A 57,671-nucleotide genomic window follows, 5' to 3' on the forward strand; every position below is an offset into this window, starting at 1 on the left:
GAGCGGCTGTCACGGTTGTTCAACTTCTGAGACAGTACGGGCCGGGGGGGGGGGGGAAGACCCGCCCCCGCAACCCCCCACGGGCCCCCGCCCCGGCCTGCGCAGGCGGGGCCGGACGCCCTCGAAGCGATGCTCAGACCAGGTCGAACCGGTCCAGGTTCATGACCTTGTCCCACGCGGCGACGAAGTCCTTGACGAACTTCTCCTTCGCGTCGTCGGACGCGTAGACCTCGGCGAGCGCGCGCAGCTCGGAGTTGGAGCCGAAGACCAGGTCGGCACGGCTGCCGGCCCACTTCAGCTCGCCCGTGACGGCGTCGCGGCCCTCGAACGTGGTCTGGTCCTCGGAGGTCGACTTCCAGGTCGTGCCCATGTCGAGCAGGTTGACGAAGAAGTCGTTGGTCAGGACGCCGGGCGTCTTGGTGAGGACGCCGAGCTGGGACTGCTGGTGGTTGGCGCCGAGCACGCGCAGACCACCGACGAGCACCGTCAGCTCGGGGGCGCTCAGGTTCAGCAGGTTCGCCTTGTCGACCAGCAGGTACTCGGCCGGCAGGCGGTTGCCCTTGCCGAGGTAGTTGCGGAAGCCGTCCGCGGTCGGCTCCAGCGCCTCGAAGGACTCCGCGTCGGTGTGCTCCTCGGTCGCGTCCACCCGGCCCGCCGTGAAGGGCACCCGGACCTCGAAGCCGCCCTCCTTGGCGGCCTTCTCGACCGCGGCGACACCACCGAGGACGATCAGGTCGGCCAGGGACACCTTCTTGGCGCCGGAGGAGGCGTTGAAGTCCTGCTGGATGCCCTCGAGGACGCGCAGCACCTGGGCCAGCTCGTCGGGCTCGTTGACCTCCCAGCCGCGCTGCGGGGCCAGGCGGATACGGGCGCCGTTGGCACCGCCGCGCTTGTCGCTGCCCCGGAAGGTGGACGCGGACGCCCAGGCGGTGGTGACCAGCTGGGACACCGACAGCCCGGATTCGAGCAGCTTGGTCTTCAGGGCCGCGATGTCGGCGTCGTCGATCAGCTCGCCCTCGCGCTCCGGCAGCGGGTCCTGCCAGATCAGGGTCTCCTCCGGGACCTCCGGGCCGAGGTACAGCGACTTCGGGCCCATGTCACGGTGGGTGAGCTTGTACCAGGCGCGGGCGAAGGCGTCGGCGAACTCCTGCGGGTTCTCGTGGAAGCGGCGGGAGATCGGCTCGTAGATCGGGTCGAAGCGCAGCGACAGGTCGGTCGTGAGCATCGTCGGCTTGCGCTTCTTCGACGGGTCCTGCGGGTCGGGGACGATCGCCTCGGCGTCCTTGGCCACCCACTGCTTGGCGCCGGCCGGGGACTCGGTCAGCTCCCACTCGTAGCCGAAGAGGATGTCGAAGAAGCCGTTGTCCCACTGGGTCGGCGTGGCGGTCCAGGTCACCTCCAGACCGGAGGTGATGGCGTCCGCGCCCTTGCCGGTGCCGTAGGTGCTCTTCCAGCCGAGGCCCTGCTCCTCGAAGCCGGCGGCCTCGGGGTCGGCGCCGACCGCGTCGGCGGGTCCGGCGCCGTGGGTCTTGCCGAAGGTGTGGCCACCGGCGATGAGGGCGACGGTCTCCTCGTCGTTCATCGCCATGCGGCGGAACGTCTCACGGATGTCGCGGGCCGCGGCCAGCGGGTCCGGGTTGCCGTTCGGGCCCTCGGGGTTGACGTAGATGAGGCCCATCTGGACGGCGCCGAGCGGGTTCTCCAGCTCGCGGTCGCCGGTGTAGCGCTTGTCGTCCAGCCAGGTGGTCTCGGGACCCCAGTAGACGTCCTCCTCCGGCTCCCAGACGTCAGCGCGGCCACCGCCGAAGCCGAAGGTCTCGAAGCCCATGGTCTCCAGCGCCACGTTGCCGGCGAGGATCATGAGGTCGGCCCAGGAGATCTTCTGGCCGTACTTCTTCTTCACCGGCCACAGCAGGCGGCGGGCCTTGTCCAGGTTGGCGTTGTCCGGCCAGCTGTTCAGCGGGGCGAAGCGCTGCTGGCCGGCGCCGGCGCCGCCGCGGCCGTCGCTGATGCGGTAGGTGCCCGCGCTGTGCCAGGCCATACGGATGATCAGCGGGCCGTAGTGACCGAAGTCGGCCGGCCACCAGTCCTGCGAGGTGGTGAGCACCTCGGCGATGTCCCGCTTCAGGGCCGGAAGGTCGACGCTCTGGAACGCCTCGGCGTAGTCGAACTCCTCGCCGAGCGGGTTCGTCACGGGCGGGTTCTTGGCAAGGATCTTCAGGTTGAGCCGCTCCGGCCACCACTGGCGGTTGCCACCGCCCTGGGTCGGGTGCAGGGCCCGGTCATGGGCGACGGGGCAGCCGCCGCTCGCCCCCTCCGCCTTCGCGTCTGTGACGATCGCGTCGTGGTTCTCAGTCATGGCAATCCTTCCGAACTGTGCGGAACTCGGTGCTCAGGAACTGCGGCCGGTGGAACAGTCGGGGCAGGTGCCCCAGTAGACGACCTCGGCCTCGTCGATGGCGAAACCGCGGGGGTCGGAGGCGGTCAGGCAGGGCGCGTCGCCGACCGCGCAGTCGACGTCGGCGACGGCACCGCAGGACCGGCACACGATGTGGTGGTGGTTGTCCCCCACGCGTCCCTCGTACCGGGCCGGGTGACCGGCCGGCTCGATACGGCGGACCAGACCCGCCGCGGTGAGCGCGTGAAGGGCCTCGTAGACGGCTTGCAGGGAGATGTGGCCCACGCGGTGGCGCACCCCGGAGGCGATCGCCTCGACGCCGAGGTGGTCGCCCGCCCGGACGGTCTCCAGCAGCGCGACGCGGGCTGCCGTCACGCGCAGGCCGGCACCGCGGAGCTCCTCGGCGGTGGTCGGGGTCGGGGAGGCGGTCATGGGGGCGAACCTACCCTCATAAACACGAGGGGTTCAAGAAAACGAACGATGCAATTTTGGTCGCGTCCCGTCGCCTGCCGGTCATCCCCGCGTTCACCTCGGCACCCGCTCCCGCGCCGGCCGGAAGATTTGCTCCGACGTTTGCCTTCGCATAGCCCGGTGGGGAGGGGGGTCCGTCGTCGGGCGGCTGTGTCCGGCGTGGCCGGCGCGAGCGCTCCGGTGCACGGTCGAGGGGCGGGTCAGGGGGCGGGCCCGGTGACGGGCCGGGGAATGACTCCGGGGACGGGCCGAAGGACAGGCCGAGGGATGGGTCGGGGAATGGGGCGCCGGATGGGTCGGGGGCATGCCCGCATCATGTGGCCCCGGACCGACGCCGGTGGCGCGGCAAGCCGGACGGTCCTCCCAACGGGTGAGCGAGGCGCACACGGGGCGCGCGAGGTATGCGAGGCACTCCGACACCCCGGCCTGCGTTCCCGGATGTTCCCGGCCTCGACGCGTTCCCCCGGTCGGGACCCGGGTCCGGTTCCGAGGACCGCTACGACGACGGGCGGCGCGGCCCGGTGACGTCGGCGAGCCGGGAGATCAACCCGGTCGCCCGTCTCCCCGACCCGGTACCGGACACGGCCGGCCGACCCGACGGCGCTCGGGCCGGCGCCGGGTCAGCCGGTGTGCCGGCCGGCGGTACGGGCGTACCGGTACCGGCGGGCCAGGGCGTGGAAGGCCTCCTTCGGTTCCCAGTGCCAGCCCGAGGCCGGGTCGTCCGGGTCGTCCTTGAGGGTCTTGGTGAGGGCGTAGCTCACCAGGTCGAGGTCGTGGCGCGGGTCGCCCGGCCGGTGCGGGGCGTCAGGGGTCACGAACTCGAAGGCCATCGCCGCGTACAGGCCCATCGAGGAGAAGGCGTCGAGCAGGTGCATCAGATAGGTCGCCTGGGTCCGCTCGCTGCGGACGAGGTCGCCCTTGATCTCCGGGGGCTTCTTGGCGTAGTCGACGACGTCCCAGGCCATGCCGCCGGTCCGGGGCGCCCCGACATAGGCGCAGGTGCCGAACTCGGTGATGGCCAGCGGTTTGCCCCAGCGCAGATAGCGGCTCAACTCCCTTGCGTAGTCGGCCTGGTGGGGGAAGTACGAGTAGTAGTCGATCCCCACGATGTCGAAGAGGCGCCAGTCGACCTGGTCGTCCTGCGCGGCGGCGTAACTCAGCCGGCCGCGGAAGACGGACCGTCCGACCGCGGCCGCCTTCGCCGTGAACCGGTCCAGACGGCGCTGCATCGCGACGGGGTCCACCGTGCCGTCGCGCAGGTTACGGATGCGTTCGAAGACGGTGTCACCGGGAACGATCCCGGGCACGAACAGCCAGAACTCGCAGCCCACACTGAGGTCCACGGCCGCACCGTGCCGCCGCAGCCGCTCCGCGAACCGGCCGGTCTCGGCGAGGTGTTCCAGGATGTCCCGCTCCGGGACGTCCCCGAGGGTCGGCTGGAGCCAGACACGCAGCCCCCGTTCGGCCGCCTCCGCGGCGGTGGCCGTGAGCCGTTCCACCCCGTCACCCGTCACATCGACGGTGTCGGCGTGCAACTCGTCGCGGATGACCCGGATGTCCTCCCGCATGCGGGCCGCGCTGAAGGCCGTACCCGGCGTCTCCCCCGCACCCACGGTGTACACCACCCCGTGGTGGCGCAGTCCGTGGCGCGGCGCCTGGCGCGGTCCGCCCTCGGCGGCGTCCGCCCGTTCCGACGGCAGCACGGTCGCGGCCAGGCCGGCGGACGCCATGCCGGCCAGGAACTGTGCACGCTTGATCCTCTTGCTCCTCTGCATACGGTCACCCTGCCGGGCCCGGCCACCCCGGCGCCGTCCGCCGACGGTCTACGACGAGGGGCCGAAGGGTGACCGATTGACGCCGAAGGGTGGGGGTCGGCATCAAAAGTCGCGCCCCTCGTCATCTCCCCACCTCGGCCCGCTCGACCCCATACGGACAATCGGCGCATATACCGCGTAAAGCCATCCGAGGTGTGAAACTCGGACTTCCATCCGAAGGGACCGTCGAGAGGGACGCTGGTGGACCTGGACGACGTCGCCGACGAGTTGTACGGGCTGCGGCCGGAGGACTTCGTCGCCGCCCGCGATCGTCGCGTCCTGGACGCACGCAAGGCCGGTGACCAGGCCCTCGCCAAGGACATCGGCGCGTTGCGCCGGCCGAGCCTGGGGGCCTGGGTCAGCAATCTGCTCGTACGCCGGCAGCGGGAGGAGGTCGAACCCCTGCTGGCCCTCGGCGAGGAGCTGCGCCGGGCCCATCGTGAACTGGACGGTCCGCAGCTGCGCAAGCTCGCCCGCCGGCAGACGGAGGTGATCGGCGCGCTCGGGCGGCGGGCCCGGCGGCTGGCGGCGCAGGCCGGGCGGCCGGTGGGCGAGGGCGTCCAGCGTGAGGTCGAGGAGACCCTGCACGCCGTGCTCGCCGATCCGGAGGCCGCGCGGGAGTGGGCGGCGGGCCGGCTGGTGAAGCCCCTCAGCTCCACGTTCGGCTTTCCGGACACCGACGAGGGGGTCCTCGAACGCCGACCCGCCGCCCCGTCGGCGGCCAGAGCGAAGCGCACCGAGAAGGAGGGGACCGGCGGACGCGGGGTGGCGGCCAGGAAGCGCGGCAGGGCGGAGGGGCGTGAGGACGAGTTGGCACACCGGCGCCGTCTCGGCGAGGCCCGCGAGACCGCACGCGACGCCGAGCGGGACCTGCGGGCCCGCGAGGCGGAGGCCCGGACCACCGAACGGGAGGCGGACGAGGCCGGCGACCGGGTGGCCTGGGCGGAGCAGCGGGTGCGTGAGGTGCGCGCGGCGCTGCGCGACGCGGAGGAGGAGCAGCGGCAGGCGCGTACGGACGAGCGGGAGGCGCGCGACCGGGCCCGCCAGGCCGACCGCGCCGTACGGCAGGCCCGGCGGCACGCCGAGACGACCGCGGCACGGGCGGAACGGCTGGCCGGCGTGCGGGCGGACCGCGCGTCCCCGGGCCGCGGGAACCGGCTGGTCTCCAGCTAACGGTGTGCGCCTGCGACCAGCACCTCAGCTGGACCTCGGCACGGCAGCCACCTGGACCTCACGTCGACCAGGGAGTTACGGGCGGGCGCGTCCGCTGGTGATCGCCTGGGGGTCAGGCGGTGCGGTCCGGGGCCTCAAGGGAGTCGAGCCAGCGGAGGAGACGGGCTCCCTGGCGGACCATGATGTCCGGGTCGCGCAGAGCGTTGGCCAGGAGCGACATGCCTTGGTATGCGGAGACGAGGGCTACGGCGAGGTCGTCCGGGTCCGGCATACCCATGGCGTGGAACTGGTGTCGGGTCCATTCCAGCAGGCGCCGGATCACCGCGCCGGCCTCCGCGTCTAGGGTTCCGTCGGCGCGTTTGTCGAGTTCGACAGCCAGGGTGCCGGTGGGGCAGCCGTAGCGGGCGGCCGTCTCGCGCTGGTCGACCCAGGCCTCGACCAGGGCCTTGAGGCGGTCGCGCGGGTCGGGCAACTGATCCAGGCGGCTGGTGAGTTCGGCCAGGTGCGAGCTGTGCTCGGAGAGTGCGGCCAGGACCAGCTCGTCCTTGGTCTTGAAGTAGTAGTAGACGTTCCCGACCGGAACGTCGGCGGCGCGCGCGATGTCGGCGAGGGTGGTGCGCTCGACACCCTGTTGGTGCAGGACCCGGGCCGCCTCGGTCGTCAGCCGTCGACGCTTGTCGGCCGCGCGCGCCCGGGACTTCGCTGAGTTGGTCACCCAACTCACTATAGACAACCCCCGATGGGCTCGTGCTACGGTCCAAGTAAGTCAGCCAACTAACTAATTCAGGGGATGGCAATGATCGTGGTGACGGGCGCAACCGGCAACATCGGACGGACCTTGGTGCCCCTGCTGGCCGGGGCGGGCGAGGACGTCGTGGCCGTCTCGCGACGGCCTCAGTCCGCACGGCTCCCCGCCGGGGTCCGGCACGCTCAGGCCGACGCCGGGAACAGCACGAGCATGCGGCCGGTCCTCGACGGCGCCGGCGCCTTCTTCATCCTGCTGGGCGGCGAGCTCAACGGCCACGGCGAAAGCCCGAACGCCCTGATCGACGCGGCCCTGGACGCAGGGGTCAAGCGGATCGTCCTGCTCTCCTCCCAGATCAACTCCACCCGCCCCGAGGCTCTCTCGCACACCCGCCTGCGCGACTTCGAGGCCGCCGTGCGCACGTCCGGAGCGGACTTCACGATCCTGCGTCCGGGCGGATTCGCCTCCAACGCCCTCGCGTGGGCCGAGTCGGTCCGCACCAAGCGCACGATCTTCGCTCCGTTCGGCGATGTGGCCCTGCCCGTCATCGACCCGGCCGACATCGCCGCGGTCGCCGCGGTGGCACTGCGCGAGGAGGGGCACTCGGGTCGTACGTACGAACTCACCGGGCCCGAGATCATCAGCCCGCGCCGGCAGGCCGCGGTGATCTCCCGGGCCCTGGGCGAGGAAGTCGCCTTCGTGGAACTGACCCGCGAACAGGCCCACGCCCACCTGGCGCAGTTCATGCCCGAGGAGGTTGTCGACGGCACCCTGGACGTCCTGGGCATCCCGCTGCCGGCCGAGCAGGCGATCAGCCCCGATGTGGAGAACGTCCTCCGCCGTCCGGCCAGGGCCTTCGGCGAGTGGGTGGCGCGCAGCCTGCCGGCCTTCCAGTAGGGCGCCCCGCGGACGACGGCCGCCAAAAGCAACAGCTCCGTTCGACCCACTCCGTGTTCGGAAGCCGCCGCCCGTGCCGGCGAGGGGGTCGGATACGTCCACATCAGGCAGATGGACGCGGGCGTGCCGGATCCGGCCGGCCTGGGTGGCCAACGCACCTGGCCCGACGCGGAGTTGCCCGTGATCGTCGAACAGGATCTGTACCCGTGCGCTCCCGACGTGCCACTCCCCGTAAGGCGACGGGCCTCGCGGGTCCCCGGTGAGGTCGCGAGGGTGCCGGGCGGGGGCTTGGCCAGCGCGCCGCCGGCGACGCCGGTCCGTCGGGTGCCGGCCGGGGTGGTCCCGGTCCGGCCGACCGCCTGTGCCACGACAACCGCCGCCCTGCGCTGCCCGTCGCAAGGCACGGTAGGCTGCGCGGAGTTGGTGAACGGAGGTCACTGCCGATGTGTGCCCATCCGGTGGCCTTGGGGGATACGGTCCTGGTTCGCCCGTTGGGCGAGGGGCCGATCAAGGCGGTGTGCAGGGCTCACTCGTACGGGTGCACCCGGTCCGGCCGTCCGTGGCATCCGGGAGGGGTCCGTCGTTCGGCAGCGAGTGTGATGTTTGCCATGTGACGTGATGGACCAGGGGCGAACGGGCAAGGTACCCCTTCATGCCCCACGCCAACCCTCTGCGGCAGGTGATTCGATGACCACGGCGACGACCCGGGCGCTCCGGACGACGCCGCCCACCCGTACCGGCGAGACGACCGCCAGGGATTCCCCGGCCACCGCCATGCCCTCACTGCCGTCGCTGACGGGATTGCGGTGGATGGCGGCGCTCCTGGTGTTCGGACTGCACGTGAACAACTTCGGCTACTTCGGAGGCACCAGTGGCCGCCTGGTGACCTGGGGATTCGGTGCCGGTGCCACAGGAGTGTCCTTCTTCTTCGTACTGTCCGGTTTCGTACTGACCTGGTCGGCGCGGCCCCGCGATCGCACACTCGCGTTCTGGCGGCGGCGCATCGCCCGCATCTACCCGGTGCACCTGGTCACCCTGGCCGTCGCCTTCGTCATGGCGTACTCGCTGGCGCACCAGCCGAGGCCGACGCCGAAGCAGGCCCTGTCCAACGTGTTGCTGCTCCACTCCTGGTGGCGCCCCTGGTGGCAGACGCTGAACCCGGTCAGCTGGTCCCTTGCCTGCGAGGCCTTCTTCTACGCCTCCTTCCCCCTGTTGTTCCTGCTGCTGCGCCGGCTCGGTGCGCGCGGTTCGGCCGCGCTGGGCGCACTGTCGGTGGTGGCGGTCGTCGTGCTGGCCTGGGCGGACGCCCACCACTGGTGGACGTACGCGCTGTACTCGTTCCCCGCGGCCCGGCTGCCGGAGTTCGTCCTCGGCGCGGTGACCGCGCGGCTGGTGCTGCTCGGCCGGTGGCGCGGGCCCGGTCTCGAGGCGTCGCTCGCCCTCGCGATCATCGGCTACTTCCTCGTCCCGCAGGTCACGCCCGGCTACTCCGCCACCATGTGCACCATCGTCGGGTTCACGCTGCTCATCCCGGCCGCGGCGGTCGCGGATGTCCAGGGGCTGCCCTCGCTGTGGCGGCGCCGGCGGCTGGTACGGCTCGGTGAACTGTCGTTCGCCTTCTACATGATCCATCTGCTGGTGCTGCGCGCCGGCACCCAGCTGCTCGGGACGAAGCCGCACTTCGGGCTGCTCGCGGGACTGGCCGTCACCACGGTCGCGTTCTCCGTGTCGCTCGGACTGTCCTGGGTCCTGTACGAGGCGGTGGAGTGCCCGGCGAGACGTGTGCTGCTGCGCCGACGCCGCCCCACGCCCCCGCCGGAGCCGGTGGACGCACATGGCGAGGCACCGGCCGCGGCACGGGACTGAGCAGGGTCCGCGGGCTGTCGGGGACATCCGGAGGGCTCAGTGAGAAGGGGGCGTCGGCTCGGCTGCGGAAGGCGGCTCGACACCGCGCCCTGAGATCCCGAGTCCTGCCGACCTCCCGGGGAACGGCCCCGGCCTCCCTCCGCCGCGCTCCCACGCGACCGGCGGTGCCCTCGGGCCGAACCCCGCGACCTGCTGATGCGTCCTCCTCGGACCCGGTGTCCTCCCTGGACGGCGGCCTGCTCGTACCGAGGCGCGCCGGCGACCCGGGCTGCCGCCCCGTCGGGAGCGGGCACCGGCACCGCGGACGGCGACGTCCGGACCGGGGGTGGCGTGCGGTCTCCCTGTGGTGACGCCTTCGTCCTGGCCACGGAGGTCACGGCCGCGCCGCGTGGGCCGTACGCCCTGGCCCACGGCTCCGGCGGCTTCCTGCATCGGCCACCGCACCGCCGGGACCCCAACTCCCCGACACCGCCTTCCACCACGCGCCACGCCGCGGCGACCGGCGGACTCCGCGCCGCTCGGCAAGGAGTGCCTCCGGGCGTCCCTCTTCCGTCGTCCCGGTCAGCCGGCCCCGCGCCCTTCAAGGGGTTCCCAGCGGTATCCCACGCACGGGTGACGTCAGCAACAGCCAGGAGAATCCGGCGAGATTCGGGGTAGTCGGCCCACCGGCCCGGACCCCCTTGAGCGGTCCGCGCGCCGAGTAATTTTCGTGTCAAGGGAGTAGGAGAGAATGAGAGTGCCCGAGCAGGACGCGGCCGCATCGGCGCCGCAGGTGGTGGGTTCCTTCCTGGAGCGACGCCGGGAGCAGATCGCCCAGCGCTGGGCCGACGCCCCCTTGTTCCGCTCGGTCTTCACCGTCTCCCGCGACGAGGCGGTGGAGGCGTGCAAGGCGGTCGTGGACTCCCTGTCCGACGTGGCGGTGAGCGGACGTCTGGAGGACATCACGGCCACCGGATTCCAGCCGGTGCGCGACCAGTTGGGACGCATGACACAGACCAGGGCCCTCGCCGGCTCCTCCCCCTCCCAGATCGCCGACGAGGTGGCCGCACTGCGGGTGCCTGCCGTCCAGTTGCTGCGCGAGGAGTTCCCCGACGCCGCCGCCCCGCAGGCCCAGGAGAGCGTGCTGGCGCTGACCCTGCTGCTGGGCACGCTGCGCCTGGTGGTGATGGAGACGGCGCTGGACGCGAACGCGGAGCTGATCGAGCGGCAGCGGCAGCAGCTGCTCGAAGTCGCCACCCCGGTCATCAAGCTGTGGGAGGGCACGGTCGCCGTCCCGCTGATCGGGACGCTGGACAGCGCCCGCAGCCAGGTCGTCATGGAGTCGCTGCTGGAGGCCATCGTCGAGCAGCGTGCCCGGTTCGCCATCCTGGACATCACCGGTGTCCCCACGGTCGACTCGCTCGTCGCGCAGCATCTGATGAAGACGGTGGCCGCCGCACGGCTGATGGGCGCCGAGTGCATCGTCTCCGGCATCCGTCCGGCCATCGCGCAGACCATCGTGCAGCTGGGCATCGACCTGGGCTCGGTGCTCACCCGTGCCTCCCTGGCCGACGCCCTCGCCTACGCACTGGGCCGGCAGGGCATCGAGGTCTCCCGTGCGGACGCGGGTGCGAGCGCGCGGTGAACCGGCCCACTCCCGGTCAGCCGGCCCAGGTCCCGGTACTCACCCTGGGCGACGTCCTGCTCGTCTCGCTGCAGGGCGAGCTGCACGACGGCATGGCCGAACAGCTGCAGCAGGACATCACCAGCCGCATCGCCACCACCCGGGTGACCGGCGTGGTGCTCGACATCTCCGGGGTGGACGTCGTCGACTCGTTCCTCGGCCGGGTGCTCGCCGAGATCGCCTCCACGGCCCGGCTGCTGGCGGCCCGTACCGTTCTCGCCGGGATGCGGCCCGCCGTGGCGATCACGCTCGTGGAGCTGGGGCTCGACCTGCCCGGTCTGGTCACCGCCCTCGACGTCGACCGCGCACTGGAGCTGCTGGCCCGGAGGGGGACGTGATGCAGGCGTCCGGCCAGGCGTCCGCGACCAGCCTGCCCATCGGCTCGGACGCGGATCTGGCCTGGGTGCGGCAGCAGGTGCGGCGGTGCGCGGCCCAGCTCGGCTTCGGGCTCGTCCAGCAGACCAAGCTGGTCACGGCGGCGAGCGAGCTGGCCCGCAACACGCTGGTGCACGGCGGCGGCGGCCGGGCGGAGATCACTCCGCTGGACAACGGCCGCGCCCGGGGCCTGAGGATGTGCTTCACCGACAGCGGCCCGGGCATCCGCGATCTGGAGCTGGCCATGACCGACGGCTACACCACCGGAGGCGGTCTCGGCCTCGGCCTGAGCGGCGCCAAGCGGCTGGTGCACGAGTTCGCCGTGGACACCGAGCCCGGCCGGGGCACGACCGTCACGGCCGTCGCCTGGGTGACGCAGGTTCCCTCGTCGCGTCAGGGGGCGGGATGAGCCGGGTGTGGGAGGTACCGGTGGGCGACTCCACGCGGGTACGCGATGCCCGGACGGCCGCCCGGGAGGCATGCGTGCACGCGGGCCTCGGCCCGCGGCGGACCCCGGCCGCCGAACTCGTCGCCACCGAGCTGGCGACCAATCTGCTCAGGCACGCGGGCGGCGGCCGGATGGTGGTCAATCTCGTCGGGCCGCCGGACGGCGGCCCGGGTGGGTCGGTGCAGCTCTTCTCACTCGACCACGGGCCGGGCATCGCCGATGTCCCCGCGGCGCTGCGGGACGGCTACACCACCGCCGGGGTCTCCCTCGGCGCCGGTCTGGGCAGCTGTCTGCGCAGCGCCGACGCCTTCCATCTGTACAGCGTGCCGGGCCGCGGGACGGTGGCGACGGCGAGGATCGACCCGGAGCACGCCGGGCCCGGGACAACCGCGGTGCGGGCGCAGGCGGGGCAGGCGCCGGCGGGCGGGATCTGCGTCTCGCTGGCCGGGGCCGAGCAGTGCGGTGACGCCTGGAGCTGGGCACGCTCCGGCGCCCTGCTGACCCTGCTCCTCGCGGACGGTCTCGGGCACGGCCCCAAGGCCGCGCACGCGTCCGCCACCGCGGTGGCGGAGCTGCACCGGGCCGCACACCTGCCGCCCGTCGAGATCCTGCGCCGGCTGCACACGGCGCTGCGGCCCACCCGCGGCGCGGCGGTCGCCGTGGCCCAGTTGGACACCGAGCGCGCGGAACTCTGCTTCGCCGGGGTCGGCAACGCCGGCGCCCGGCTGCGTACCGGGGAGGGCTGGGCGTCCCTCGTCTCCCATCCGGGGATCGTCGGGGCGTACTTCCCGGCGCACATCCCCGTGCGCAGGACGCCGTGGCGGCCGGACGGTCTCCTCCTGGTGCACAGTGACGGGCTGCCCAGCCGCTGGACCCCGCCGGAAGACCCCCGGCTGCTCGCCCAGGATCCGGCGGTGCTGGCCGCGACCGTCCTGCGCGACGCGAGCAGCCCCGCCCGCCCCGTACGCGACGACACCAGCGTGGCCGTACTGGCCCCCGACCGCCGGACCAGCCCCCATGACAGCCGTCTGTGACACCTGGACCCTTGTCTGTGCCGCCGACGCGGCCCGCGCCCGTGCGCTGCTGGCGCGGCTCACCGCGGACGCCGCGGTGCCCGCGCTGGAGCGCACCCGTTTCCTGGCCGCGCTCGGCGCCCGGCTGCGGCCCTGCCGCGAGGGGGCTCGTGTGGAGCTGACCGTCGCCGCCCACGCCGACGGCACCCTGCGCGTGCTGCTGAGCGGGCCCGATCCGTGGCAGGGCACCCTCGCCTGCCCCGCCCCGGTCACCGGGCCGCTGCCCAGACCCGCCGACCTCGACGACGCACGGCTCGCCGAGGCACTCCTGGACGCCGACGGGGACACGTCCGCCGTTCTCGTGCGGCTGGCGGAGACGGAGGAGCTGATCCGTTTCCATCGGGAGGAGCTGCACCAGACCAACCAGGGTGTGCTCGCCCTGCACGCCGAACTGGAGGCCGCCGCGCTGGCCCAGCGGGAGCTGCTGGACGCCGAGCGGGCCGCCCGCGCGGAGGCGGAGAACGCCCGTCGGCAGCTGACCTTCCTCGCCGATGCCAGCGCCGCGCTGAACGCCTCGCTGGACCACGAGGACATCCTGTGCCGGCTGTCGGAGCTGCTCGTCCCGGAGTACGCCCGGCACGTCGACGTCTGGCTCGTGGACGACGAGCGGACGCCCCCGGCCGAGCGCGCGGCGGCCTCGGTGACGGCGGCCCGCACCGGTCGGCCCCAGCACGCGGGCCCCCGGCCGGGTGGCCTGCCGGGCGTGGACGACCTGCCGGCCTCTGCGCTGTCCCCGGACCGTCCGCTGCTGTGTCTGCCGCTAGGCGTGCGCGCGGTCCAAGGTGTGCTGACCCTGGCCGCGCACGGCGACCGTTTCGATCCGGACACCACGGTGATGCTGGTCGAGCTGGCCCGGCGGGCGGGCATCGCGCTGGACAACGCCCGCCAGTACCAGCAGCACCGCAACGTCGCCGAGGAACTGCAGCGCGCCCAGCTCACCGACCTGCCCGCCACGCCGGGCCTCGCGCTCGCCGCGCGCTATCTGCCGGCCACGCACGGGATGAACATCGGCGGGGACTGGTACGACGCCTTCCCGCACCCCGACGGCAGTGTGCTGGCGGTGATAGGGGATGTCACGGGGCACGGACTGCGGGCGGCGGTCATCATGGGCCAGCTGCGCACCGCCCTGCGCGCGTACGCCGTCGAGGGCAACGGGCCCGCCCGTATCCTCACGCTGCTGCACCGGATGCTCCGTCACCAGCAGCCGGAGCTGTACGCGACCTGTGCCATCGCCCGGTTCACGCCCGGGGACCCCCGCGTGGTGTGCGCGGCCGCCGGGCATCCGCCGGCCGTCGTGCGCGGCCCCGGCGGCGAGGTGCGGGTGCTGGAGGCCCGGCAGGGGATCATGCTCGGCGTCCCGGTGCCCTTCGAGTACGAGGAGCACACCGTCGAGCTGGCCCCGGGCTCGACGCTCGCGCTGTACACGGACGGGCTGGTGGAGCGGCGGTCGGCGGGGATCGACGCGGGCATCGAGCGGCTGGCGTCGGCCATGGGCGCGCTCGGCGCGGCGGAACTGGAGGACCTGGAGACCGGGGCCGACTCGCTGCTGAAGTCGATGCTGTACGACTCCGAACACGACGACGACATCTGCCTGTTGCTCTGCCGCACCGCCCGGAAGTGAACAGCCGGGTGCCGGCCCCCGCGTGCGGGAGCCGGCACCGCCCGGTGCCACCGGTCGACGCGGGCGTCAGGCGGTGGACGGGAAGCGGTCCCAGACCCGGTGCGAGCCGAGCAGTCGGGTGAGCTGCTGCAGGACCGTCGTGGCGCCGTCGCCGGCGATCACCCCGGGGGCGTCGAGGGGGATGCCGGCCGCCTCCAACACGCTCTGTGCGCCCTTGGCGGCACCGATGGCCTTGCCGTGCCGGTACGCCTCCGCCAGCAGCAGCCCCACGCGCGGGTCGGGAGTGCCGTTCCGGGCGGTGGGCAGGCCCGCCTTGGCGTCGCGGGCGCCGTAGGCGTCGGCGCCGACGCCCGGGGTGCCGGCCACCAGCAGGGCGTCGAACTCCACCGACCGGGCCGTGGCATAGGTCCGCTGGACGCCGAGGGCGTCCGCGCCGGACCCGAGGGTGCCGCCCGTCGGCGCGACGACCAGTGGGACCATGCCGCCGTCCAGCACCTCCTGGCGTACGGCCCGTACCCCGTCGAGGTCGCCGTCGGGCCCGGTGACGATGCCGATGATCCGGCCGTCGGTGGGCCAGGTGTGCCCGACCTGGGACAGGGCGGGGCTGGGCGCGACGTCGGCCAGGGGCACGGTGGGCTGCGGGGCGGGCAGGCCGAGACCGGTGGCGACGCCCGCGCACAGCTCCGGGTCGATGTTCGCCAGCACCTGCAACGCCCGCTCCCTGATGGCCGTTTCGTAGCACTTGCCGAGTTCGAAGGTGTAGGCGCCGATGATGTGCTCGCGCTCCACCGGGCTCATGCTGAGCCAGAACCGGCGCGGCTGGCTGAAGTGGTCGTCGAAGGACTCGGGTGCCTCCCGTACCTTCGCCGCCTCCGGGAGGCGTACGGGAACCTCGACGTACGCCGCCGTGTCGGCGCCGGCGGTGAACGGGCAGCCGCCGTCCAGGGAGTTGGGACGGTAGGGGGCGGCGCCTCGGTGCACCGCGGTCTGGTGCATGCCGTCGCGGAGCATGTCGTTGACGGGTGCGTGCGGCCGGTTGACCGGGAGCTGCGGGAAGTTGGGGCCGCCCAGACGGGTGATCTGGGTGTCCAGGTAGGAGAAGAGCCGGCCGGCCAGCAGCGGGTCGTCGGTGATGTCGATGCCGGGGACGAGGTGGCCGACGTGGAAGGCGACCTGCTCGGTCTCGGCGAAGAAGTTGGAGGGGTTGCGGTCGAGGGTGAGCAGTCCGATGGGCTGCACGGGGGCGAGTTCCTCGGGGACGATGTTGGTGGGGTCCAGCAGGTCGATGCCCTCGAAGGTCTGGTCGGGGGTGTCGGGGAAGGTCTGGATGCCGAACTCCCACTGGGGGTGGGCGCCCGCCTCGATGGCGTCGGCGAGGTCCCGGCGGTGGAAGTCCGGGTCGACGCCGTTGATGATCTGCGCCTCCTCCCACACCAGCGAGTGCACGCCCAGCTTCGGCTTCCAGTGGAACTTCACCAGCGTCGTCCCGCCGGCCTCGTCGACCAGGCGGAAGGTGTGGACGCCGAAGCCCTCCATGGTGCGGAAGGAGCGCGGGATGCCCCGGTCGGACATGTTCCAGAGCGTGTGGTGGGTGGCCTCGGTGTGCAGGGTGACGAAGTCCCAGAAGGTGTCGTGGGCGCTCTGCGCCTGCGGGATCTCGCGGTCGGGGTGCGGTTTGCCGGCGTGGATGACGTCCGGGAACTTGATCGCGTCCTGGATGAAGAAGACCGGGATGTTGTTGCCGACCAGGTCGAAGACGCCCTCGCTGGTGTAGAACTTCGTCGCGAATCCGCGGGTGTCCCGGACGGTGTCGGCGGAGCCCCGGGAGCCGAGCACGGTGGAGAAGCGGACGAACACCGGGGTCTCGACGTCCTCGGCGAGGAAGGCCGCCTTCGTCACGTTCGCCGCCGTGCCGTAACTGCGGAAGACGCCGTGCGCTCCGGCGCCGCGGGCGTGGACCACACGCTCGGGGATGCGTTCGTGGTCGAAGTGCATGACCTTTTCCCGCAGGTGGTGGTCCTGCAGGAGAACCGGGCCACGGGGTCCCGCCTTGAGCGAGTGGTCCGTGTCGGACAGCCGGGTGCCCTGGGCGTTGGTCAGGTAGCTGCCGCTCTGCGCCATCCGGGCCGGGTCGGCGCCGGTGGGCTGGCCGGTGGGTGAGACGGTGTCGGGGCCGGTCTGGTCGGGCTTGGGCGGGAACGGGTCATGGGGTTCGGTCGGCTCGGCGACCGGCGGCGTCCGGGGGCCGGGCTTGCCGGGGATCCCCTCCTCCGGGCCCGCGCCGTCACCCTGAAGGGCGTCCGCCACCTTGTCCACCGCTCGCTTCAGGGGGTTCGTCTCGCTCATCTCCACCATTCCTTCGCTGGTCACGGGGCGGGCCCGGCACCGGCGAGGCGGGGTGTCCGACACGCGGTGGCCACACCCGGGCATACGGCCGGCAACACGAACACATCAGGGGAAAGGGGGTCGACGCGGCCTCGTACCGAGGTCCCCGGGCCGGTGCGTCCGAAACCGGCAATCGCGGAGGATTTCCGGTCGGGGTGAAGTCGGGCCGTCTCCCATCGAGTAGCCGGGACGGCTGGCCCGCCGGACGCGTCCGTCCGGCCCGGGGACCGTCGAGCAGGGCCAAGTGCCCCCTGCCGAGGGTGTCTTCGCCAGGAGGGCCGGCTTCTTGACCCGAGCAGGCAAGCACCCGGCCGCCCGCACCGCCACCTTAGGCGCTGCCCCCGGCCCCCGCAGTTCGGGAGGCCCGGTCACGGGTGGGTCGTGACCCGGATGGTCTTCAGTGACGGGTCCGCCGCATCAGCGATGAGGAAGCCGTGCTCCACTCCGCTGAGCAGGTACTCCACCACCTCCTTCGTGATCACCTCGCCGGGCGCCACAACGGGAACGCCGGGCGGATAGGGGCTGATCATCTCGGCGGCGATCCGTCCCACGGCGCGTTCGGCGGGCACCTGTTCGGCGGGCCCGAAGAACGCCTCGCGCGGCAGGACCGCCTCTTCCAGTTCGAGCGCGCGCGGCTCGGGCAGCCGGACCGCGGGCCGTCGCTCCAACGCACCGGCGTGCTCCACCAGGGAGCGCAGGGAGTCCAGCAGGATCTTCTCGGTCTCGTCGTCGTCGGCGTGGGTGATGGAGGCACTGATCCGGCAGGTGTCCGAGCCGCCCACGTCGACATGCCGGTCGGCCCGCAGCCATTCGGCCGCCTGCATACCGCTGATCCCGAGGTCCCGGACATCGATGACGATCTTCATCGGGTCGAACTCGGCCGCGAGCCCCTCCTCGACGACCTCGCCGCCCATCACCCGCAGCCCCGGCAGTTCGCGCAGTGCCGCCCGGATCCGCTCGGCCCGGTGGACGGCCCGTTCCAGCAGTTCGTGGCCCTGCTCGGCCATCTGCCGCCGCCAGCCGTCCAGGGCGCCGTACACCAGGCAGGAGGCGCTGGTGGTGCCGAGCAGGTCCTCGCGCTGCTTGAGGACCTCGGGTGCCACCCGGTCGTGCTGGAGGTGGAACACCGAGCTCTGTTCGATGGCACCGCCCATCTTGTGGACGCTGGTGACGACCAGGTCGGCGTCGGCGTCCATGCCCCAGGCCGGGAGGGCCGGGTGGAAGGGCAGATGGGCACCCCAGGCCTCGTCCACGATGAGCGGTACGTCGTAGGCGTGGCAGGCGTCGGCGACGCCCCGGATGTCGGCGCACGTGCCCCAGTCGGTGGGTGTGATCAGCAGCATGCCCTTGGCGTCGGGGTGCTCGCGCAGCCGGTCGCGGACGTCGTCGGGCTCCGGCGGATGGGCCATGTGGCGCTCGGCGTCGAACTTCGGATGGACCCAGATCGGCTCCACGCCGTTGATGATCACCGCCGCGATGACCGACTTGTGCGCGTTGCGGGACAGCAGCAGCTTCTCCCCCGGGCCCGCGACCGAGCACATCGCGGTCTTCACGGACAGGGAGCTGCCGCAGGTCGAGAAGAAGGCGCGCTCGGCGCCGACCGCGTCGGCCATCAGCTCCTGCGCCTGTTCCAGCACGCCCTGGGACTGCCGGCGGTCGTCCAGACCGTTGAGGGTCAGTACGTCCGAGCGGAAGACGTCGATGCCGAGGACGTCGGCGACCCGGGGGTCGGTGCCGCGGCCCTGTTTGTGTCCCGGCGGCCCGAACACCACGTCGCCGCGACGCCGGAACTCCTGCAGGGCCTCGAGTACGGGGGCGCGCGAGTGGTCCATGAGTGTCCTCTTCCTCTGCCGGCGTACGCAGGGTGCGGCCCGCGAACGGGGCCGCGCCCTCCGTGTTGCACTCGCCGCCCACTCGAAACCCCGGACCTCCGCGTCAGCGGGGCGGGCCGCAGCTCACGGCCCGTCCGTCGCCCCCCTCCGCGAACGCGGTGCCGTGCTCGGCGTCCCGTGCGCGGGCCACCGCCTCGGACAGCACCCGGCGGATCCCGTCGGGCAGCCGGCCACTGGAGGGCCACTGCACCACACAGCGGGCGACCTCCCGGAGTTTGACGTTCGTGTGCTGCGAGACCTGCCTGAGCACCTCCCAGCCCTGCTCCGGGCGCAGTCCGCCGACGACGATGACCACACCGATCGCCTGGTCCACCAGGGCGTGCGAGGCCACGGCCCGGCGCAACTGGGCCACCTCCTCGTGGAGTGCCGCCAGCTGGTCCGCCTGCTCGTCGCGTCCGATCATGCCGCTCACCCTGCGCAACCCGCCCGGCCGACACCAGCCGCCAGGCGAAGACCATCGCAGCAGGCCGTACAGAAAACGAAAGCCCCCTGGTCACGGAGCACATAGCCGGATGATTCCGGGGCATGCGGCAGCCATGGACACGTTCACGTTCGACAGCGCGGATCTGGCCGTGACGGAAGACTTCCTCAGCCGCGCCTACGCCCGGATGCGCATCGGCAGCAGCACCCCCGGGGCGGGCCGGGCCCGGATCCGGCGCAGCGCCATCGCCCCGGTGAGCGTGGACGAACTCACGCTCGACTTCGAGATGAACTACTCGGTGACGCCGCTGGGCCGGATCTGTCTGTGCGTGGTCCACGAGGGAACGGTGCGGGACCACGGCTTCGCGGGCGTCGAGGACGACCGCTTCGGGCCGGGTGACGTGGTGCTGTTCGCGCCGCCCGACCTGCCGTACACGGGGCGGATCTGCAACGCCCGCTACAACATCACGATGCTGGACCCGGAGCTGCTCGCCCAGGTGGCCGCCGGTCCGGACGGCTCACGGCCGGTACGGCTGACCGGCCACCGGCCGCGCTCGGCGGCGGCGGCCCGCCAGCTGAGCCAGGCGATCGGCCATCTGCGCGATCATGTGCTGTCCGACCCCGGCACCGCCGACCAGCCGCTGATCGCCGCGACGGCCGGACAGTACCTGGCGGCGAGCGTCCTGAACGCGTTCCCGAACACCGCCCTGACCGAGCCCACGCCGGCCGACCGCAGGGACGCGCGTCCGGAGACGCTGCGCCGCGCCCTCGCCTACATCGACGACCACGCCGATCAGCCGGTCACGGTCGCCGACATCGCCACGGCGGCCCATGTGACGGTACGGGCCCTGCAGTACGCCTTCCGGCAGCACCTGGACACCACCCCGCTGGCGCACCTGCGCCGGGTACGGCTCGCGCACGCCCATCACGACCTGGTGACCGCCGGACCCGACAGCGGGGAGACCGTCACGGCGACCGCCGCCCGCTGGGGCTTCCACCACCCCGGCCGCTTCGCCGCCCTGTACCGCAGCACCTACCAGCGCACTCCGCACGCGACCCTGTCCGGCCGGGGGTGAAGCCGGAGACGCGGTGTCCCCCTTCAGAACCGCATCCCGTGTCCCCGTGCCAGGACGAGATGCGGGTCGTGGCGCCGTTTGGCGTCGGCGAGGGCCGGCCAGCGGCTGCCGTAGTGGTCGACCCAGTCGGCGTCCGACAGGGGCAGGGCGCTGACGGGATAGGCGACGGCGCCCCGGGACCGGGCGAGTTCGTAGGCGGCACGGTTGGCGGCCACCATCGCCGCGACCGTCTCCGGGCTGCCGGGCCCCGCCGTGCGCAACAGGGCGAACAGATAGAGGACTTCACCGGACGGGCGGCTGAAGCACGGCGCGCGCAGCCGGCCGGAGAGCACCGGGTACAGCAGGACGAGACCGGTGTCCCGCAGGTCACGGAAGGCCGGGTCGGCGAGTACGGCACGGACGACGGACTCGGCGCTGTCGTGCGGCAGCAGCAGATTCAGCCAGGGGTGCGGGTGCAGCCACTCCCCCGTCGCCCGCAGCGCCTCCTCGTCCGTGTCCACGCGGTGCGCGAATTCCCCGTATCCGAGATCCTCCGCCTCCAGGGCGGCGGGATCGTGCGAGAGCCCGGCGAGCAGGGCGCTGTCGTCGGGCGGGTACGGCCCGTCGTGCGGGGCCACGGCCTCGATCATGTACTGCCAGCCGTCCTCCCCGGCCGGCTGCGCCTGACCTTCCAGATAGGTGAAGCGCTGCTCCTCGGCGAGCAGCCGCTGGTCGGCGAGGCAGCGGGCGAGGTCCGCGTAGTACAGGCAGTAGCGGCGCACCCGGTCGGGCGCGGGGACCAGGCGCAGGGTGGCGGCCACGATGACGGCGCACTGGCCTAGACCGGCGAGCACGGCGTGGAACAGTTCGGGGTCCCGGCCGGGTGAGCAGACCCGGTGTTCCCCCGCTCCGGTCACCACCTCCAGCTCCAGGACCTGGTCCGCGACCAGGCCGTGCCGGTGGGTGGCGCCGCCGAGTCCGCCCGCCGACAGGACCCCGCCGACACCCGCGCCGAGGTAGTCGGTGAGGACCGCCGGGGTACGGCCGTGCGGCAGGGTGGCGGCCAGCACGTCCCTCCACAACGCGCCCGCCTGCACGGTCACTCGCCCGTCCGTCACGGGACCGACCCGGTGCATCCCCCGCAGGTCCAGCACGATCCCGCCGTCCGTCTGGCCCTGGCCGTACAGGGAGTGGCCGCCGCCGCGCACGGTCACCGGGACGCCTCGGGGTCCGGCGTACTCCAGCAGGTCCTGGATCTCGGCGGCGGACCGCGGGCGCAGGACACCGAGCGGGGTGGTCCGCACGATGTTCCCGAAGTCCCGCGCGCACGCACGGAGTGTCTCCGGGCGGGTGTCCAGGGCCCGGCCGAGGCGGGCGGTGAGGTCGTGGGCGGGCGTCATGCCGGAATCACACCAGACGGCGCGGCGTACGTCGAGACGCCGTCAGTTCCCTCCCCGTGCCTGGTTCTTGACGAGGTCCAGGAGTGCGGCGTGGGTCTCCGGGTCGGCCGCGGCGATCAGTCCTCCGGCGCCGGTGAGCACGGGTTCGCCGTGGAGCCCGGTCACGATGCAGCCGGCGGCCCGGCACAGGGCGATGCCCGCCGCGAAGTGCACACTGTCGCGCAGGTCGCCGTCGGTGACATAGGCGGCCCTGCGTCCGTCGGCGACCCAGGCCACGGCGAGGGTGCTGGAGATCACCCGGGGCCGGAAGCGTTCGGCGAAGCCCGGGTCGGCGAGGAGCCGGACCGCCTGGAAACCGGGCGCGTTGGGGAACGGAGGGTCGAGGTTCACGTCCACCAGCGCGGACCCGGCCGAGGGCGTCAGTGGCTCGTCCGCGCCGTCCCGGCGGACCCGGGCCGCCTCGCCGTCGGTCCAGAAGACCTCACCGCTGAAGGGGTCGGCGGTCGCGGCGGCCGTGACCCGGTCCCCTTCGCGCAGGGCGACGTTCACGCCGACGAGCATGGTGCGCACCGCGTAGTTCAGGGTGCCGCACAGGGGGTCGACGAGCCAGCGGCGGGGGGCGTCGGCGGCGCCGGCACGGCCGCTCTCCTCACCGGTCACGGCGTCGTCGGGGCGGGCGGCGCGCAGCACGTCCAGGACGGCCCGTTCGGCGGCGAGGTCCGCCTCGGTCGCGAAGTCTCCGGCGGACTTGTCGTAGCGTGCGAGCCGGCCGCCGTAGAGGTCACGGACCACGGCTGCGCCCGCCTGTGCCGCGGCAACGGCCAGGCGGGCGTCGGATTCCCCGTTGGTGATCGTCATGGGCGCAGGATAGCCAGACGCCCTCCTGGGCAGTGCCCCGATGGGGCGCGGGGAACCGCGCGGCCGGCCACGACGGCGCCGCGGACGATGCCCGGCCCATCGCGGCACCACCGCCGGATCTCAGGTCGCGGCGAAGGACATCGTCTGTTCCGCGGCGGAGCGCCCCGCGCCGACCGAACTGCCGCTGCGGTCCGTCCAGTCGCGCACCGGTGTGGTCTCGGCGAGCCGGCCGGAGGTGCCGGAGAGGCCGAGCACGAGTCCGCTGTAGCGGTTGACCAGGCGGTAGGTGCCGCCGGAGGCGTTCGGGATCACGAACCACTGCTGTCCTACGGTCGGTCCGCCGGCCGGCTCCCGTTTGGCCGTGGGCTTGGCGCCCCAGGCACGGCCCGCGGCCGAGCCGGAGTCGACGCCGAGCAGCCGGCCGCTCGCGGCGTTGGCGAGGGTGTAGGCGCCGTCGCCGGTCGGGGTGAACACCCAGGCGTCGCGGCCGGATCCGGTGGGCCGGGCCAGTGAGGTGGTGGCGCTGCCGCCGGCCGCCTGGGCGAGAAACCGGCCCGCGCCGCTCGCGATGCGGTAGGCACGGCTGGTCTCCATGGGCGCGGCTGCGTGGGCGGGGGTGTCGATGGTGATGTCGACGTACTCGCCGGAGGCGTCGTGCGAGCAGCCGAAGGAGCAGTAGGAGCGGAAGGACCTGCCGACGATCGTGGAGCTGGTGCGGTTGGCGCTGTCCAGGAACCAGCGGTACCAGGAGGCGTTGGTGTAGCCGCCGGTGTCCCCGATGAGGTGCCACTTCTGGGTGGTCAGGTCGTCGGTGGCGTAGAGGTACTGCGGTGAGTTCCCGCTCTGGTCGACGGCCTGCGGTTCGCCGATGTACAGCCCGAGATGGGCGTCGTAGGCGATGTTCATGACGAACAGCGGAGAGGTCGGGGGCATCTTGCCGGCCGCGATCTGCTCGGCGGCGGTCCCGGTGTTGGCCGGGTCGTACTCGGCCCAGGCGGGGGTGTAGCCGGTGGGGTGGGCGGAGTCGACGGGGACGATGTCGCTCTCCTTGCCGCCGGTGCCGGGCTGGGACCAGGCGCCGTCGTACCACTTGCGCCACGAGCCGGGGGCCATCTTGGCCGAGATCGGGGCGCGGGCCACGTGCTCGTAGAACGCCTTCCAGCCGCCGCTCTTGTCGATGATCCGGGAGCCGTAATAGACGTAGAAGTAGCCGGAGGCGGTGTCGGCGAAGAGGCGCTGGTCGCCGTCGCCGTAGGAGTACGTCTGGTTCGGGAAGGCTTTCGTGTCCCTGCGCCCGGTGCTGTACGGGGATGTGATCGCGTGGTCCTTGATGGTCCAGGTGCGGCCCCGGTCGGTGGAGACGGCGTAGTCGATGGCGTCGTAGTGCAGTCCGTCGCCGAAGGGCCGCGGGGTGAACTCGTTGTGCACCAGGCCGTACCAGTCGCCGGTGTCGGGGTCGACCCACAGCCCGGACAGGTCGCAGTAGTTCTTCTGGGCGTAGCCGGAGCCGCTCGGGGCGTAGGTCGCCTCGCGGCCGGTGGGGCTGTTGTTGCAGCGCCAGGTGGTGTCGTCGTTGCGGTCGGCGGGGTTGGCGGGGTTCACCGCCTTGCTCAGGGTCCTGTCGAAGGTGGCGGTGTCGAAGTCCTTGCCGGTGTAGAAGTCCCAGGTGCGCGGGTCCTCGGCGCCGTACAGCGCCGCGGACTGCTGGTAGTGGAAGGTGCCGTCCCGGTCGAGGTAGGGGCCGGCCGGGGTGTCCGTGGGGTGGGTGAAGGGCACCGGGGTCCCCACGGTCACGGTGTAGGCGGCGGGGGCCGCGGCCGATGCCGGGGACGCGCTGCCGCCGCCCACGACCAGGGCGGCAGTCACCGAAAGCACCGCGAGGGGGCCGCCTGCTCTGCTCAAGAGTCGCACCTGTGCTCCTTGTTGCCGAAGGGCCGGTTGCACGGAACGATCCGGCCCGGCGGTTTTCCCGGCAATGGACTCCAGTGCTCCGCCTCTTGCACTTTCGCGCGCGGGTCCGCTCGGACGCGCCGCTCAGGGCTGCTCGGGCGGGACGGCGGGCAGCGGGCTGTCCCAGGACAGTTGGCGGATCAGCGCCTCGTCCGGCTCCGGGGGACGGGCCGCGACGGGAGACGGGCGGGACGGGGTGCGGCCACCGCGGGAGATGTCGCCGCTGACGGTGATGTTGTGCTCCACGCGCGGCCGGCGGTGCTGCTCGTAGGCGGTGAACGCGGCCTGCGGATCGGGCAGATCGCGCAGCGCCTTGGCGAGGACGACGGCGTCCTCCAGAGCCATCGAGGCGCCCTGGCCCGTCGCCGGGGAGGCCGCGTGGGCGGCGTCGCCGATGAGCAGGGTGCGTCCCTTCCACCACACCGCGCCGAGCGGCATCTCGGTGGCGTTGGCGACCATCACCGGGCCCTCGGACGCGGCGACGATGTCCGCGGCGGGGGTGGCGTCCTTGCGCAGCAGCGGCAGCAGTTCCTCGCGCCACGGGGCGCGGTGCGCGGCTGCGCCGGCGGGCAGGGGTCCGGTGCTCACGCGGGCGAACCAGTACGTCTGCCCGGTCGGAGAGGCCGCGTATCCGAAGGCGGTCTCGCTGCCCCGGACCATGGTGATGACGCCGGTGCCGTCCGTGACGGGTGCGGCGCCGCTGTAGCCGTAGAAGACCCGCTGCCCGGCGTACACGGGCCGCACCCCGGGGGTGACGATCCCGCGCACGGTGGAGTTCAGCCCGTCGGCGCCGACGACGAGGTCCGCGTGGGCGGTGCTGCCGTCGGCGAACCGGGCGGTGACGCCGTACGGGCCCTCCCTGACGTCGGTCAGCCGGGCGCCGTGGCGCAGGCGGATGCCGCGCCGGGCCGCCGCTGCCTGCAGGGCCGCGTTCAGCTCGCCGCGGCGCAGACAGCGGTAGCGCAGGTCCGGGTCGGTCATCTCGCCGAGCGGGGCGTGCGTCAGCTCGGTTCCCTGGCTGTCGAGGAGCCGCAGGGAAGTCAGCGGAAAACCGACGGCGGTGACGGCGTCCGTGGCGTCGAGCTGGGCCAGGGCCCGCATGCCGTTGCTCGCCAGGGTGAGGAACGCCCCGATGTCCTCGGCCGTGTCGGGGTGTGCCTCGTACACGGTGACGTCGTGTCCGGCCTTGTGCAGCCCGAGCGCGGCGGCGGTCCCCGCGATACCCCCGCCGATCACCAGTACTCTCGTCGCATCCGTCCCGCTCAAGTGCCGCTCCTCGCGCCGACCGTGGTGGTGACCATCTAAGGGCAGGGAAGGGCCGGTGCGGGGCCCCGGGGACCGAGATCCGGACAGGGTCCGGCCGGGGTGCCGAGGCGGCTGCCGGACGCAGGAGCCGGCGTCCGCGGGGGTGTGGTCCGCCGGACGGGGAACCGCTGGACGCCGGCCCGTGCGCGGCTCGCGCCCGGTCGGCCTGCGCCTGCCCCGCGAGCCGTTCGTGAGCCGCACGCTCGCCGGTGCTGTGCACACAGGCGCTCCCTGAATGACGGGTTCCTGACGGGAAATCGGGTACTCCCCGGCCATGCGGGTGAGTGTGGTGGATGCGGGGTCGAACACGGTTCGGTTGGTGATCGCGGATGTGGAGGGCGGTGTTCCGCTGCCGGTGCACACCGTCAAGTGGAAGCTGCGGCTGTCCGAACACGTCGGTCCGGACGGCACCATCACCGACGAGGCGGTGGAGCGACTGGTCAAGGCGGTGGACGCGGCGGGCGCCACGGCCCGCAGGTGGCATGCGGCGGAGCCGCTGGCCTTCGCGACCGCGGTGGTGCGCGGCGCCCCGAACCGGCAGGAGGTGCTGCGGCGGGTCGCGGCGGGCACCGGTATCCGCATGTGCACGCTGCCGGGTGAGACCGAGGCCGAGCTGACCTTCCTGGCGGCCCGGCGCTGGCTGGGCTGGCACGCCGGTCCGCTCGCGGTGCTCGACATCGGCGGCGGCTCCCTGGAGGTGGCCTTCGGCCGGGGCCGGCTGCCCGACTTCGCCGCGTCCCTGCCGCTCGGCGCGAACCGGCTGACCCAGGAGTACCTGGCCGAACGGGACCCGCCGGGACAGGCCGAGCTGAAGGTACTGCGCCGCCGGATCCGCCATGAGCTGCGGGACGTGGCCTCGCGGATCCGCTGGGAACGGCCGCGCACCGCCGCGGTCAGCTCGCGGACGTTCCAGCAGCTGGCCCGGCTGTGCGGGGCGGTGCCCGGGCGGTACGGCCCGTTCGTGCCGCGGGAGATGCGCTGCCGGGACCTGCGCGAGGCGGTCCGCACCCTGGCCGCGCTGCCCGCCGCCGAGCGGGCCCAGCTGCCCGGGATCTCCGCGCCGCGCGCCGCGCAGAGCCTGGCGGGAGCGGTCGTCGGGCACACGGCACTGACGCTCATGGGGCTGAGCGGGGCCGTCGTGTGCCCGTGGGCGATCCGCGAGGGTGTGCTGCTGCGTTACATCGAGGACGGCGCGGACTGGTGGACGGACGTCACCTGCACCACCGGCGCCATGGCACCCCACTCCGCGACGCCGCCCTCCGCGACGCCGCCCTCCGCGGCACCCCTGCGCATCGCCAGCCCACCGGCCTGAACGGGCACCGGCCGACAGGGTCCCGCCCCGCCGCGCCGGCCTGCCCTCGGTTCGTGTTTCTCCAAAGACCCCGAAACCCGTCGTCAGCTTGTAGCGATCATGACAATCACGGGGTAGTCATGCCGGTATGGCGTTACGTCGATCACGTTCGGGAACGAAACGGCTCTCCGCGCTCGTCGCCGCCGCGGCGCTGGTCCTCGTGGGCTGCGACAGCGGCGGGACGTCGCCCACCGGCGACGGGCGGCAGCAGCTGACCGTGGCGGCGCTGCCGCTCACCGACTCGGCCGCCCTCTATCTCGCCCGGGACCGCGGGCTGTTCGCCAAGGAGGGGCTGGACGTGCGGATCCAGCCCGTCCAGCAGAGCATCCAGGCGCTGCCCGCGCTGCTCAAGGGCCAGGTGGACGTGATCGCGAGTGCGAACTACGTCACCTATTTCCAGGCCTACGAGAAGGGCACCCTGGACCTGCGCATCCTCGCCGAGGGCGTCCGGATCGCCCCGCACATGATGGACGTCCTGGTGCCCAGGGACTCCGCCCTGAAGTCACCCGCGGACCTCGCCGGCAAGAAGGTCGCCGTCGCCGTCCTCAACAACATCCAGTCCCTGACCCTGAACGCGATCCTCGACGCCCGGCACGCCGGGCGGCCCCTCTACCGGCAGATCCTGTTCCCGCAGATGGGCCCCGCACTGGAGAGGGGGCAGGTGGACGCCGCACACGCGGTGGAGCCCTTCGACACCGCCATCCAGGGCGAGTTGGGCGCACGGGTACTGCTGGACGCCGGGTCCGGCCCCGCGCGGGGCCTGCCGGCCAGCGGGTACATCACCACGCGTGACTTCGTCGACAAGCACCCGAAAGCCGCCGCGGGCTTCCGGCGCGCCGTCGAAGCGGCCTCCAGGCTCGCCGCCGGGGATCCGGGGGCGGTGCGCACGGAAGTGCCGAAGTACGCCAAGGTGAGCGCGGACCAGGCCAAGACGATCCATCTGCCCGCCTATCCGGCGACCGCCGACCCGGCCGCGCTGCGCCGGCTCATCCGGCTGATGCGCGACCAGGGGCTGTTGAAGAAGGACGTCGATCCGGCACCGCTGCTGGTGAAATGACACGGCGTCACGACATCCTGCTGGGCCTGCTCGGTGCGGCGGCGGCCTTCGGGGTCTGCGAGGCGGTCGCCCGCGCCGGGATCGTCCGGCGCAGTTACCTGCCGCCCGCCTCCGAGGTCCTCGCCCGCGCCGCCCGGCTGGCGGGTGACCCGGGCTTCCTCGACGGGGTGGGGGTGACGCTGCGGGCATGGGCGGTGGGGCTCGGGCTCGCCTGCGCGATCGCCGTACCGCTCGGGCTGCTGCTGGGCGCGGTACCGGTCGTGGAGGCCGCCGCACGCGCCGTGATCGAGCTCCTGCGGCCCCTGCCGTCCGTCGCGCTGATCCCGCTCGTGTCGCTGCTGCTCGGGTCGGGCACCGGGACGGAGGTGACACTGATCGCGTACGCGTCGCTGTGGCCGGTGCTGTTCAACACCGTCTACGGCCTCGGCGAGACCGATCCGCTGGCCAAGGACACCCTGCGCGCCTTCGGCTTCGGGCGGCTCGCGGTACTGCTGCGGGTGGAGTTGCCGGCCACCGCCCCGTTCGTCGCCGCCGGTGTGCGGATCTCGGCCGCGGTCGCCCTGATCCTCGCCGTCGCGACGGAGATCCTCTCCGGCTTCGGTCAGGGCCTCGGCATCTTCATCGCCCAGGCCCAGACGGCGACGGACGGCACCCGGGACGTGCTGGCGGGGGTGGTGTGGGCGGGCGGCCTGGGGCTGGTGATCAACGGCGTACTGGTCGGGGCGGAGCGGCGGTTGTTCGCCTGGGCGCAGGAACCCCCGCAAGGGGCGGGGCCGTTGCGGCAGGGGGCGCGGCGGTGAGCCGCACGGCGCTGTCCCTGGTGCTGCGCTGGACCGTGCTCCTCCTCGCCGTCGTCTGCTGGGAGGGGGCCGCCCGCGCACGGGGGAGCGTGTACTTCCCGCCGCCGCTGCGCATCGTCCGGCATGCCCGCGGCCTGTGGTTCTCCGGGCCCGCCGGCCATCTGTTCCTCACCCCGGCCGCCGTCGACACCATCCTGCCGAGCCTCGGTCGGATGGCGGCCGGGTTCGCGCTCGCCGCCGTCGCCGGGATCGTCCTGGGGATCGCGGTGGGCCGCTCGCGCCGGGCGTACGCGCTGTGCAACCCGGTGCTCCAGTTCGCCCGGGCCGTACCGCCGCCCGCCCTGGTGCCGGTCTTCGTCGTGGTCTTCGACTTCGGTACGCCGATGCAGGTGGCGTCGATCGTGTTCAGCGCCGTGTGGCCGGTGCTGGTCAACTCGGCCGAGGGCGCCCGCGCCACCGACCCGCTGCGGCTCCAGGTGGCGGCCGTGCTGCGGCTGACGGCGCCCGAACGGCTGTGGTTCCTGATCCTGCCCTCGGCGCTGCCCCGGATCTTCGCGGGGCTGCGGCTGAGTCTGTCGCTGTCCCTGATCCTGATGGTGTTCTCGGAGCTGCTGCCGGGCAGTGACAACGGCATCGGCTTCACGCTCACCGACGCCCAGACCCGCTCCGACCTGCTCACGGTGTGGGCCGCGCTGGTGCTGCTGGGAGCGCTCGGTTATCTGCTCAACACCGGGCTGCTGGCGATCGAGAAGCGGCTCGTCGGCCCGAGGGCGTCCGCGGGGAGGACAGTATGACGGGCACGGTCCGCGAAGCGGTCGTGAGGTTTCTGCGCGACACCGGCATGACCACGGTCTTCGGCAATCCGGGCTCCACGGAACTGCGGATGTTCCGCGACTGGCCGGACGACTTCACCTATGTGCTGGGCCTGCAGGAGTCCGTCGCCGTCGGCATGGCGGCCGGGCACGCGCTCGGCACCCGGCGCGCCGCGTTCGTCAGCCTCCATTCGGCCGGCGGGGTCGGGCACGCGCTCGGCGCCGTCTTCAACGCCTTCCGCGACCGGGTGCCGCTGGTGATCGTGGCCGGGCAGCAGGCACGCTCCCTCCTCCAGGTGCGGCCGTTCCTCGGCGCGGACGAGCCGGCCCTGTTCCCGCGCCCGTACGTGAAGTCCGCCCGCCAGCCGGAGCGGGCCGAGGACGTACCGGCCGTGCTCGCGGAGGCGTACCGGGTCGCGATGACACCGCCGCGCGGCCCGGTGTTCGTGTCCGTGCCCGAGGACGACTGGGACCGGCCCGCCGAGCCCGTGACGCCCCGCACGGTGCACACGGCGTTCACCGCCGGCCCCGACGCCCTCGGTGCGCTCGCCGCCCGGCTGGCCGGCTGCGCCCGCCCCGCGCTGGTGGTGGGGCCGGGCGTGGACGACGAGGACGCGCTGGATCCGGTCCGGGCGCTGGCCGAGCGGATCCGGGCCGGAGTGTGGATCAGCCCGCTCTCCGGCCGCTCCGGCTTCCCGGAGTCGCATCCGCTGTTCCAGGGGTTCCTGCCGCCGGTGGCCGGTCAACTGGCCGCGCGGCTCGCGCCGTACGACGTGGTGGTCGCCCTCGGCGCACCGGTCTTCACCTATCACGTGGCGGACGACGGGCCACCGCTGCCGCCCGGCACCGAGCTGTTCCATCTGGACTGCGACCCCGGCCAGGCCGCCTGGCTGCCCACCGGCACCAGCATCGTCACCACCCTGCGTCCCGCCCTGGCCCGGCTCACCGAGCTGCTGGAGGAACCCGACCGCGACCCGCCCCCGCCCCGGCCGGCCCCCGCACCGGCCCGCGTCGAGGAGCACACCACCCCGGAACTGTTCTTCGACCTGCTCAGCGCCCGGCTGCCGCACGACCGGGTCCTGGTCGAGGAGGCACCGAGCCACCGCGACACCCTGCACGCGCGCCTGCCCGTCGAGTCGGGCGGCGGCTTCCTGACCACGGGCAGCGGGGCGCTCGGCTGGGGCCTGCCCCTCGCGGTCGGCCGGGCGCTCGCCGACCGGCGCCGGGTGGTGTGCGTGGTCGGTGACGGATCGGCGCTGTACTCGGTGCAGGCCCTGTGGACGGCGGCCCGGCACGCGGCGCCGGTCACCTACGTCCTGCTGGACAACGGAGGCTACGCGGCCGTCCGCGCGCTGGGCCGCCGGATCGGCATCGCCCCCGTCCCGGGCACGGACGTCACGGGCATCGACTTCGTGGCCCTCGCGGAGTCCTTCGGCTGCCCGGCGGCCCGCGCCGAGCGCCCCGGGGAGCTGCCGGCCGCCCTGGACCACGCCCTGGGCCGGGGTGACGACGCGGGCCCCTTCCTGCTGCACCTGCCGGTCACCGGCAGCGCGGGCACCCTCTACGAGCCCTGGGCCGGGTGAGGGATGCTGCGCCTCGACTCCGTCAGCCGGCACTTCGGGGACCAGCACGTGCTGGACGGCATCAGTCTCACGGTGCCCGACGGCCAGCTCCTCAGCGTGGTCGGGCCCTCCGGCTGCGGCAAGTCCACGCTGCTGCGCACCATCGCCGGGCTGCTGCCCGCCCAGGAGGGCACGATCACGATCGACGGGACACCGGTGACGGGCGTGCCGGAGCGGCTCGCGGTCGTCTTCCAGGAGTACGGCCGCTCACTGCTGCCCTGGCTCACCGTCCGTGACAACGTGGCCCTGCCGCTGCGCCGTCGGGGCCTGGGGCGGGCGGCCCGCCGGGCCGAGGCCGAGGCGATCCTCGAACGCGTCGGCCTGCCCGGGGCCGCCCGGCGCCATCCCCGCGAGCTGTCCGGCGGCATGCAGCAACGCGTCGCCATCGCCCGTGCCCTGGTCTGCCGGCCCTCCCTGCTCCTCATGGACGAGCCGTTCGGCTCCCTGGACGCGGGCACCCGCGAGGACCTCGAGGACCTGCTGCTGGAACTCCATCGCACGAACGACACGACCATCGTGTTCGTCACCCACGACATCGACGAGAGCGTGTACGTCGGCGACCGCGTCGTGGTCCTCTCCCCCGGCCCTGGCTCCCGCGTGGTCCGCGACCTGCCGGTCGGCCTGCCCGCCGAACGGGACCAGATCCGCACGCGCGGCCTGCCGGGGTTCGTGCGGCTGCGCACGGAGGTGGGACGGTCGGTTCGTGGCGGCGGCTGAGCACCCCGGAGATGGGAGGGGTGGCCCCGAAGAGCCCGGGGCCACCCGTCACTCGGCCGTCAGCGGAGGTCTCGCACCCGCACGGTGTAGATGCCCCGGCCGTGCGTGGCGGCGTACAGCGTGCCGCCGTCCGGGCTCGTCCTCAGCTGGAGGACGGCGACGGCCGGCAGGCCGCCGATCCGCTGCCAGGTGGTGCGGCCCGGCGCGCGGTAGACGACCCCGAGGTCGGTGGCGACGGCGAGGCCGCCGTCCGCCGTGAGGAGCGCGGAGTCGGTGGGCACGTCGGGCAGGTTGGCCGAGATGTCCTTCCAGGTGGTGCCGCCGTCGGTGGACTCGAAGACGTGGCCGACGCCCGCGCCGGGGCCTTCGGTCCAGTGCCGGGAGAAGCCGTTGACGGTGAGGAAGACGTGGTCGGCGTTGTTCGGGTCGACGGCGAAGCCGCTCAGGTAGCGATTGGGCACGGTGCCGTCGACCGGCAGGCTGATGTCGTGCCAGCCGCTGCCGTCCGCGTTGCCCACGGCGATACCGCGGGCGAAGCCCTGGTTGTTGCAGGGACCGCACCAGGCGGCGTAGATCTTCCCTCCGGAGGCGGCGACGGCGGTCGCGACCCGGCCGGCGCCGAAGTCGTGGACGCCGGTCCACTCCTTGCCGCTGCGGATGGCGTAGCCGTGGGTCTGGACCCAGATGTGGCGGCCGCCGGCGACCCAGGTGTTGCCGTCGTTCAGGTCCGCCGCGAGCGGGGCGATGAAGCGGGCCTCGCTGGTGGCGTTGTCGGGCGGGGCGACGGAGTACGAGGTGGCCTTGCCCGGGTCGCTCACCCAACCGCCGTCGTTCACCGCGCAGTTCTGGGTGACCTGGACGGCGAGGTAGACGTACTCCTGGGCGATGTCGCAGCCGTTGGCCGGGGCGGTGAGGGTGTCGCCGCCGTCGCCGCCGAAGTTGGAGCCCATGACCTCGTCACCGCCGCGCAGGATGGACTGGCCGTTGTCCTGCAGGCCGCCGGTGACGGACAGGCCGCCGTGGTCGAGGTCCCTGCCGATGCCGACGGAGTAGTACTGCAGGGTGTCGATGGTGCCGTCGTTGAGCGAGGTCCAGTCGGTGGCGTGGCCGGAGGCGTCCTGGGCACCGTTCACCGGGCGCCGGTAGATGCCGCCGTCGTTGCCGACGTACACGAAGCTCTTGCCGTGGCGGCTGCCGATCGCGACGCCGTGCTGGTCGGAGTGGGTGGTCTGGTGGCAGTCGCCGGTCTGCTTGGCCGGGTCGATGCTCCAGCAGGGGAAGGTGAAGTTCCAGTACGGGCCGACCGTGGACCAGTTCGCGCCGCCGTCCTTGGTCTCGTAGACCTCCTCCAGGCCCGCGTACACATGCTGCGGGTCGGCCGGGTCCACGGCGAGGAACTGGTTGTACCAGGCCTGCACTCCCGGCATGTAACCGGCCGTGGTCAGCGCCGAGTTGTCGGCGGCCAGGCCCTTGTAGTCGGCGATCTTCGTCCAGGGGCCGGCCGGCGAGCCGGAGGCGTAGATGCCCTCCAGGCCGCTGTCCGGGTTGGTGCTGAGCTGCTTCGGGGACTGGTCGATGGCGTAGTAGCGGGAGCCGTCGGCCGAGCGGGCGAAGGTGACGTTGCCGACGTCGTCCGCGTCGGCCGGGAGGTCACCGAGGCCGCTGGTGATCCGGGTCCAGGCGCCGTTCACCCGGGTGTAGAAGCCGTTGTAGTCGTCGCCGCCGCGCCAGCCGACGGCCAGGACCACCTTGGCGGGGTCCTTGGGGTCGATGGCGATGTCGTTGGCGATGTTCTTGTACGGCGCGTCCGGGTCGCCGGCCTCGGAACCACCGGGCAGGAAGTCGGGGTTGGGCGCGAACTCCAGTTTCCAGGGGCCGCTCAGCTTCTTCATGGAGTGGCTCCACACGCCCCTGCTGGTGGCCGCCCACACCGTGTCGCCACCGAAGCGCAGCTCGTGGATGGTGGTGCTCTCCAGTTCGTCGCCGCCGACCCGGCTGCGCCCGGAGAAGGTGCCGTGGTGCGGGTGGGCGAGGACGTAGACACCGCTGCCGGGGTAGGCGTCGGAGTTGGTGGTGGCCTCGCCGGTGCCGAGCCACAGCCGGCCCGCGCGGTCGAGGGCGAGGGCGCCGGTGGACTGGGCGGGCAGCCGGTCGCTGACGGGCTGCCAGTGGCCGCCCCCGGTGCGCGAGCGCCACACCCCGCCACCGGCGCTGCCCGCGTAGACGTAGCCGTCGTCGTCGGCGGCGATGGCGGCCATCCGGCCGGTGACGTTCCCGCTGCCGCCGCTGGAGTTGGAGTCGATGTCGCGGTAGCGCGGGTCGTCGGAGTTGTACGGCAGATCGGTGAGGTGGTGCCAACGGCCTCCCGTACTCGCGAGGTTGGTGAGGTGGCGCCAGGCGGCGCCGTACGCGCCGGGTGCGACGACCCCCGGTGAGGTGCGGGCCTCGGCGTACTGGTCGGCGCCCTCGGCGATCTCGTCCGCCTCGTTGCCGTCGTCGTCCGCCGCCGCGTGCGGCGAGGCGGCGCCCACCGACTGCGCGCGCCCCTTCGCGAGTTGGCCGAGCGTGCGGACTCCGAAGGGGCTGACACCCCGCCCCGAGGCGGTGGACGGGGGTATCGCGACGAGCGCGGCGGAAGCGGTGAGCGCGCAGACGGTCAGCCACCGTCTTCTGTGGGTTGGCAGGGACACCAAGGACCTCCCGGGGTGCAGCGACACTGCTGACGCAGGAGACCCGACCACGCGGAGGCGACACCATCAGCCGCTTGGGGAAGTTTTGACGAGAACCTGCCAGTAGTTACCGCTCCGGGAGCCGGTCCTCCCGGACGGCCGTGGAAGCTGCCGTGCCCTGGGTGCGGAGCCTGCCCGCCGTCTTCAGCAGCCGGTCGGCCGGATCACGCAGCCCGGGATGGGCCAGCACCGTGTTCCGCAGTCCGCGTACCGGCCTGCGCCACAGCCGCTGGGCCAGCGCCACCGGGTGCGGACGGGCCGCGAAGCCCTCGGCGACCCGCAGTTCACGGGTCTTCAGCCAGTCCTTGTACTCCTTGTCGCCGCGCCCGAGGTCCACGAGGGTCACACCGTGCCGGGCGGCCGCCTCGGCGGTCCTCAGGTGCATCATCAAACCCGGTGAGTAGTAGTGCAGTTCGGGGTCGTACGCGGTGAACCACGCCGCCAGCACCGTGCTCGACCGGGGGCCGAAGTGGGCCGCGACCGGCCGGTCGCCCGCGTAGAGCACGGACAGCACCCCGGTGAAGTGCTCCTCGCGGACCTGGAAGAGATGGTCGACCAGACCGACGATCCACGGCCGGGAGAACCGGTCCATGCGGCCGGTCCTGCGGTACTGCGCCGACTTCCAGCGCATGAGCGTGCGCAGCGCCCGCGGGTCACGCTCGTCGAAGACGAACCGCACGTCACCGACGTCCCGACCGAGTCGCCGCTCCTTCTTCAGCGTCGTCTTGGCCAGGCTCGGATAGGTGCCGCGCAGCCACTCCGGGTAGTCGCCGTCGCCGGGCTTCACGTCGATCACCGGTGAGGCGAAGGTGCCTGTGACGTGCGGGGCGAACGGCCGCTGTTCCTGGACCAGATGGTCGAACTCGAAGATGCTGAGCCGGCAGGCCCGCAGCAGCTGCCCGGCGTCCCAGGTGACCCCGGGCCGGTGCACGAGCGCCTGGCAGTCGGACAGGCCGAGCCCGACGGCCCGTCCGGTACCGAGCGGCCCCCGCTCGTACGCGAAGAACCCGGCCGGTTCCCCGCCCTGGCGCAGGACCGCGACCCGCACGCCGCCCCGGTAGCGGCCGACGCCGACCGTGAACTCCGGTGCGAGGAAGGGGTTGGCGTACTCGGGTGACTCGTCCATCGCGCGGTGCCAGGCCCCGCGCAGCTCCGGCGTCAGCTCACCGGGTCTGTGGATGGTGATCTCCACCTCAGTTCGACCGCCCTTCCGCAGGTCGCCCTTCCGCGGGCTCGGCGAGCGGTGTGCGCGAGGCGGCACCGGTCGGTGAGGCGTGTGAATCATGGCTCATGGATCGCATGGGCGACCGCTCCCCCCACGACGCGCAGGGCGCGTCCTGCCAGTGGTACCGATGTGCGCCGAATCCCCTCCGTGCGCGACTGCTCAAACGTGGCGAAACAGTACGCACCCTGTCAAGGGTGCCTCAGGCGACGGACGATCCGCCACGGCCGCGCGGACATCGGGGACAACCCTTGGTAAAGGGCTTGCCCGGCGGCCGGATCCCGGCCCCTCCCCGGTCTTGACATGAACCTGCGTCAACCCTGAGGCTCCTGCTTGAAGTTGCTCGATTAGGGCTCCTTTCGAGCTCTTCCGAGCATCAGGAGTACGAACAGTCAGTCCGCAATGCTGCGAGGGGAGCTGTTCCGCCGTGCAAAGACAGCGAAGACTGCGCCACCGTGCGCCGTGGCCGGCCTGGATACCGCTGGGGCTGGCGGCCGCCCTGGCGGGAACCGCGCTCGCCGCCCCGGCGCCCGCCCAGGCCGCCGCCACCGCGACCGGGGCCGTACTCGACCCCGGGCACAGCAGCGTCAGCTGGCAGAGCCCGCTGTACGCCAAGGGCACCGGCGGCGGCACCGAGAGCTGCCCGGATGCCGCGACCGACCCGGACAACAAGGTCTGCGACCGATTCGACCTGACGGTCTCGGTGCCGGACGGCTACTGGGACGACAACCCCGAGGGGGGCGTCCCGCTGTCGGTCAAGTGGGAGAAGCCCTCCGACGACTTCGACCTGTACGTGTACGACGACCACGGCAAGCAGGTGGCGTCCAGCGCGGGCACCGCCGACCCGGAGGCCACGGTGATCCCGCGGGCGTCGGGGACGTACCACGTGGTGGTCGTGCCGTACGACGTGCACGACAACTCCTTCACCGGCACCGCGTACCTGCCCGCCACCACCGACGCCGGTGACCTCACCTCCTTCTCGGGCGGAGACGGCAGCTACACCATCGGGGCCGGGCGGCTGACGGCCCGCGCCGACTTCCTGACCGGCGGACAACTGCGGCTGCAGGCCGACCCGTCCGGCTCGCTGAGCGATCCGGCGGGCACCGCCATCGTGCGCCGGCAGCCCGCCCCGGAACGGCACACCTCGTCCTTCGACGCGGGCGACTACTACGGCATCCGCTCCCCGCGGGCCGTCCTGCGCGTGTACAAGAGCCCGCTGCGCTTCGGGCTGTACAAGCCCGACAACCGCACCCGCGTCTGGCAGGAGGACAAACCGCTGCGCTGGTCGACCGGCGGCATGCGGCAGAGCCTCGTGCGCGGCGCGGACGAGCAGTTCTTCGGCGGCGGCGAGCAGAACGGCAGCTTCTCGCACCGCGGGCAGACCATGTACGTGTCCAACAGCTTCGACTGGAACGAGGGCGGCTACAACAACTCCCAGCCGTTCTACCTCTCCAGCGCGGGCTACGGCGTCTTCCGCAACACCTTCGCCCCGGGCGTGTACACCTTCGGGCAGCCCGTGACCACCGGCCAGCAGGAACGGCGCCTGGACGCCTACTACTTCCTCGGTGACGCCAAGCAGGTGATCGGCTCGTACACGGCGTTGGTGGGCAAGCCGTTCATGCCCCCGGTGTACGGCCTCGAACCCGGCGACTCGGACTGCTACCTGCACAACGCCAACCGGGGCGAGCGGCACACCCTGGACGCGCTGAAGACCGCCGACGGGTACACGCAGAACCAGATGCCGCTCGGCTGGATGCTGGTCAACGACGGCTACGGCTGCGGGTACGAGAACCTGGAGCAGACCGCCAAGGGGCTGCGGGACCACCACGCCCAGCTCGGCCTGTGGACCCAGGACGGCATCGACAAGCTCGCCGACCAGGTGAAGGCGGGGCAGCGGGTGGCCAAGCTGGACGTGGCCTGGGTCGGCAACGGCTACAAGTTCGCGCTCGACGCGTGCGACGCGGCCAAGAAGGGGATCGAGGACAACAGCGACGCGCGCGGCTTCGTGTGGCTGCCGGTGTCCTGGGCGGGTGCCCAGCGCTGCGGGGTGCTGTGGAGCGGCGACCAGAAGCTGTCCTGGGACTACATCCGCTGGCAGATCCCGACCTACGCCGGCGCGACCCTGTCCGGCATCTCCTACAACACCGGTGACGTGGGCAGCATCTACCGCCACGACGCCAAGATGTACGCCCGGGACCTGCAGTGGAAGGCGTTCCTGCCGGCCGTCATGACCATGGACGGCTGGGCCAGCGACCTCACCACCGGCAAGCCCGCCGACCAGCAGCCCTGGCGGGACGGTGAGCCGTACACCTCCGTCAACCGCAAGTACCTGCAGCTCAAGGAGCGGCTGCTGCCGTACATGTACACGCTGTCCGCCGAGGCGGCGAAGACAGGGGTGGGGGCGGTGCGCCCGCTGTGGCTGGAGTACCCGGACGACCCGAACACCCTGGGGGACCAGGCGAAGTACGAGTTCCTGTCGGGCCGCGACTTCCTGGTCGCCCCGGTCTACCAGGACTCCGACACCCGGGACGGGATCTACCTGCCGAAGGGCACCTGGACGGACTACTGGACCGGCCGCACCTACCAGGGACCGACCACGGTCAACGGCTACCACGCCCCGCTGGACACACTGCCGTTGTTCGTGCGCGAGGGCGCTGTGGTCCCCATGTGGCCCCAGGGGACGACGAGTTGGCAGACCCGGGACCGGCACGAGCTGGACTGGGACCTGTACCCGGCGGCCCACGGCACGAGCCGCTACACGCTGTACGAGGACGACGGGGTGACCCGTGACTTCGCCGAGGGGGCGTCCGCGACCCAGCAGGTGTCCGTGCACGGCGACGGCAGGGGGACGACCGTCACGGTGGGCGCGAGCAGGGGTGACTACGCCGGCAAGGCGGACGCCCGCGGCTACCGGTTCACCGTGCACGGCGGCCCGGCCCCCGCGCAGGTGGTCCTCGACGGCCGCCGGCTCCCCGCCTCCGCCTGGTCGTTCGATCCCGCCACGCACGTCACGACCGTCACCACTCCGAGCCTGCCGCTGGACCGGGGCTTCACGGTGCGGCTGGTCGACGGGAAGTAAAGAGATTGCATGGTCTAGTCCAAAGTCCGTGTTGGTCTAGTCCAACTCATTGACGTGACCGCAACAGCTCCCGGAGGGTGGGGCTCCCCGCCCCGGGGACCCCACCCCCACCCTCCGGAGGCACACCGTGAGACCTCTTCGGGCATGTCTGAGCGCGGCGGCGGCCGTCGCACTCGCCGCCGCGGGCACCACCGCACTCGTCGCGAGCAACGCCTCGGGCGCGACCACCGCACTGGACAACCGCTGGTACGCCGCCGCCCCCTATCTGATGCCGCTGGACAACGACCCGCCGGACCCGGCCGCCATCATGGACGCGACCGGCCTCAAGGCCTTCCAGCTGGCCTTCGTCCTCGCGCCGAACGGCGGCGGCTGCTCGCCCACCTGGGGCGGCACCGCACCCGTCTCCTCGGACACGGCCGTGCAGTCGACGATCAGCACGATCCGCGCCAAGGGCGGTGACGTGTCAGTCTCCATCGGCGGCTACGGCGGCACCAAGCTCGGCCAGACCTGCTCCGACGCGGCGTCCACGGCGGCGGCCTACCAGCAGGTCATCACCAAGTACGGACTGCACGCCATCGACTTCGACCTGGAGGAGCCGGAGTACGAGAACACCGCGGCCGTCAGGAACGAGATCGGCGCCGCCAGGATTCTCCAGCAGAACAACCCGGGGCTGTACGTCTCCGTGACGACGGCCGGCACCGCGGACGGCACCGGCTGGTTCGGCAAGCAGATGCTGCTGGAGGCCAAGTCCCAGGGATTCACCCCGAACAACTTCTCCATCATGCCGTTCGACGGCGGTTTCAACGGGGCGGCGAGCCAGACCGGCGCGCTGACCAACTTCAACTCGATCCTGCAGTCGACCTTCGGCTGGAACCAGGCGACCGCGTACGCCCACGAGGGCTTCTCCGGCATGAACGGCCGCAGCGACACCGGTGAGTTCTTCACGCAGGCCGACTTCCAGACGGTGCTGGACTACGCGACGAGCCACCACATGGACCGCTTCACGTTCTGGTCCCTGAACCGCGACCGGCAGTGCAGCCCGCCCGACAACGGGGGCCGTACGTCCGGCACGTGCTCCAGCGTCACCCAGAACCCCTGGGACTTCGCGACGTACTCGGTGAAGTTCGCCGGCGCCACCCCGCCCACCACCCCGCCGGCACCGACCCCCACGCCGACCCCCACCCCCACGCCCTGCAAGCCCGCGTGGAGTTCGAGCGCGGTGTACACGCAGGGGAACGAGGTCTCCTACGGCAAGCACAACTGGAAGGCCAAGTGGTGGACCCAGAACGAGGTGCCCGGTGCCTCGGAATGGGGGCCGTGGCAGGACGAGGGCGCCTGCTGAACCTCTTGACGTGTCTGGTTCAGACCTTTAGGTTCACGGGTCACCGGCAGCCAAGGATGCGTTCAGCGTTCACCATGCTGAACGCCTCCTTGGCTCGACGAAGGGACCCCCCACATGACCCGATCCCGGCTCCTGGCGCCGACCACCATGACCCTCGCCCTCGCCCTCACCCTGCTCGCCGGCCCCGGCGCGAGCGCCGCCGACCCGCATGCCGCACCCGGCGGCACCTTCGACCTGTCGGTCTGGCAGCTGCAGGAGCCCGTCGGCTCCCCCGGCCACCCGACCACCATCCCGTCGTCCCGGCTCCAGGGCGCGAACGGCTACCAGGACGCGTACTTCTACACCGACACCCGCGACGGGGCGATGACGTTCTGGGCGCCCGAGAAGGGCGTGACGACGCCGAACTCGAACTACGCCCGCTCCGAGCTGCGCGAGATGAACCGCGACGGCAGCGCCGCCGACTGGGCGCTGTCCGGCTCGCACCGGATGAGCGCGACCCTGCGGGTGGTGTCCGTGACGAAGAACGTGTGCGTCGGGCAGATCCACCTCGGCAGCGGCGGCTCCTCCACCAAGCCGCTGCTGGAGCTGTACTACCACGCGAACGGCGACATCGTCCTCGGCACCGAGAACTCCCCGTCCGGCGGGCAGACCGCGCACGCCGTGGGTCATGTGGCGGTCGGCAGGACCTGGAGCTACACCATCGCCGTCTCCGGCGGCGACACCATCGACCTGACGGTCGACGGCACCACCACCCACTACGGCATCCCGTCGTCGTTCCAGCGGTACAAGCAGTACTTCAAGGCCGGCTCCTACAACCAGTCCTCCTCGGACAGCACCACCGACGGCGCCCGCGTCGCGTTCTACGGCCTCACGCTCAAACACGGGTGACACGCCGCGCGACCTGCGCGATTGGTGCAAATGGCCGCACGGTCGTAGCGTCGAGTGAACGCGGTCGGACACAGAACGACAGTGGGAGCGGCCATGCGCGGATCACTGGTGGGAACGGCAGCCACCCTCGCGGCAGGGGCCCTGCTGACAGGGGCGATGACGACGGCCTCGGCCAGCCCGCCGGCTCCGGCCGCGACGAACGCGAAGTCCGAGACGACACGGCCCGTGCTGGTCGACTGCTTCTTCCACCGGAATGTCCGCCCGGCGGACTTCATCCTCGCCTGCGGCGACGGCAACAGCCGGCTCTCCGGACTCCACTGGACCGAGTGGGGTCCGGACGGGGCCAAGGCCGTCGGCGTGAACTGGGTCAACGACTGCACTCCGTACTGCGCGGCCGGCACCTTCCACAGCTACCCGGTCGTCGTCCGGCTCACCGGCGACAAGCAGTGGAAGCGCCACCCGTCCTTCGCGCGCTACACCCAGATGACCCTGACCTACACCGCCGCCCGGCCGGACGCCTTCAAGCAGGTCATGACCTACCCGCTGTGGGACTGACCGCCCCGGCGTCAGCGGGCTCGGTCCCGGCAAATTGCGGTGCGGCGGTTCGTACACCTCTGCGACCATGCCGCAATGCGCGACACCCTCGAACAGCTGGTCGTACGGCACACCCACCGCATCCCCGCCCCCGCCGGACCCGCCGGTCACGGCGAGGTGACGACGCGGCAGTTCGACGCTGCGCTGATGTCGGTGGGCGTCAAGCTCTCCGCAGCCGCCCTCGAGCACCTGTCCTCCCTGTCCGAGGGCGTGGTCGTCGACACGGCCGTCCGCACCCTGGCGACGGTCCGCGAGCTGGTCGGCGACCATGTCGAGCACAATGTCTACTTCGTCGACTTCCCGGCGAACGTCCCCGACACCGTCCAGTTCTGGATGCGCTGCGTCGAGGACGCGCTCGCCGACGACTCCACCCGCACGGGCACGCTGAAACAGTTGATCAGCGGGGTGGTGGACCTGCTGACCCTGCCGTCGTACGGCCGCTACCGGCACACCTACGCCGAGATGCTCGCCCGGCACGACGAGCTGATCCCGGCGGCGGGCGACCGCCTGACCGTGCTGGACCTCGGCGGTCCGCTGGACGACGAGGTCACCGCGCTGTACCTGGCCCTGGCCGGCAGCAGCACCCCGCTGGGCGAGGACGGCCTGCGCGACCTGGAGGTGCTCGCCGGGCACGGCGTGGCCGGGCCGCAGCCGGAGGCGATTCCCGTGCGGGAGAACCGGGCCGTGGTCAACCGGGCGCGGCTGCGGGAGGGGGCGGACCTGCTGCTGGACACCGTCACCGACGTGCTCCGCCTGGCCTGCGCGCTGTCCGGCGGTGACGTGACCCTTCAGGAGCCCACCCGGTTCCGGGCACTGTCACGGCCGGTGCGCCGCGCGCTGCTCGCGGGACTGGACGCCGTCGTCGCCGCCTCCCCCGCCAAGCTGGCGGACGTCTCCGCGCACCGGGAGGCGTTCAAACGCCTCGGGGAGCGGCTGCACCCGCACGAGTACCCGCGGTGGCCGCACGCCGCCGACGTGTTCGCCGTCGCCCGCGGTGAGCAGCGGGCGCGTTCCTTCGAGGGCCGCGTCGAGGAGCTGCTCGGTGCCGGCGACGTCACCGGGGCGGTACGGCTGCTGCGGTCCGCGCCGGGGAAGCTGTTCCGTTCCCTGGACCGGCTGCTGCGCACGGCCCGCACCCAGGAGGAGCGGGACACGGTCGCCGGCGCGGCCGAGGAGGTCGCCGGCGAGGTGTCCGGCCGGGTGCTGCTGTCGGTGCGCGAGCATCTGCTCAACCGTGCCGGGGCGGGCGAGGGCCACCGGGTGTTCGTGGGCCGGCGGGGCCGTGCCTGGGTCACCGGCGACACCCGCCCGCCCCTGCTGCCCCCGGAGCGCGAGCGGCTGATCACCGCGCTCGACGACGAGATCGGCCGCCGGCTCCCGGCCGTGGACCGGCTGCTGGTCGACCCGGACATGCTCGATGTGGCGCTGCCGCTCAGCGGCAAGGCGACCGCGTCCGGCCTCGGCGTGCTGCCGCGCGGCTCCCTCTCGCCCGTCGACGGCGAGCTGCTGCGCTTCTTCGTGTACTGGAAGGAGTCCCGTCTGCGCACCGACTACGACCTGTCGGCGCTGCTGCTCGACGCCGGCTACGACACGGTCACCTGGCTGTCCTGGACGGCCCTGTCCGACGTCGAGGGGGAGCACTCCGGCGACATCACCGAAGCCCCCGACGGCGCCTCGGAGTTCATCAATCTGCGCCTGGGTGCCGTGCGCGGCACGTTCATCGTCCCGCAGGTCCACATCTACTCCGGCGAGGGCTTCGAGGAGGTCGAGGAGTCCTTCTTCGGGTTCATGCTGCGCGAGACCGAGCAGGACGGCCGTCCCTTCGAGCCGCGCACGGTACGGATGAAGTCGGAGCTGCGCGGACCCGGCCGGGTCGCGCTGCCGCTGGCGTTCGTGCGCGGCGCCGACGGCCGGTGGCGCGCGAAGTGGCTGCACCTCTACCTCAAGGGGCATCCGGCGGCCAACCGGGTCGAGGGCAACCAGGTGTCGGTGGCGACACTGCTGCGCGGCATCGTCGAGCGCGAGTACCTCACGGTCGGTCACCTCGCCGGGCTGCTGGCCGAGCGCGGCACGAGGGTGACCGAGTGGGACGGTACGGAGGCGGTGCCGGACGGCCCGGTCACCTACCTCGGCCTGCAGCGGCCGGAGGGCCTGCACCCGGACTCCCGGATCGTCACGCCGGAAAACCTGCGCGACCTGATCCCGGAGTGACTGCTAGCGTGGGCGACGGCGAGGCCATGAAGGGGCTTCCTTCTCCTTCTCTTGTCATGAGATTCGATGCCAGTCCCTTCGCTCTCCTCGCCCTCGACGTCGGCCCCGTGGCACCTTCCGGTACCACGGGGCCCCGTCGTGCGTGCCGTGCCACCCTGGCTCAGGCGAGCTCGACCAGCAGGTCGCCGCCCTCCACCTGCTGGATCCGGTTGATGGCGAGGCGCGAGACCCGGCCCGCCTTCGGCGCGGTGATGGTGGCCTCCATCTTCATCGCCTCGATGGTGGCGACGGTGGCACCGGCCGCGACCTCGTCGCCCTCGGCCACCGCCAGGGTCACCACACCGGCAAAGGGCGCGGCGACGTGGCCGGGGTTGGCGCGGTCGGCCTTCTCCGTCACCGGCACGTCCGAGGCGGCGGCGCGGTCGCGGACCTGGATCGGGCGCAGCTGGCCGTTGAGGGAGGACATCACGGTGCGCATACCGCGCTCGTCCGCCTCGCCGACCGCCTGCAGCTCGATCAGCAGCCGGACACCGGGGTCGAGGTCGACGGCGTACTCCTTGGCCGGGCGCAGTCCGTAGAAGAACGCCTTGCTGTCCAGCACGCTGGTGTCGCCGAAGGCCTGCCGGTGCGTCTCGAACTCCCGCGTGGGGCCGGGGAACAGCAGCCGGTTGAGGGTGGCGCGGCGGTCCTTGCCCAGACCCTCACGGTCCTCGACGGACAGCTCGGGCGCGGGCTTGGGCGCGGCCCGGCCCCGCAGCGCCTTGGTGCGGAACGGCTCGGGCCAGCCGCCGGGCGGGGTACCCAGCTCGCCGCGCAGGAAGCCGATGACCGAGTCCGGGATGTCGAACCTGTCGGGCGTCTCCTCGAAGTCCTCCGGGGAGACTCCGGCGCCGACCAGGTGCAGGGCGAGATCGCCCACCACCTTGGAGGACGGGGTGACCTTGACCAGGCGGCCCAGGATGCGGTCGGCGGCGGCGTACATGGCCTCGATGTCCTCGAAGCGGTCGCCGAGGCCGAGGGCGACGGCCTGGGTGCGCAGGTTGGACAGCTGGCCGCCGGGGATCTCGTGGTGGTAGACCCGGCCGGTCGGGGAGGCGAGGCCCGCCTCGAACGGCGCGTAGATCTTCCGCACGCCCTCCCAGTACGGCTCCAGGTCGCCGACGGCCTGCAGGTCCAGGCCGGTGGGACGGTCGGAGTGGTCGGTGGCGGCCACGAGCGCCGACAGCGAGGGCTGCGAGGTCGTACCGGCCATCGAGGCGACCGCGCCGTCCACGGCGTCGGCGCCCGCCTGGATCGCGGCGAGGTAGGTGGCGAGCTGGCCGCCGGCCGTGTCGTGCGTGTGCAGATGCACGGGCAGGTCGAACTCGCGGCGCAGGGCCGAGACGAGCTTGGCGGCGGCCGGGGCGCGCAGGAGGCCGGCCATGTCCTTGACCGCGAGGACGTGCGCACCGGCCTCGACGATCTGCTCGGCCAGGCGCAGGTAGTAGTCGAGGGTGTAGAGCCGCTCGGCCGGGTCGTTCAGATCGCCGGTGTAGCAGAGGGCGACCTCGGCGATCGCGGTGCCCGTCTCGCGTACGGCATCGATGGCGGGGCGCATCTGACCGACGTCGTTGAGGGCGTCGAAGACGCGGAAGATGTCGATACCGGTGGCGGCGGCCTCCTGCACGAAGGCGTCGGTCACCTCGGTCGGGTACGGGGTGTAGCCGACGGTGTTGCGGCCGCGCAGCAGCATCTGCAGGCAGATGTTGGGGACGGCCTCGCGCAGGGCGGCCAGCCGCTCCCAGGGGTCCTCGGCGAGGAAGCGCAGCGCCACGTCGTAGGTGGCGCCGCCCCAGCACTCCAGGGAGAGCAGCTGCGGCAGGGTGCGGGCGACGACCGGGGCGACGGCGAGGAGGTCCTTGGTGCGCACGCGGGTGGCGAGCAGGGACTGGTGGGCGTCGCGGAAGGTGGTGTCGGTGACCCCGATGACCGGCGACTCGCGCAGGTGGCGGGCGAAGCCCTCGGGGCCGAGGTCGACCAGCCGCTGGCGGGAGCCGGCCGGGGGCTCACCGGCCGGCAGCGGGGGCAGCTTGGTGACGGGGTCGAGCAGGTCCGGGCGTTCGCCGTGCGGCTTGTTGACGGTCACGTCGGCGAGGTAGGTGAGGAGCTTGGTGCCGCGGTCCGCGGAGGAGCGGGCGGTGAGCAGGTGCGGGCGCTGCTCGATGAAGGAGGTGGTGACCCGGCCCGCCTGGAAGTCGGGGTCGTCCAGGACGGCCTGGAGGAACGGGATGTTGGTGGCCACGCCGCGGATGCGGAACTCGGCCACGGCACGCCGGGCGCGTCCGACGGCGGCCTTGAAGTCCCTTCCCCGGCAGGTGAGTTTGACCAGCATCGAGTCGAAGTGCGCGCTGATCTCCGTGCCGGCGTGGGTGGTGCCGCCGTCCAGGCGGATGCCGGAGCCGCCCGGGGAGCGGTAGGCGCTGATCCGGCCGGTGTCCGGGCGGAAGCCGTTGGCGGGGTCCTCGGTGGTGATACGGCACTGCAGGGCGGCGCCGCGCAGGGTGATGGTGTCCTGGGCGAGGCCGAGGTCGGCGAGGGTCTCGCCGGAGGCGATGCGCAGCTGGGCTTGGACCAGGTCGACGTCCGTGACTTCCTCCGTCACGGTGTGCTCGACCTGGATGCGCGGGTTCATCTCGATGAAGACGTGGTTGCCGTCGGGGTCGAGGAGGAACTCGACGGTGCCCGCGTTGCGGTAGCCGATCTCGCGGGCGAAGCGGACGGCGTCGCCGCAGATGCGGTCCCGCAGCTCCGGGTCGAGGTTGGGGGCGGGGGCCAGCTCGACGACCTTCTGGTGGCGGCGCTGGAGGGAGCAGTCGCGTTCGAAGAGGTGGATGACTTCGCCCTCGCCGTCGGCGAGGATCTGCACCTCGATGTGGCGCGGATCCACGACGGCCTTCTCCAGGAAGACGGTCGGGTCGCCGAACGCGGCGTCGGCCTCGCGGGAGGCTGCCTCGATGGACTCGCGCAGCTGGGCGGGGTCCTCCACGCGGCGCATGCCGCGCCCGCCGCCGCCCGCGACCGCCTTGACGAACACCGGGAAGCCGATCTCCTCGGCGGCGCGCACCAGTTCGTCGACGTCGGTGGAGGGCCGGGACGAGCCGAGCACGGGGACGCCGGCCGCCCGGGCGGCGGCCACCGCGCGGGCCTTGTTGCCGGTCAGCTCCAGCGTGGCCGCGCTCGGGCCGACGAAGGTGATGCCCGCCTCCTCGCAGGCGCGGGCCAGTTCCGGGTTCTCGGACAGGAAGCCGTAGCCCGGGTAGACGGCGTCGGCGCCGGCCCGGCGGGCCGCGCCCACGATCTCCTCCACGGAGAGATACGCCCGCACCGGATGCCCCGGCTCCCCGATCTCGTACGCCTCGTCGGCCTTCAGCCGGTGCAGCGAGTTGCGGTCCTCGTGCGGGAACACGGCGACCGTGCGCGCGCCGAGTTCGTAGCCCGCCCGGAACGCGCGGATCGCGATCTCTCCACGGTTGGCGACCAGCACCTTGCGGAACATCCTGGATTCCCTTCAGCTGCCTGCCGGCGACGAACACCACGGTGTCAGCCACGCCCTGCCGTACCTCGCGGCACACCCTAGGGGGTGCCCGCACGTCTCGACGTGCGAAAACCATCACATCGACGGGGTGGGCGGCGCCACACCCACGCACTCTGGCATCAGCATCGCAGGGATGTCATCGCCGCGTCGTGCGGACGCTCGGCGGCCGACGGAGCGGACACGGCGCGGGGCGGGGCGGGCGTGGGGCCCACCGGCCCGGCGGAAGCGGGGATCACCGGCGGCGCGGCGGGCGCGGGGCCGCCGGGCCGGGGCCGGGCGGAGACGCGGCCGCCGCCCCGGGTCCCCGCGGGGACGGGGCCGCGGTGGCGCGTGGGCAGCAGGGACCGCAGGTACGCCCGCAGGGGTGTGCGGCGGCCGTGCAGGAGGCCGAGGACGATCGCCGAGCCCACCGCGACCAGGTGCTCGCGCCCGGCCAGGTTGGGCACGGCGAGGGACTCCCAGATCATCGAGCCGCCGGTCAGGAGGAACATCACGGGCGCACGTCTGATCACCGAGAGATAGGTGAACAGACCGACGACGGCCGCGGAGGGCCCGGTGTCGAGCACCCGCCCGAACGCGTGCGGCAGGCCGAAGCCCCACCAGCCGGGGCCCAGAGCGATCATCGCCCGGGCGGTGAGCGTGCCGGCCAGGGTGGTGACGTAGGCGATCACCAGGGTCCGGGTCCGGCCCAGGATCAGTTCGGCGAGTGCGAAGGCGAGGAACAGTGAGGTGATGCCCGCCCACACGGGCAGGTCGAGCGCGGGGACGTACAGCGACACGGGCGTGCGCAGCAGCGACAGCCACAGGGGGAGGTCACCGGTGACGCCCCCGAGCCGCCGGACCCACAGCCGGCCGAGCGGGTGCTGGGCGATGTCGTGGAAGAAGATCACGCCGAACGCGGCGACGAACCCCAGCAGGAGTGCGGACAGTCCGCGCCGCGTGAGGCGGTGCACCGGGTCGACGACGATGGCGTGCCACTCGGCCCGCAGTGTCCGCCCGGCGCACCGGACGAGCCGTGCGAGCAGTGAGCGGCACCGGTCGAGGTGCCCTTCAGCGGTCATGAGGCACGGCAGCCCATCGCCTTCGGCTCCCCCGTCATGTCCATCGCCCCCTTCACCCCGTTTCCGGCGGTCGGACCGTGCGGGGCGTTTTACCGACATTCAAGTGTTTCGGGCGCCATCGTATAGATGGAGGGATCTTTGAGGCCTGATCGGTGACAGTTCAGCGAGCCGCGAGACGGCCGTCAAGATCCCTTACAGGGACGCGCGGGTGTGGGAAGACCCACAGGTCCGCGGGGCCGTGATTCCGGCGCCGGGAGGCAACCTCCACTCCCGCGGACCCGTCCTCCGGAACAAGGCCCCCCCACGACTGCCCGGGGTCGTCCTCCGCACGGCCAACACGCGCTCGTGACCGCTCCGTTCACGGAACGAGCGCGGAACCACCGGCCACACATTCCGGCGTCCGGCGGGAGCGCGTCTTGACTTGGAGAGCGCTCCAACTCGTAGCGTCGCGGACGTCCGGCACGCGGGTGCCGGCGCCCGGCCTTCCCCACGGGATGCCGGGTGCCGCGATCCGTCGCTAGATGGAACCAGGGCAGACCAAGGCCCGTGCCGTACGGAACGACGATCGAGCGTGCAGGAAAGGCTGGGACATCGCATGCAGAAGCGCAGTCTGCGGGACCTCCAGGTATCGGCCATCGGCCTCGGATGCATGGGGATGTCCGCCTTCTACGGATCCGCCGACCGGGAGGAGGGCATCGCGACCATCCGGCGCGCCCTGGAACTGGGCGTGACCTTCCTCGACACGGCTCAGGTGTACGGCCCGCTGACCAATGAGTCGCTGGTCGGGGAGGCGATACGGGGACATCGCGACGAGTACGTGATCGCGACCAAGTTCAACTACCGCATGGACGACGCCGTCCCCGGCGACATGCGCACGATCGGCCGGCAGGACGGCTCCGCCGAGCACGTCCGTGAGTCGGTCCACGGCTCGCTGCAGCGGCTGGGCACCGACCGCATCGACCTGTACTACCAGCACCGGGTCGACCCGAACGTGCCCATCGAGGAGACGGTGGGCGCGCTCGGCGAGCTGGTCGCCGAGGGCAAGGTGCGGTACATCGGGCTGAGCGAGGCGGGCGCACAGACCATCCGGCGGGCGCACGCCGTGCATCCGATCACCGCGGTGCAGAGCGAGTACTCGCTGTGGACGCGGGACGTGGAGGACGAGGTGCTGCCCGCGTGCCGGGAGCTGGGCATCGGCTTCGTGCCGTACTCCCCGCTCGGCCGGGGCTTCCTCGCGGGCCGCTTCACCTCGCCGGACGAGCTGGACGAGAACGACTTCCGCCGCGCCAACCCGCGCTTCACGGACGCCAACCTGGAGGCGAACCTGCGGCTGGCGGCGAAGGTGAAGGAGATCGCCGCCGAGAAGGACGTGACCCCGGCCCAGCTGGCCATCGCCTGGGTGCTGGCCCAGGGCGAGGACCTGGTCCCGATCCCGGGCACCAAGCGGCGCGCCTACCTGGAGCAGAACGCCGCCGCGGCCGGCGTCGAGCTGACGAAGGAGGACCTGGCCCGCATCGACGCGGAGCTGCCCCGGGCGGCGGGCGAGCGGTACGACGAGGCGGGGATGCGGGCCGTCAATCGCTAGCGGCGAGGAGGCGCCGGGCACTGCCGTCGGGCGGCTGTGGGTCCGTTGCTTCCGGGGCCGGGAGGTGGCAGACGGGCGGTCTGGGGGCCGTAGCGGTTCCGGCCCGTCGGGAGCAGGAGGGCGCCTGCGGCGGCACGGAGTACCCGCTGCCGAAGACGACGCCCCGGGGGCGGGTTTCAGCGGTGCCTGGACGGTGGCGTTGCGCATCGGCCCGGGCCATGTAACCGCGCGGGCCCGGGCGGCGAAGCCGGCCGTTGGTGCGGCGGCCGGTTCGGTGGCGGTGCGTGGGAGGCGGTGACCGAACGCACCTGAGCGTGACCGGGGTTCGGACGCCGCCGTCCGACCGTGATGCGCGGCACATATGCGGGCCGCCCGCGGCAGGACACGACGACCGTCCCGCGCCGGCTGCGCAGTGCGGTACACCGGGGCCTGTGAGGAAGCACACGCGACGCCCAACAGCCGTGTGGGCGCGGGCCCTTGGGCCGCATGGCGCCCCTCCGGTGCGGGCCGTGGCGACCACTGTGCCCTCCCGTCTGCCACCATGGTCGGCGCCCTGACCGGGATGGCCCGGCCGCGCAGCGCAGCCGGCCCGACGGGTTCCGCCGGTCCCTCTCCCCCTCCCGGTTGTCGAGTACCCCGCCGTGTCCTCTGCCCCTGCCCTGCCCACGTCCGCGCCCACTTCCGCCCCCGCCTCGCGTTCGCCCTGGCGTTCCTTGCGGCATCGCGGCATGCGCTGGTGGTCGGCCGCGAACTTCGTCTCGAACGCCGGCACCTGGATGCAGCTCACCGTGCAGAACCTGCTCGTGCTGCAGATCACCGGTTCCGCCGCGGCGACCGGCCTGTCGATCTCCGTACAGGCGGCTCCGGCGCTATTCGTGAGCCTGCTGGGCGGCGCGGCCGTGGACCGCTGGCCCCGGAAGCTGACGGTCGCGGTGAGCCAGGCGCTGCTCGGCGCGGTCGCGTTCACCACGGCGCTGCTGGTGGCGCTGGACCGGATCGACATGCCGGTGCTGCTGGTACTGGCCGCCGTGACCGGCATCATCGCCACCGTCGACGGGCCGGCCTGTGCGCTGCTCGGCAATGATCTCGTGCCGAGGCAGGACGTGCCGTCGGCGATCGGTGTGGGCGCGCTCGTGCACAGCGCGGGCCGGCTGGCCGGTACCGCGCTCGCCGGAGTGACCGTCGGTTTCCTCGGCACGGCCTCCGCGTACGCCGCCAACGGGCTGTCGTTCCTGTTCGTGGCCGCGGTGGTGCCCTTCCTGCGGCCGGTGCACGGGGCCGTCGCCGAGCCGGCGGGCCCGGCACGGGCCGTTCCCGCGCCCGCGCCCGCGCCCGCGGAGATGAGCGTGCGCGAGGGGCTGAGGTTCTTCGTGCGCCGGCCCCGGCTGATGGCCCTCGCCGGGATCACCGGGATCAGCTCCGTCTTCGGCCGCAATTACGGCCTCACGCTCGCCGTTCTCGTCACCGGACCGCTCGCGGGCGGCGCCGGGTCGTTCGGCACCGTCTCCACGGTGCTGGCGGTCGGCGGCATCATCGGTGCGGTCCTCGGCGCCCGGCTGCGCAAGCCCTCCGTACGCACCGTGGGTCTGCTGGCGGCCGCCGGCGCCCTCCTCCAGGTCGTCGCCGGCCTGTCGCCGTCGCTGGCCGTGCTGATGGTGCTGGTGCTGCCCATGGCCGTGGTGGAGTCCGTCTCCGACACCGCCGGTACGGCGGTCCTGCAGACCGACCCTCCCGCCCATCTGCGCGGCCGGGTGCTCGGGGTGTGGAGCAGCGTCGGCACGGTGTGGAGCCTCGGCGGGCCGCCCCTGCTGGGTCTGCTCATGGAGTGGGCCGGTGCGCGCGGCGCGCTGGTCGCCGGTGGGCTGCTGATCGCCGGTTCGATCGGCGCGGGCCTGCTGGTCCGGCGGCGCGGCGCCCTGGTGCCGGTGACCGTGACCGCGAAGGACGGCGACGTGACCGGCCGCGAGGCCCTGTCCACGGCCGCCTGACGCCCGTTCCCGGAACTGGGCGGTCACTCCCGCGTGTGCTGCTCCCGGCCCGGCAGGTGGTACACGTGGAAGGCCTGTCCGATGACCGGCTGGGCCACGTTCCGCACGCGGACGCCGCCGCTGGTCATGCCGTGCTCGGTGCCGGCGTGTGCGTGTCCGTGCACGGCGAGGTCGGCGCCGCCGGTGTCGATCGCCTCCGCGAGCAGGTAACTGCCGAGGAAGGGGTAGATCTCCGGCGGCTCGCCGGCGAGGGTGTCCGGCACGGGCGAGAAGTGGGTCAGGGCGATCCGCACGTCGCAGTCGGCCAGGTCCTTCAGGGCGGTGTGCAGACCGTCGGCGCACCGGCGGCTGTAGCGGACGAACTCCTTCATGAGCGGTTCGCCGAACTCCCCGGCACAGCGTCCGACGAATCCGCCGCCGAATCCCTTCGTCCCGGCGACCCCGATCCGGGTCCCGCCCGCGCCGCTGACGACGGCGGCCTGCCCTTCCAGCACATGCGCGCCGGCGTCCCGGAGGATCGTGGTGACCTCCTCGGGCCGCTCGTCGTGGTAGTCGTGGTTGCCCAGGACGGCCACGACCGGCACCCCGAGGTCCTTGATCTCCCGTGCGACGACCGCCGCCTCCTCCGGGGTGCCGTGCCGGGTGAGGTCGCCGGCGAGCAGCAGGACGTCGGCGCACTCGGGCAGGGTCTCGAAGGAGGGACGCAGCGTGCCCTGGCTCTCGGGGCCCATGTGGATGTCCCCGACGGCCGCGACGCGGATCATGTCAGGTCCTCTCCGTGGTCGGGCGAGGAGGTCCCGGCGACGAGGATGTCGCAGTGGACGGGATGCCCCGCCAGTTCCTCCCGGGCCTTGTGGCAGATCTCGTCCCGGCACTGGGCGGACGGCACGGTGCCGGTCAGCAGGACGACGTCACCGCGCATCTCCAGTCGTACGCCGAGTTCCCCGAGGGGTCCGGCGGCCAGGTGCTCGGCGAGGTGGGCGACGCGGTAGTCCAGGTTCCCGGCCGCCGGCGGGCTCGTGTCGGTCATGGCTGCCCCTCCTGGGGGTCGATCACGTGCAGCCGTTCGAGGAGGAAGAGGAAGGCGGCCGGCATGGGCTGCTCGCCGCAGGCCGCCCGGACCTCGTCCCAGTCGACCTTCTCGCGCACGGCCCGGGCGACCGGCAGGACGGCCCCGAAGTCGCAGTAGTGCTCGGAGAAGGCGCTCAGCAGGCTGTGGATCAGGTCGGTCGGGGACAGGACGGGCATCAGCACCGAGTCGACCGGCAGGACGTGCGCGCGCTCGAGCAGGTCCTTGGTGACGGGCTGGTGCGCGAGGGCGAAGATGATGTCGACGTTCTGCCCGCGGCAGGTGGTCTTCAGCAGCCAGTCCTCGGGCGGGGTGCGGACGGCGAGGCCGGCCTCGCGCAGGGTGGCGGCGACCGTCTCGGCGTCGTCGGGCAGGACGCAGAAGTCGGCGTCGTGCTGGAGGTAGCGGCTGCCACCGTGGGCGTAGACGGCCACGCTCCCGGCGAGCGCGAAGGGGTGGCCGGCGCGTTTGAGGAGGGCGCCGATCTCCTTGGCGGCCTCCAGGATCGCCTGACTGCGGTCGTGCGGCAGGTCCGGCTGTCCCGGTGCGGACGCGGCAGGCCGGTCCGGGCCCTCCTGGGCGAGGCGCAGTTCGGTGACCTCCGGTCGCCGAAGGGGCGCGGTGTCCTCCCCGTTGTGTGTCATGACCTCTCCTTCACGGCACCCGGCGGCTCCCCGGGGCGGCCGGTTCGGCCCAGGGGTGGTACGGGTACCCGGCGCGACCGCACCGACACGGCGCACCGCCCGGCGGTTGGCGGCGGCCCGGTCCGCCGGGACGGCGGTCGGCAGAGGCGGCCCGGGACCGGGAGCAGACCCCGCAGACCCGCGGACCCTTGGGGTGCCGTCCCGGCGTGAGCGAGCGGGACCGCCGCGGAAGCGCGGGACCGGAACCCTTCCCGTGTGACGGGACCGGAACCCTTCCCGTGTGACGTGCGTCGTCTGCGGCCCGGGAGGACCCTGTAGGAGTGAAACCCCGGCTCAGGGCGGCTTCGCAGCAGATGTGGCAGTCGGCGCATCCGCTGCTGTTGCTCCCGGTCGCGCTCATCGTGGTGATCACGGTGGTGGACGTGCAGACCCCGTACAGCGTCCACCTGGGCCCGGCCCTGGTGATCGCACCAGCGCTGACGCCCTCCATCGCCGGTCCGCGGACCACCGCGGCCATCGGGGCACTCGCACTGGCCGCCCAGATCCTCATCGGGATCACCCACGGCGGGCTCGGCACCACGAACCACGTCGTGCAGATCATCACCCTCTCGGTGCTCTCGGTGCTGTTGGTGCTCTACAGCGCGCTGCGCGAGCGCCGGCAGGCCCAGCTGGCCCAGGTCCGCACGGTCGCCGAGGCCGCCCAGCACGTGCTGATGTGGCCGCTGCCCGAGCAGATCGGGCCGCTGCGGATCGCCTCGCTGTACCTGGCCGCCGAGGACGAGGCCCAGATCGGTGGCGACCTGTACGCGGCGACCCGGTGCGACGGCGCGGTGCGCGTCCTGATCGGCGACGTCCGCGGCAAGGGTCTCGCCGCCATCGGCGAGGCCGCCCTGCTGCTCGGGGCGTTCCGGGAGAGCGCGCACCGGCACATCCCGCTGGCGGAGCTGGCGGCCGTCCTGGAGCAGAGCATCGCCCGGCACGCCGCGGACCTGGAGCCGCCGGAGGAGGCGGGCGAGCGGTTCGCCACCGCACTGCTGGTGGAGATCCCGGACCGCGATCCGGTCACCCGGATGACCAGCTGCGGCCATCCGCCGCCACTGCTGCTGAGCCCGGGCCACGCCGTCACCGTCCCGAGTCTGCACCCGTCACCGCCGCTCGGGGTGCACAGCGGCACCGAGCACACGCTGGACGTGTTCTCCTTCGAGCCCGGCGACACCCTGCTCCTCTACACCGACGGCGTGGTGGAGGCCAGGGACGCCCGCGGCCGGTTCTACCCGCTCACCGAGCGGGCCGTGCACTGGACCGACGACAGTCCCGAGGCGCTGATGCACCATGTCCGGCGCGACCTGCTCACCCATGCCGGGGGCCGGCTGGACGACGACGCCGCGCTGATCGCGCTGCACCGCACGGCCGTGGAGCGGCGCCGCCACCACGGCCGGGTCTCCGGGTCGGACGCCTACCGGCACGGCTGAGGGCGACCGGCATGCGGTGTGCGCGGTGCGCCCCGACTGTCACGGCAGGCGTGCGTCCCGCCCCGAGTGGGGCGGGGCGGGACCGCACGCCCCCGGTCAGCGGACCGACTTGAGGTCGGTGATCTTCAGGGTCTTCAGGTCGGACTGCACGTCGATCCTGCTGACCTCGGCGTGCGGCCCGTCGCTCCAGGTGAGCGTGACCCGGCTGGTGGCGTGGCCGGCGCCGGAGCCGGTGTAGGTCACCTTCCACTTCACCGGCACGTTCTGTGCGAAGAGGATGCCGTCGGCGTGCTCCTTCTTCTCGAAGGCCGTCACTTTCCTCTGCGCGGCGGCGGAGAGGTAGAAGGCCCGCAGCGCCTTGGCAGCGTCGTCCGCGGACTTGTCGTCGGTGGACCAGACGGCGTCGATGTAGGCGCCGTAGAAGTCGGCCACGTGCTGGGTGACGTTGCGCGGGTCCCCCTGGGCGGAGGACACGGCGGCGGCGCGGGTGGTGTGGCCCGTGCCGGTGCCCGCGAGGGCGGGCGCCACGGCGGCCAGGGTGAGGCCGCCGGTGAGGACCACGGCGGTGAGGAGGGTCTTACGACTCTGAACGGACATGTGTCTCATTCCCCCGGTTTCGTAACGTCCGGGCCGATCCCGGCCGTCGACGGACCTTAAGACCGCATTTCCCTCGCGCCGGTTCCGCTTCTCCGGGCTTTTTTCCCACTCCCGTCACAGAACATGAGGCAGCCGGAAGGTTGTGCCGGATTCCGGTCGGATTTCCGCGCCCTTTCGGTCATTCCGCCTCGGGGGACCGGGAGTTGTGTCCCCTCGACGAGCCGGGCGAGGCGCCAGGCCGCGATGGCGTCCGGGTCGGTCAGGGCCCGGTGGACGGCGTGCGGGGGCGCCTGCACGCGCCGGGGGACCCGGGTGGCACGGGGGCTCGCGCTACCGGCCGGGGAGCCGCCCGGCCCGCCGCACACAAGGAGGCGGGGCCGGGGTCCGGGAGGTGGGTGCGGACCCCGGCCCCTGGTCGGTCACGGCTTGCGGGCGACCGCGCCGTACATCGCGATGTCCTCGTCGCGGATGTCCTTCTCGCCCGTGCCGTCGGGGTGCCACTTGTGCACCTGGACGATGCCCGGATCGGCCAGTTCCAGTCCCTCGAAGAACTCGTGGGCCTCGCCGAGGGTGCGCAACCGCATCGGCATGTTGCGGGCGGCGTACTCGCGGGCGACCCGGCCCACCTCCTCGGGGGCGAACTCGGCGGTGCCGATGGACATCGCCAGCCAGCTGCCGGACGGCAGCGGCTCCAGCAGCCGGTGTACGACACCGACCGCGTCGTCCTCGTCGAGCATGAAGTGGACGATGGCGATGACCGTGAGCGCGACCGGCTTGTCGAGGTCCAGCGTCTCGCGCAGTTCGGGGGCGTCCAGAATGGCCGCCGGGTCGCGGAAGTCGGCCTCGATGTACGAGGTACGGCCCTCGGGCGCACTGGCGAGCAGGCCCTGGGAGAGGGTGAGGACGATCGGGTCGTTGTCGACGTAGACGACCCGGGACTCGGGGGCCACGGCCTGGGCGATCTCGTGCAGGTTGGGCGACGTCGGGATGCCGGTGCCGATGTCCAGGAACTGGCGCACACCCGCCTCCTCGGCGAGCCAGCGCACGGCGCGGTTCATCCAGTCGCGGTTGGCGCGCATGTGGACCGGGAGCGCGGGCCACTCCCGGGCCATGGCGTCACCCGCCTCCTTGTCGGCGGGGTAGTAGTCCTTGCCGCCGAGGATGTAGTCGTAGATGCGGGCGGAGTGGGCGTTCTCGGTGTCGATCCGGTCGGCCGGCCATCCGTTGTCGGGCAACGCCGTGTCTCCCATTCGGGTCGAGGGGGGTGGGGGCTTGCGTACGCTCGGGTGGGTGGGTCACAGCTCCTTGCGGATGGCGTCGAGCAGGGCATCGGTCTTCTTTGCGGGCGCGGCCTGGGCGCCGAGCCGGTCCAGCGCCTCCCGGTACACCACGACGTCGTCGGCCTTGTCGAGGTAGACGGCTCCGACCAGGCCGTTGAGGTAGACGAT

The 57,671-nt window shown here is 72.7% G+C and carries 43 protein-coding genes and 2 pseudogenes (1 of these 45 running past the window's edge); 24 read left to right on the top strand and 21 right to left on the bottom strand.

The features are described from left to right. Positions 1–133: 133 nt before the first annotated feature. The 3 genes from katG to ACWC94_RS38030 form a co-directional block, all read right to left on the bottom strand. The gene (katG, locus tag ACWC94_RS38020) at positions 134–2,359 is read right to left on the bottom strand and encodes a catalase/peroxidase HPI (protein WP_450801860.1); all 2,226 of its coding nucleotides are present in this window, start codon (positions 2,357–2,359) and stop codon (positions 134–136) included. Between the two features lie 33 nt (positions 2,360–2,392). Further along, positions 2,393–2,830, bottom strand: a complete 438-nt coding sequence (locus ACWC94_RS38025) for a Fur family transcriptional regulator (protein ID WP_450801861.1) — start codon at positions 2,828–2,830, stop codon at positions 2,393–2,395. Between the two features lie 659 nt (positions 2,831–3,489). Next, positions 3,490–4,644: an abortive phage infection protein gene (locus ACWC94_RS38030; RefSeq protein WP_450801862.1), complete on the bottom strand. Its 1,155-nt coding sequence runs from the start codon at positions 4,642–4,644 to the stop codon at positions 3,490–3,492. A gap of 240 nt (positions 4,645–4,884) precedes the next feature. On the opposite strand from ACWC94_RS38030, the gene ACWC94_RS38035 reads away from it, so the two are divergent. Further along, the gene (locus ACWC94_RS38035) at positions 4,885–5,856 is read left to right on the top strand and encodes a hypothetical protein (RefSeq protein WP_450801863.1); all 972 of its coding nucleotides are present in this window, start codon (positions 4,885–4,887) and stop codon (positions 5,854–5,856) included. A gap of 112 nt (positions 5,857–5,968) precedes the next feature. On the opposite strand, the gene ACWC94_RS38040 is transcribed toward ACWC94_RS38035, so the two are convergent. Then, positions 5,969–6,571 (bottom strand): TetR/AcrR family transcriptional regulator, encoded by a 603-nt coding sequence (locus ACWC94_RS38040; protein WP_450801864.1) that lies wholly within the window; start codon positions 6,569–6,571, stop codon positions 5,969–5,971. 81 nt (positions 6,572–6,652) lie between these two features. On the opposite strand from ACWC94_RS38040, the gene ACWC94_RS38045 reads away from it, so the two are divergent. The 8 genes and pseudogenes from ACWC94_RS38045 to ACWC94_RS38080 all read left to right on the top strand — a co-directional run bounded on the left by ACWC94_RS38045 (position 6,653) and on the right by ACWC94_RS38080 (position 14,544). Beyond that, positions 6,653–7,498 (top strand): SDR family oxidoreductase, encoded by an 846-nt coding sequence (locus ACWC94_RS38045; RefSeq protein ID WP_450801906.1) that lies wholly within the window; start codon positions 6,653–6,655, stop codon positions 7,496–7,498. A gap of 72 nt (positions 7,499–7,570) precedes the next feature. Further along, a pseudogene (locus ACWC94_RS38050) lies at positions 7,571–7,732 on the top strand (2-keto-myo-inositol dehydratase); the annotation flags it as partial. Positions 7,733–8,185: 453 nt separating this feature from the next. Next, complete coding sequence (locus tag ACWC94_RS38055) at positions 8,186–9,364, top strand: acyltransferase family protein (protein ID WP_450801865.1); 1,179 nt, start codon at positions 8,186–8,188, stop codon at positions 9,362–9,364. A 730-nt stretch (positions 9,365–10,094) separates the two neighbouring features. Beyond that, positions 10,095–10,988: an STAS domain-containing protein gene (locus ACWC94_RS38060; protein WP_450801866.1), complete on the top strand. Its 894-nt coding sequence runs from the start codon at positions 10,095–10,097 to the stop codon at positions 10,986–10,988. Further along, positions 10,985–11,365 carry an STAS domain-containing protein gene (locus tag ACWC94_RS38065; RefSeq protein ID WP_450801867.1) on the top strand — a complete coding sequence of 127 codons (381 nt, stop codon included), beginning with the start codon at positions 10,985–10,987 and terminating at the stop codon, positions 11,363–11,365. Before ACWC94_RS38060 ends, ACWC94_RS38065 begins: the two co-directional genes overlap by 4 nt. Further along, complete coding sequence (locus ACWC94_RS38070) at positions 11,365–11,811, top strand: ATP-binding protein (RefSeq protein WP_450801907.1); 447 nt, start codon at positions 11,365–11,367, stop codon at positions 11,809–11,811. Before ACWC94_RS38065 ends, ACWC94_RS38070 begins: the two co-directional genes overlap by 1 nt. Further along, positions 11,808–12,884 carry a SpoIIE family protein phosphatase gene (locus ACWC94_RS38075; protein ID WP_450801868.1) on the top strand — a complete coding sequence of 359 codons (1,077 nt, stop codon included), beginning with the start codon at positions 11,808–11,810 and terminating at the stop codon, positions 12,882–12,884. The genes ACWC94_RS38070 and ACWC94_RS38075 overlap by 4 nt, the downstream gene beginning before the upstream one ends. Continuing rightward, positions 12,868–14,544 (top strand): PP2C family protein-serine/threonine phosphatase, encoded by a 1,677-nt coding sequence (locus ACWC94_RS38080; RefSeq protein WP_450801869.1) that lies wholly within the window; start codon positions 12,868–12,870, stop codon positions 14,542–14,544. Before ACWC94_RS38075 ends, ACWC94_RS38080 begins: the two co-directional genes overlap by 17 nt. Positions 14,545–14,610: 66 nt before the next feature. Here the strand turns inward: ACWC94_RS38080 and ACWC94_RS38085 are convergent, their stop codons facing one another. From ACWC94_RS38085 to ACWC94_RS38095, 3 genes are all read right to left on the bottom strand, one after another. Continuing rightward, positions 14,611–16,890, bottom strand: coding sequence for a catalase (locus tag ACWC94_RS38085; RefSeq protein ID WP_450801870.1), 2,280 nt, complete (start codon positions 16,888–16,890; stop codon positions 14,611–14,613). 407 nt (positions 16,891–17,297) lie between these two features. Then, positions 17,298–18,761 carry an aminotransferase class I/II-fold pyridoxal phosphate-dependent enzyme gene (locus ACWC94_RS38090; protein ID WP_450801871.1) on the bottom strand — a complete coding sequence of 488 codons (1,464 nt, stop codon included), beginning with the start codon at positions 18,759–18,761 and terminating at the stop codon, positions 17,298–17,300. 103 nt (positions 18,762–18,864) lie between these two features. After that, positions 18,865–19,224: an ANTAR domain-containing protein gene (locus tag ACWC94_RS38095; protein WP_450801872.1), complete on the bottom strand. Its 360-nt coding sequence runs from the start codon at positions 19,222–19,224 to the stop codon at positions 18,865–18,867. A gap of 133 nt (positions 19,225–19,357) precedes the next feature. On the opposite strand from ACWC94_RS38095, the gene ACWC94_RS38100 reads away from it, so the two are divergent. Continuing rightward, complete coding sequence (locus tag ACWC94_RS38100; protein WP_450801873.1) at positions 19,358–20,317, top strand: helix-turn-helix transcriptional regulator; 960 nt, start codon at positions 19,358–19,360, stop codon at positions 20,315–20,317. Positions 20,318–20,340: 23 nt separating this feature from the next. Here the strand turns inward: ACWC94_RS38100 and ACWC94_RS38105 are convergent, their stop codons facing one another. The 4 genes from ACWC94_RS38105 to ACWC94_RS38120 all read right to left on the bottom strand — a co-directional run bounded on the left by ACWC94_RS38105 (position 20,341) and on the right by ACWC94_RS38120 (position 25,770). Then, positions 20,341–21,696, bottom strand: a complete 1,356-nt coding sequence (locus ACWC94_RS38105; protein WP_450801874.1) for an FAD-binding protein — start codon at positions 21,694–21,696, stop codon at positions 20,341–20,343. A 42-nt stretch (positions 21,697–21,738) separates the two neighbouring features. After that, positions 21,739–22,554 carry an inositol monophosphatase family protein gene (locus ACWC94_RS38110; RefSeq protein WP_450801875.1) on the bottom strand — a complete coding sequence of 272 codons (816 nt, stop codon included), beginning with the start codon at positions 22,552–22,554 and terminating at the stop codon, positions 21,739–21,741. Between the two features lie 120 nt (positions 22,555–22,674). Next, on the bottom strand, positions 22,675–24,456 hold the full coding sequence (locus ACWC94_RS38115; protein ID WP_450801876.1) for an RICIN domain-containing protein: 1,782 nt from the start codon (positions 24,454–24,456) through the stop codon (positions 22,675–22,677). Positions 24,457–24,588: 132 nt separating this feature from the next. Further along, complete coding sequence (locus ACWC94_RS38120; RefSeq protein ID WP_450801877.1) at positions 24,589–25,770, bottom strand: FAD-dependent oxidoreductase; 1,182 nt, start codon at positions 25,768–25,770, stop codon at positions 24,589–24,591. Positions 25,771–26,083: 313 nt separating this feature from the next. Here ACWC94_RS38120 and ACWC94_RS38125 point away from each other — a divergent pair, with 313 nt between their 5' ends. The 6 genes from ACWC94_RS38125 (at position 26,084) to ACWC94_RS38150 (ending at position 32,168) form a co-directional block, all read left to right on the top strand. Continuing rightward, positions 26,084–27,121 carry a Ppx/GppA phosphatase family protein gene (locus tag ACWC94_RS38125; RefSeq protein WP_450801878.1) on the top strand — a complete coding sequence of 346 codons (1,038 nt, stop codon included), beginning with the start codon at positions 26,084–26,086 and terminating at the stop codon, positions 27,119–27,121. Positions 27,122–27,248: 127 nt separating this feature from the next. After that, positions 27,249–28,217: an ABC transporter substrate-binding protein gene (locus tag ACWC94_RS38130; protein WP_450801879.1), complete on the top strand. Its 969-nt coding sequence runs from the start codon at positions 27,249–27,251 to the stop codon at positions 28,215–28,217. After that, positions 28,214–29,017: an ABC transporter permease gene (locus ACWC94_RS38135; protein WP_450801880.1), complete on the top strand. Its 804-nt coding sequence runs from the start codon at positions 28,214–28,216 to the stop codon at positions 29,015–29,017. Before ACWC94_RS38130 ends, ACWC94_RS38135 begins: the two co-directional genes overlap by 4 nt. Continuing rightward, complete coding sequence (locus ACWC94_RS38140; protein ID WP_450801881.1) at positions 29,014–29,811, top strand: ABC transporter permease; 798 nt, start codon at positions 29,014–29,016, stop codon at positions 29,809–29,811. Before ACWC94_RS38135 ends, ACWC94_RS38140 begins: the two co-directional genes overlap by 4 nt. Then, positions 29,808–31,412, top strand: coding sequence for a benzoylformate decarboxylase (gene mdlC, locus ACWC94_RS38145; RefSeq protein WP_450801882.1), 1,605 nt, complete (start codon positions 29,808–29,810; stop codon positions 31,410–31,412). The genes ACWC94_RS38140 and mdlC overlap by 4 nt, the downstream gene beginning before the upstream one ends. Before the next feature lie 3 nt (positions 31,413–31,415). Next, complete coding sequence (locus ACWC94_RS38150) at positions 31,416–32,168, top strand: ABC transporter ATP-binding protein (protein ID WP_450801883.1); 753 nt, start codon at positions 31,416–31,418, stop codon at positions 32,166–32,168. Positions 32,169–32,227: 59 nt separating this feature from the next. Here ACWC94_RS38150 and ACWC94_RS38155 read toward each other — a convergent pair whose 3' ends face one another. Together ACWC94_RS38155 and ACWC94_RS38160 are read right to left on the bottom strand one after the other, a co-directional pair. Then, positions 32,228–34,858 (bottom strand): glycosyl hydrolase, encoded by a 2,631-nt coding sequence (locus ACWC94_RS38155; RefSeq protein ID WP_450801884.1) that lies wholly within the window; start codon positions 34,856–34,858, stop codon positions 32,228–32,230. A 106-nt stretch (positions 34,859–34,964) separates the two neighbouring features. After that, the gene (locus tag ACWC94_RS38160) at positions 34,965–36,089 is read right to left on the bottom strand and encodes a GNAT family N-acetyltransferase (RefSeq protein WP_450801885.1); all 1,125 of its coding nucleotides are present in this window, start codon (positions 36,087–36,089) and stop codon (positions 34,965–34,967) included. Between the two features lie 937 nt (positions 36,090–37,026). On the opposite strand from ACWC94_RS38160, the pseudogene ACWC94_RS38165 reads away from it, so the two are divergent. From ACWC94_RS38165 to ACWC94_RS38185, 5 genes and pseudogenes are all read left to right on the top strand, one after another. Continuing rightward, positions 37,027–39,183, top strand: a pseudogene (locus ACWC94_RS38165) (TIM-barrel domain-containing protein); the annotation flags it as partial. Positions 39,184–39,325: 142 nt separating this feature from the next. Continuing rightward, on the top strand, positions 39,326–40,540 hold the full coding sequence (locus ACWC94_RS38170; protein ID WP_450801886.1) for a carbohydrate-binding protein: 1,215 nt from the start codon (positions 39,326–39,328) through the stop codon (positions 40,538–40,540). A 114-nt stretch (positions 40,541–40,654) separates the two neighbouring features. Continuing rightward, complete coding sequence (locus ACWC94_RS38175) at positions 40,655–41,428, top strand: polysaccharide lyase family 7 protein (RefSeq protein ID WP_450801887.1); 774 nt, start codon at positions 40,655–40,657, stop codon at positions 41,426–41,428. Positions 41,429–41,521: 93 nt separating this feature from the next. Continuing rightward, positions 41,522–41,983 carry a hypothetical protein gene (locus tag ACWC94_RS38180; protein ID WP_450801888.1) on the top strand — a complete coding sequence of 154 codons (462 nt, stop codon included), beginning with the start codon at positions 41,522–41,524 and terminating at the stop codon, positions 41,981–41,983. Positions 41,984–42,058: 75 nt separating this feature from the next. Next, positions 42,059–44,233: a hypothetical protein gene (locus tag ACWC94_RS38185; protein ID WP_450801889.1), complete on the top strand. Its 2,175-nt coding sequence runs from the start codon at positions 42,059–42,061 to the stop codon at positions 44,231–44,233. Positions 44,234–44,393: 160 nt separating this feature from the next. Here the strand turns inward: ACWC94_RS38185 and ACWC94_RS38190 are convergent, their stop codons facing one another. Together ACWC94_RS38190 and ACWC94_RS38195 are read right to left on the bottom strand one after the other, a co-directional pair. Continuing rightward, positions 44,394–47,768, bottom strand: coding sequence for a pyruvate carboxylase (locus ACWC94_RS38190; RefSeq protein WP_450801890.1), 3,375 nt, complete (start codon positions 47,766–47,768; stop codon positions 44,394–44,396). Between the two features lie 158 nt (positions 47,769–47,926). Further along, positions 47,927–48,868, bottom strand: a complete 942-nt coding sequence (locus ACWC94_RS38195) for a hypothetical protein (protein WP_450801891.1) — start codon at positions 48,866–48,868, stop codon at positions 47,927–47,929. 595 nt (positions 48,869–49,463) lie between these two features. Between ACWC94_RS38195 and ACWC94_RS38200 the strand changes: the two genes are divergently transcribed. Both ACWC94_RS38200 and ACWC94_RS38205 read left to right on the top strand, forming a co-directional pair. Then, positions 49,464–50,453 (top strand): aldo/keto reductase, encoded by a 990-nt coding sequence (locus tag ACWC94_RS38200; protein ID WP_450801892.1) that lies wholly within the window; start codon positions 49,464–49,466, stop codon positions 50,451–50,453. A 728-nt stretch (positions 50,454–51,181) separates the two neighbouring features. Then, a complete protein-coding gene (locus ACWC94_RS38205) occupies positions 51,182–52,441 on the top strand; it encodes an MFS transporter (protein ID WP_450801893.1) in 1,260 nt (419 codons plus the stop codon). A gap of 23 nt (positions 52,442–52,464) precedes the next feature. Here ACWC94_RS38205 and ACWC94_RS38210 read toward each other — a convergent pair whose 3' ends face one another. Genes ACWC94_RS38210 through ACWC94_RS38220 form a run of 3 tightly spaced genes read right to left on the bottom strand, consistent with a single transcriptional unit; the run spans position 52,465 to position 54,154 of the window. Continuing rightward, a complete protein-coding gene (locus ACWC94_RS38210; RefSeq protein ID WP_450801894.1) occupies positions 52,465–53,205 on the bottom strand; it encodes a metallophosphoesterase family protein in 741 nt (246 codons plus the stop codon). Then, positions 53,202–53,471: a BON domain-containing protein gene (locus tag ACWC94_RS38215; protein WP_450801895.1), complete on the bottom strand. Its 270-nt coding sequence runs from the start codon at positions 53,469–53,471 to the stop codon at positions 53,202–53,204. Before ACWC94_RS38215 ends, ACWC94_RS38210 begins: the two co-directional genes overlap by 4 nt. Beyond that, positions 53,468–54,154 carry a hypothetical protein gene (locus ACWC94_RS38220; RefSeq protein ID WP_450801896.1) on the bottom strand — a complete coding sequence of 229 codons (687 nt, stop codon included), beginning with the start codon at positions 54,152–54,154 and terminating at the stop codon, positions 53,468–53,470. Before ACWC94_RS38220 ends, ACWC94_RS38215 begins: the two co-directional genes overlap by 4 nt. Positions 54,155–54,507: 353 nt before the next feature. Here ACWC94_RS38220 and ACWC94_RS38225 point away from each other — a divergent pair, with 353 nt between their 5' ends. Beyond that, positions 54,508–55,626: a PP2C family protein-serine/threonine phosphatase gene (locus tag ACWC94_RS38225; RefSeq protein ID WP_450801908.1), complete on the top strand. Its 1,119-nt coding sequence runs from the start codon at positions 54,508–54,510 to the stop codon at positions 55,624–55,626. Between the two features lie 96 nt (positions 55,627–55,722). Here ACWC94_RS38225 and ACWC94_RS38230 read toward each other — a convergent pair whose 3' ends face one another. The 3 genes from ACWC94_RS38230 to ACWC94_RS38240 all read right to left on the bottom strand — a co-directional run. Continuing rightward, a complete protein-coding gene (locus ACWC94_RS38230) occupies positions 55,723–56,223 on the bottom strand; it encodes a hypothetical protein (protein WP_450801897.1) in 501 nt (166 codons plus the stop codon). Positions 56,224–56,642: 419 nt separating this feature from the next. After that, positions 56,643–57,458 (bottom strand): SAM-dependent methyltransferase, encoded by an 816-nt coding sequence (locus tag ACWC94_RS38235; protein ID WP_450801898.1) that lies wholly within the window; start codon positions 57,456–57,458, stop codon positions 56,643–56,645. Positions 57,459–57,518: 60 nt separating this feature from the next. After that, positions 57,519–57,671, bottom strand: the 3' portion of a protein-coding gene (locus tag ACWC94_RS38240) for a helix-turn-helix domain-containing protein (protein WP_450801899.1). The gene runs 723 nt beyond the window's last position; 153 of the gene's 876 nt are visible here — the last part of the coding sequence; its start codon lies beyond the right edge, outside the window; the stop codon is at positions 57,519–57,521.

It is taken from the genome of Streptomyces sp. NPDC001135 (assembly GCF_053598395.1).

Excerpts from the sequence above, each read along its gene's own strand:
- katG (WP_450801860.1), bottom strand. The coding sequence starts at position 2,359 with ATGACTGAGAACCACGACGCGATCGTCACAGACGCGAAGGCGGAGGGG.
- ACWC94_RS38025 (WP_450801861.1), bottom strand. The coding sequence starts at position 2,830 with ATGACCGCCTCCCCGACCCCGACCACCGCCGAGGAGCTCCGCGGTGCC.
- ACWC94_RS38030 (WP_450801862.1), bottom strand. The coding sequence starts at position 4,644 with ATGCAGAGGAGCAAGAGGATCAAGCGTGCACAGTTCCTGGCCGGCATG.
- ACWC94_RS38045 (WP_450801906.1), top strand. The coding sequence starts at position 6,653 with ATGATCGTGGTGACGGGCGCAACCGGCAACATCGGACGGACCTTGGTG.
- ACWC94_RS38055 (WP_450801865.1), top strand. The coding sequence starts at position 8,186 with ATGACCACGGCGACGACCCGGGCGCTCCGGACGACGCCGCCCACCCGT.
- ACWC94_RS38060 (WP_450801866.1), top strand. The coding sequence starts at position 10,095 with ATGAGAGTGCCCGAGCAGGACGCGGCCGCATCGGCGCCGCAGGTGGTG.
- ACWC94_RS38070 (WP_450801907.1), top strand. The coding sequence starts at position 11,365 with ATGCAGGCGTCCGGCCAGGCGTCCGCGACCAGCCTGCCCATCGGCTCG.
- ACWC94_RS38075 (WP_450801868.1), top strand. The coding sequence starts at position 11,808 with ATGAGCCGGGTGTGGGAGGTACCGGTGGGCGACTCCACGCGGGTACGC.
- ACWC94_RS38080 (WP_450801869.1), top strand. The coding sequence starts at position 12,868 with ATGACAGCCGTCTGTGACACCTGGACCCTTGTCTGTGCCGCCGACGCG.
- ACWC94_RS38085 (WP_450801870.1), bottom strand. The coding sequence starts at position 16,890 with ATGAGCGAGACGAACCCCCTGAAGCGAGCGGTGGACAAGGTGGCGGAC.
- ACWC94_RS38090 (WP_450801871.1), bottom strand. The coding sequence starts at position 18,761 with ATGGACCACTCGCGCGCCCCCGTACTCGAGGCCCTGCAGGAGTTCCGG.
- ACWC94_RS38095 (WP_450801872.1), bottom strand. The coding sequence starts at position 19,224 with ATGATCGGACGCGACGAGCAGGCGGACCAGCTGGCGGCACTCCACGAG.
- ACWC94_RS38100 (WP_450801873.1), top strand. The coding sequence starts at position 19,358 with ATGGACACGTTCACGTTCGACAGCGCGGATCTGGCCGTGACGGAAGAC.
- ACWC94_RS38105 (WP_450801874.1), bottom strand. The coding sequence starts at position 21,696 with ATGACGCCCGCCCACGACCTCACCGCCCGCCTCGGCCGGGCCCTGGAC.
- ACWC94_RS38110 (WP_450801875.1), bottom strand. The coding sequence starts at position 22,554 with ATGACGATCACCAACGGGGAATCCGACGCCCGCCTGGCCGTTGCCGCG.
- ACWC94_RS38125 (WP_450801878.1), top strand. The coding sequence starts at position 26,084 with ATGCGGGTGAGTGTGGTGGATGCGGGGTCGAACACGGTTCGGTTGGTG.
- ACWC94_RS38130 (WP_450801879.1), top strand. The coding sequence starts at position 27,249 with ATGGCGTTACGTCGATCACGTTCGGGAACGAAACGGCTCTCCGCGCTC.
- ACWC94_RS38135 (WP_450801880.1), top strand. The coding sequence starts at position 28,214 with ATGACACGGCGTCACGACATCCTGCTGGGCCTGCTCGGTGCGGCGGCG.
- mdlC (WP_450801882.1), top strand. The coding sequence starts at position 29,808 with ATGACGGGCACGGTCCGCGAAGCGGTCGTGAGGTTTCTGCGCGACACC.
- ACWC94_RS38150 (WP_450801883.1), top strand. The coding sequence starts at position 31,416 with ATGCTGCGCCTCGACTCCGTCAGCCGGCACTTCGGGGACCAGCACGTG.
- ACWC94_RS38175 (WP_450801887.1), top strand. The coding sequence starts at position 40,655 with ATGACCCGATCCCGGCTCCTGGCGCCGACCACCATGACCCTCGCCCTC.
- ACWC94_RS38180 (WP_450801888.1), top strand. The coding sequence starts at position 41,522 with ATGCGCGGATCACTGGTGGGAACGGCAGCCACCCTCGCGGCAGGGGCC.
- ACWC94_RS38185 (WP_450801889.1), top strand. The coding sequence starts at position 42,059 with ATGCGCGACACCCTCGAACAGCTGGTCGTACGGCACACCCACCGCATC.
- ACWC94_RS38190 (WP_450801890.1), bottom strand. The coding sequence starts at position 47,768 with ATGTTCCGCAAGGTGCTGGTCGCCAACCGTGGAGAGATCGCGATCCGC.
- ACWC94_RS38195 (WP_450801891.1), bottom strand. The coding sequence starts at position 48,868 with ATGACCGCTGAAGGGCACCTCGACCGGTGCCGCTCACTGCTCGCACGG.
- ACWC94_RS38200 (WP_450801892.1), top strand. The coding sequence starts at position 49,464 with ATGCAGAAGCGCAGTCTGCGGGACCTCCAGGTATCGGCCATCGGCCTC.
- ACWC94_RS38205 (WP_450801893.1), top strand. The coding sequence starts at position 51,182 with ATGCGCTGGTGGTCGGCCGCGAACTTCGTCTCGAACGCCGGCACCTGG.
- ACWC94_RS38210 (WP_450801894.1), bottom strand. The coding sequence starts at position 53,205 with ATGATCCGCGTCGCGGCCGTCGGGGACATCCACATGGGCCCCGAGAGC.
- ACWC94_RS38215 (WP_450801895.1), bottom strand. The coding sequence starts at position 53,471 with ATGACCGACACGAGCCCGCCGGCGGCCGGGAACCTGGACTACCGCGTC.
- ACWC94_RS38220 (WP_450801896.1), bottom strand. The coding sequence starts at position 54,154 with ATGACACACAACGGGGAGGACACCGCGCCCCTTCGGCGACCGGAGGTC.
- ACWC94_RS38225 (WP_450801908.1), top strand. The coding sequence starts at position 54,508 with ATGTGGCAGTCGGCGCATCCGCTGCTGTTGCTCCCGGTCGCGCTCATC.
- ACWC94_RS38230 (WP_450801897.1), bottom strand. The coding sequence starts at position 56,223 with ATGTCCGTTCAGAGTCGTAAGACCCTCCTCACCGCCGTGGTCCTCACC.